The sequence below is a fragment of the Streptococcus sp. E24BD genome (genome assembly GCF_041807825.1).
GTDB lineage: Bacteria > Bacillota > Bacilli > Lactobacillales > Streptococcaceae > Streptococcus > Streptococcus entericus.
In genome coordinates, this window is the sequence record NZ_JBGTZB010000006.1 from 1 (window position 1) to 57,671 (window position 57,671).

54 protein-coding genes, 1 tRNA gene and 3 pseudogenes (1 of these 58 running past the window's edge) are annotated in these 57,671 nt (G+C 47.0%); 4 read left to right on the forward strand and 54 right to left on the reverse strand.

The features are described from left to right. Nucleotides 1-123 precede the first annotated feature (123 nt). The 15 genes and pseudogenes from ACERC5_RS02220 to ACERC5_RS02290 form a co-directional block, all read right to left on the reverse strand. Nucleotides 124-240 (reverse strand): annotated as a pseudogene (locus tag ACERC5_RS02220) (replication initiator protein); the annotation flags it as partial. Then, nucleotides 227-406, reverse strand: a complete 180-nt coding sequence (locus ACERC5_RS02225) for a hypothetical protein (RefSeq protein WP_373658247.1) — start codon at nucleotides 404-406, stop codon at nucleotides 227-229. The gene ACERC5_RS02225 and the pseudogene ACERC5_RS02220, both read right to left, overlap by 14 nt. Nucleotides 407-576: 170 nt before the next feature. Further along, nucleotides 577-726 (reverse strand): annotated as a pseudogene (locus ACERC5_RS02230) (DNA mismatch repair protein MutT); the annotation flags it as partial. A 12-nt stretch (nucleotides 727-738) separates the two neighbouring features. Further along, the gene (locus tag ACERC5_RS02235; protein ID WP_373658246.1) at nucleotides 739-1,182 is read right to left on the reverse strand and encodes a diacylglycerol kinase; all 444 of its coding nucleotides are present in this window, start codon (nucleotides 1,180-1,182) and stop codon (nucleotides 739-741) included. Beyond that, entirely contained in the window at nucleotides 1,163-1,657 is a 495-nt protein-coding gene (ybeY, locus tag ACERC5_RS02240) for an rRNA maturation RNase YbeY (RefSeq protein WP_373658245.1), read from the reverse strand. Before ybeY ends, ACERC5_RS02235 begins: the two co-directional genes overlap by 20 nt. 113 nt (nucleotides 1,658-1,770) lie before the next feature. Then, entirely contained in the window at nucleotides 1,771-2,406 is a 636-nt protein-coding gene (gene rsgA / locus ACERC5_RS02245; RefSeq protein WP_373660090.1) for a ribosome small subunit-dependent GTPase A, read from the reverse strand. A gap of 6 nt (nucleotides 2,407-2,412) precedes the next feature. Then, nucleotides 2,413-2,718, reverse strand: coding sequence for a hypothetical protein (locus ACERC5_RS02250; RefSeq protein ID WP_373660046.1), 306 nt, complete (start codon nucleotides 2,716-2,718; stop codon nucleotides 2,413-2,415). Between the two features lie 8 nt (nucleotides 2,719-2,726). Continuing rightward, nucleotides 2,727-4,460, reverse strand: a pseudogene (locus ACERC5_RS02255) (ABC transporter ATP-binding protein). After that, nucleotides 4,460-6,187 (reverse strand): ABC transporter ATP-binding protein, encoded by a 1,728-nt coding sequence (locus tag ACERC5_RS02260; RefSeq protein ID WP_373660047.1) that lies wholly within the window; start codon nucleotides 6,185-6,187, stop codon nucleotides 4,460-4,462. Before ACERC5_RS02260 ends, ACERC5_RS02255 begins: the two are co-directional and overlap by 1 nt. Before the next feature lie 305 nt (nucleotides 6,188-6,492). Next, a complete protein-coding gene (locus tag ACERC5_RS02265; protein ID WP_373660091.1) occupies nucleotides 6,493-7,431 on the reverse strand; it encodes a PhoH family protein in 939 nt (312 codons plus the stop codon). A gap of 426 nt (nucleotides 7,432-7,857) precedes the next feature. Then, nucleotides 7,858-8,448: an ATP-dependent Clp protease proteolytic subunit gene (locus ACERC5_RS02270; RefSeq protein ID WP_018369150.1), complete on the reverse strand. Its 591-nt coding sequence runs from the start codon at nucleotides 8,446-8,448 to the stop codon at nucleotides 7,858-7,860. 177 nt (nucleotides 8,449-8,625) lie between these two features. Next, nucleotides 8,626-9,255: a uracil phosphoribosyltransferase gene (upp, locus tag ACERC5_RS02275; RefSeq protein WP_373660048.1), complete on the reverse strand. Its 630-nt coding sequence runs from the start codon at nucleotides 9,253-9,255 to the stop codon at nucleotides 8,626-8,628. A gap of 197 nt (nucleotides 9,256-9,452) precedes the next feature. Then, entirely contained in the window at nucleotides 9,453-10,184 is a 732-nt protein-coding gene (locus ACERC5_RS02280) for an LPXTG cell wall anchor domain-containing protein (protein ID WP_373660049.1), read from the reverse strand. Nucleotides 10,185-10,208: 24 nt separating this feature from the next. Continuing rightward, complete coding sequence (locus ACERC5_RS02285) at nucleotides 10,209-10,379, reverse strand: hypothetical protein (RefSeq protein ID WP_373658241.1); 171 nt, start codon at nucleotides 10,377-10,379, stop codon at nucleotides 10,209-10,211. A 250-nt stretch (nucleotides 10,380-10,629) separates the two neighbouring features. Continuing rightward, entirely contained in the window at nucleotides 10,630-12,162 is a 1,533-nt protein-coding gene (locus ACERC5_RS02290; protein ID WP_373660050.1) for a zinc ABC transporter substrate-binding protein AdcA, read from the reverse strand. Between the two features lie 240 nt (nucleotides 12,163-12,402). Here ACERC5_RS02290 and ACERC5_RS02295 point away from each other — a divergent pair, with 240 nt between their 5' ends. Beyond that, nucleotides 12,403-12,876, forward strand: a complete 474-nt coding sequence (locus ACERC5_RS02295) for an LURP-one-related/scramblase family protein (protein ID WP_373658238.1) — start codon at nucleotides 12,403-12,405, stop codon at nucleotides 12,874-12,876. A 63-nt stretch (nucleotides 12,877-12,939) separates the two neighbouring features. Here ACERC5_RS02295 and carB read toward each other — a convergent pair whose 3' ends face one another. The 22 genes from carB to ACERC5_RS02405 all read right to left on the reverse strand — a co-directional run bounded on the left by carB (nucleotide 12,940) and on the right by ACERC5_RS02405 (nucleotide 37,995). Next, complete coding sequence (gene carB, locus ACERC5_RS02300) at nucleotides 12,940-16,116, reverse strand: carbamoyl-phosphate synthase large subunit (RefSeq protein ID WP_373660051.1); 3,177 nt, start codon at nucleotides 16,114-16,116, stop codon at nucleotides 12,940-12,942. Nucleotides 16,117-16,134: 18 nt separating this feature from the next. Continuing rightward, nucleotides 16,135-17,172: a carbamoyl phosphate synthase small subunit gene (locus ACERC5_RS02305; protein ID WP_373660052.1), complete on the reverse strand. Its 1,038-nt coding sequence runs from the start codon at nucleotides 17,170-17,172 to the stop codon at nucleotides 16,135-16,137. Between the two features lie 9 nt (nucleotides 17,173-17,181). Next, on the reverse strand, nucleotides 17,182-18,108 hold the full coding sequence (locus ACERC5_RS02310) for a dihydroorotate oxidase (protein ID WP_373658234.1): 927 nt from the start codon (nucleotides 18,106-18,108) through the stop codon (nucleotides 17,182-17,184). Between the two features lies 1 nt (nucleotide 18,109). Continuing rightward, on the reverse strand, nucleotides 18,110-19,372 hold the full coding sequence (locus tag ACERC5_RS02315) for a dihydroorotase (protein ID WP_373660053.1): 1,263 nt from the start codon (nucleotides 19,370-19,372) through the stop codon (nucleotides 18,110-18,112). Between the two features lie 9 nt (nucleotides 19,373-19,381). Next, on the reverse strand, nucleotides 19,382-20,266 hold the full coding sequence (locus ACERC5_RS02320; protein WP_373660054.1) for an aspartate carbamoyltransferase catalytic subunit: 885 nt from the start codon (nucleotides 20,264-20,266) through the stop codon (nucleotides 19,382-19,384). A 66-nt stretch (nucleotides 20,267-20,332) separates the two neighbouring features. Beyond that, complete coding sequence (gene pyrE / locus ACERC5_RS02325; protein WP_373660055.1) at nucleotides 20,333-20,962, reverse strand: orotate phosphoribosyltransferase; 630 nt, start codon at nucleotides 20,960-20,962, stop codon at nucleotides 20,333-20,335. Next, entirely contained in the window at nucleotides 20,959-21,645 is a 687-nt protein-coding gene (gene pyrF / locus ACERC5_RS02330; protein WP_373660057.1) for an orotidine-5'-phosphate decarboxylase, read from the reverse strand. Before pyrF ends, pyrE begins: the two co-directional genes overlap by 4 nt. A 325-nt stretch (nucleotides 21,646-21,970) precedes the next feature. Continuing rightward, entirely contained in the window at nucleotides 21,971-22,894 is a 924-nt protein-coding gene (gene ftsX / locus ACERC5_RS02335; protein WP_373660058.1) for a permease-like cell division protein FtsX, read from the reverse strand. Beyond that, nucleotides 22,887-23,579 carry a cell division ATP-binding protein FtsE gene (gene ftsE / locus ACERC5_RS02340; RefSeq protein WP_018369163.1) on the reverse strand — a complete coding sequence of 231 codons (693 nt, stop codon included), beginning with the start codon at nucleotides 23,577-23,579 and terminating at the stop codon, nucleotides 22,887-22,889. Before ftsE ends, ftsX begins: the two co-directional genes overlap by 8 nt. 210 nt (nucleotides 23,580-23,789) lie before the next feature. Further along, nucleotides 23,790-24,894 (reverse strand): peptide chain release factor 2 gene (prfB, locus tag ACERC5_RS02345; protein WP_373660059.1). Its coding sequence is split into 2 segments (ribosomal slippage): nucleotides 23,790-24,821 and nucleotides 24,823-24,894, totalling 1,104 coding nucleotides; the frame shifts between segments, so codons are not numbered across the junction. Nucleotides 24,895-25,005: 111 nt separating this feature from the next. Beyond that, complete coding sequence (gene queG / locus ACERC5_RS02350) at nucleotides 25,006-26,133, reverse strand: tRNA epoxyqueuosine(34) reductase QueG (protein ID WP_373660060.1); 1,128 nt, start codon at nucleotides 26,131-26,133, stop codon at nucleotides 25,006-25,008. A 123-nt stretch (nucleotides 26,134-26,256) separates the two neighbouring features. Further along, a complete protein-coding gene (locus tag ACERC5_RS02355) occupies nucleotides 26,257-27,015 on the reverse strand; it encodes a hypothetical protein (RefSeq protein ID WP_373660061.1) in 759 nt (252 codons plus the stop codon). Nucleotides 27,016-27,105: 90 nt separating this feature from the next. Further along, a complete protein-coding gene (locus ACERC5_RS02360; RefSeq protein WP_373660062.1) occupies nucleotides 27,106-29,793 on the reverse strand; it encodes a cation-translocating P-type ATPase in 2,688 nt (895 codons plus the stop codon). 200 nt (nucleotides 29,794-29,993) lie between these two features. After that, nucleotides 29,994-30,386 carry a DUF1934 domain-containing protein gene (locus tag ACERC5_RS02365; protein WP_373658224.1) on the reverse strand — a complete coding sequence of 131 codons (393 nt, stop codon included), beginning with the start codon at nucleotides 30,384-30,386 and terminating at the stop codon, nucleotides 29,994-29,996. Between the two features lie 72 nt (nucleotides 30,387-30,458). Continuing rightward, nucleotides 30,459-31,646: a methionine adenosyltransferase gene (gene metK, locus ACERC5_RS02370; protein ID WP_373660063.1), complete on the reverse strand. Its 1,188-nt coding sequence runs from the start codon at nucleotides 31,644-31,646 to the stop codon at nucleotides 30,459-30,461. Nucleotides 31,647-31,947: 301 nt separating this feature from the next. Continuing rightward, complete coding sequence (gene folK / locus ACERC5_RS02375; RefSeq protein ID WP_373658222.1) at nucleotides 31,948-32,763, reverse strand: 2-amino-4-hydroxy-6-hydroxymethyldihydropteridine diphosphokinase; 816 nt, start codon at nucleotides 32,761-32,763, stop codon at nucleotides 31,948-31,950. A 1-nt stretch (nucleotide 32,764) separates the two neighbouring features. Next, the gene (folE, locus tag ACERC5_RS02380; RefSeq protein WP_373658221.1) at nucleotides 32,765-33,319 is read right to left on the reverse strand and encodes a GTP cyclohydrolase I FolE; all 555 of its coding nucleotides are present in this window, start codon (nucleotides 33,317-33,319) and stop codon (nucleotides 32,765-32,767) included. 84 nt (nucleotides 33,320-33,403) lie between these two features. After that, the gene (gene folP / locus ACERC5_RS02385) at nucleotides 33,404-34,351 is read right to left on the reverse strand and encodes a dihydropteroate synthase (RefSeq protein WP_373660064.1); all 948 of its coding nucleotides are present in this window, start codon (nucleotides 34,349-34,351) and stop codon (nucleotides 33,404-33,406) included. Continuing rightward, on the reverse strand, nucleotides 34,351-35,721 hold the full coding sequence (locus tag ACERC5_RS02390; protein ID WP_373658219.1) for an SLC13 family permease: 1,371 nt from the start codon (nucleotides 35,719-35,721) through the stop codon (nucleotides 34,351-34,353). The genes folP and ACERC5_RS02390 overlap by 1 nt, the downstream gene beginning before the upstream one ends. Nucleotides 35,722-35,820: 99 nt before the next feature. Next, the gene (locus ACERC5_RS02395) at nucleotides 35,821-36,036 is read right to left on the reverse strand and encodes a YozE family protein (RefSeq protein ID WP_018369174.1); all 216 of its coding nucleotides are present in this window, start codon (nucleotides 36,034-36,036) and stop codon (nucleotides 35,821-35,823) included. After that, nucleotides 36,033-36,542 carry a peptide-methionine (S)-S-oxide reductase MsrA gene (gene msrA / locus ACERC5_RS02400; RefSeq protein WP_018369175.1) on the reverse strand — a complete coding sequence of 170 codons (510 nt, stop codon included), beginning with the start codon at nucleotides 36,540-36,542 and terminating at the stop codon, nucleotides 36,033-36,035. Before msrA ends, ACERC5_RS02395 begins: the two co-directional genes overlap by 4 nt. A gap of 1 nt (nucleotide 36,543) precedes the next feature. Continuing rightward, complete coding sequence (locus ACERC5_RS02405; RefSeq protein WP_373660065.1) at nucleotides 36,544-37,995, reverse strand: alpha-amylase; 1,452 nt, start codon at nucleotides 37,993-37,995, stop codon at nucleotides 36,544-36,546. A gap of 134 nt (nucleotides 37,996-38,129) precedes the next feature. On the opposite strand from ACERC5_RS02405, the gene ACERC5_RS02410 reads away from it, so the two are divergent. Together ACERC5_RS02410 and ACERC5_RS02415 are read left to right on the forward strand one after the other, a co-directional pair. After that, nucleotides 38,130-38,435 carry a 3-hydroxyacyl-CoA dehydrogenase NAD-binding domain-containing protein gene (locus tag ACERC5_RS02410; RefSeq protein ID WP_373660067.1) on the forward strand — a complete coding sequence of 102 codons (306 nt, stop codon included), beginning with the start codon at nucleotides 38,130-38,132 and terminating at the stop codon, nucleotides 38,433-38,435. Between the two features lie 600 nt (nucleotides 38,436-39,035). Next, nucleotides 39,036-40,616, forward strand: a complete 1,581-nt coding sequence (locus tag ACERC5_RS02415; RefSeq protein WP_373660068.1) for an ATP-binding cassette domain-containing protein — start codon at nucleotides 39,036-39,038, stop codon at nucleotides 40,614-40,616. A 203-nt stretch (nucleotides 40,617-40,819) separates the two neighbouring features. On the opposite strand, the gene ACERC5_RS02420 is transcribed toward ACERC5_RS02415, so the two are convergent. The 17 genes from ACERC5_RS02420 to ACERC5_RS02500 form a co-directional block, all read right to left on the reverse strand. After that, the gene (locus ACERC5_RS02420; RefSeq protein WP_373658248.1) at nucleotides 40,820-41,677 is read right to left on the reverse strand and encodes a S1 RNA-binding domain-containing protein; all 858 of its coding nucleotides are present in this window, start codon (nucleotides 41,675-41,677) and stop codon (nucleotides 40,820-40,822) included. A gap of 110 nt (nucleotides 41,678-41,787) precedes the next feature. Then, nucleotides 41,788-42,171 carry a hypothetical protein gene (locus ACERC5_RS02425; RefSeq protein WP_373658214.1) on the reverse strand — a complete coding sequence of 128 codons (384 nt, stop codon included), beginning with the start codon at nucleotides 42,169-42,171 and terminating at the stop codon, nucleotides 41,788-41,790. A 180-nt stretch (nucleotides 42,172-42,351) separates the two neighbouring features. After that, nucleotides 42,352-42,903 carry a ribosome recycling factor gene (frr, locus tag ACERC5_RS02430; RefSeq protein ID WP_018369181.1) on the reverse strand — a complete coding sequence of 184 codons (552 nt, stop codon included), beginning with the start codon at nucleotides 42,901-42,903 and terminating at the stop codon, nucleotides 42,352-42,354. Between the two features lie 18 nt (nucleotides 42,904-42,921). After that, nucleotides 42,922-43,647 carry a UMP kinase gene (pyrH, locus tag ACERC5_RS02435; protein ID WP_373660070.1) on the reverse strand — a complete coding sequence of 242 codons (726 nt, stop codon included), beginning with the start codon at nucleotides 43,645-43,647 and terminating at the stop codon, nucleotides 42,922-42,924. A 146-nt stretch (nucleotides 43,648-43,793) separates the two neighbouring features. Beyond that, nucleotides 43,794-44,771: a YeiH family protein gene (locus tag ACERC5_RS02440; protein WP_373660072.1), complete on the reverse strand. Its 978-nt coding sequence runs from the start codon at nucleotides 44,769-44,771 to the stop codon at nucleotides 43,794-43,796. 57 nt (nucleotides 44,772-44,828) lie between these two features. Next, a tRNA-Arg gene (locus ACERC5_RS02445) sits at nucleotides 44,829-44,900 on the reverse strand. Nucleotides 44,901-44,951: 51 nt separating this feature from the next. Next, nucleotides 44,952-45,632 carry a hydrolase gene (locus ACERC5_RS02450; RefSeq protein WP_373658212.1) on the reverse strand — a complete coding sequence of 227 codons (681 nt, stop codon included), beginning with the start codon at nucleotides 45,630-45,632 and terminating at the stop codon, nucleotides 44,952-44,954. A gap of 21 nt (nucleotides 45,633-45,653) precedes the next feature. Further along, nucleotides 45,654-46,211 carry a signal peptidase I gene (lepB, locus tag ACERC5_RS02455; RefSeq protein ID WP_373658211.1) on the reverse strand — a complete coding sequence of 186 codons (558 nt, stop codon included), beginning with the start codon at nucleotides 46,209-46,211 and terminating at the stop codon, nucleotides 45,654-45,656. 230 nt (nucleotides 46,212-46,441) lie between these two features. Continuing rightward, nucleotides 46,442-47,626, reverse strand: coding sequence for an FtsW/RodA/SpoVE family cell cycle protein (locus ACERC5_RS02460; protein WP_373658210.1), 1,185 nt, complete (start codon nucleotides 47,624-47,626; stop codon nucleotides 46,442-46,444). Nucleotides 47,627-48,009: 383 nt separating this feature from the next. Beyond that, nucleotides 48,010-48,534 (reverse strand): N-acetyltransferase family protein, encoded by a 525-nt coding sequence (locus ACERC5_RS02465; RefSeq protein WP_373658209.1) that lies wholly within the window; start codon nucleotides 48,532-48,534, stop codon nucleotides 48,010-48,012. Nucleotide 48,535: 1 nt separating this feature from the next. Then, entirely contained in the window at nucleotides 48,536-49,177 is a 642-nt protein-coding gene (locus ACERC5_RS02470) for an ABC transporter permease (RefSeq protein ID WP_373658208.1), read from the reverse strand. Continuing rightward, entirely contained in the window at nucleotides 49,177-49,944 is a 768-nt protein-coding gene (locus ACERC5_RS02475) for an ABC transporter ATP-binding protein (protein WP_373660073.1), read from the reverse strand. Before ACERC5_RS02475 ends, ACERC5_RS02470 begins: the two co-directional genes overlap by 1 nt. 9 nt (nucleotides 49,945-49,953) lie before the next feature. Further along, nucleotides 49,954-50,871, reverse strand: a complete 918-nt coding sequence (locus tag ACERC5_RS02480) for a glycine betaine ABC transporter substrate-binding protein (protein ID WP_373658206.1) — start codon at nucleotides 50,869-50,871, stop codon at nucleotides 49,954-49,956. 13 nt (nucleotides 50,872-50,884) lie between these two features. Beyond that, nucleotides 50,885-51,517, reverse strand: a complete 633-nt coding sequence (locus ACERC5_RS02485; RefSeq protein ID WP_373660074.1) for an ABC transporter permease — start codon at nucleotides 51,515-51,517, stop codon at nucleotides 50,885-50,887. Beyond that, nucleotides 51,507-51,986: a MarR family winged helix-turn-helix transcriptional regulator gene (locus tag ACERC5_RS02490; protein ID WP_373660076.1), complete on the reverse strand. Its 480-nt coding sequence runs from the start codon at nucleotides 51,984-51,986 to the stop codon at nucleotides 51,507-51,509. The genes ACERC5_RS02485 and ACERC5_RS02490 overlap by 11 nt, the downstream gene beginning before the upstream one ends. Nucleotides 51,987-52,128: 142 nt before the next feature. Beyond that, entirely contained in the window at nucleotides 52,129-53,064 is a 936-nt protein-coding gene (gene dapA / locus ACERC5_RS02495) for a 4-hydroxy-tetrahydrodipicolinate synthase (RefSeq protein WP_373660077.1), read from the reverse strand. A gap of 67 nt (nucleotides 53,065-53,131) precedes the next feature. Then, nucleotides 53,132-54,208, reverse strand: a complete 1,077-nt coding sequence (locus ACERC5_RS02500; protein ID WP_373660078.1) for an aspartate-semialdehyde dehydrogenase — start codon at nucleotides 54,206-54,208, stop codon at nucleotides 53,132-53,134. A gap of 274 nt (nucleotides 54,209-54,482) precedes the next feature. Here ACERC5_RS02500 and ACERC5_RS02505 point away from each other — a divergent pair, with 274 nt between their 5' ends. After that, on the forward strand, nucleotides 54,483-57,671 hold the 5' portion of the coding sequence (locus ACERC5_RS02505) for a S8 family serine peptidase (RefSeq protein ID WP_373658201.1). 1,335 nt of this gene lie beyond the right edge of the window; only the first 3,189 of its 4,524 coding nucleotides appear in the window; the start codon lies at nucleotides 54,483-54,485; the stop codon falls past the right edge of the window.

Sequence of the window (57,671 nt, forward strand, 5' to 3'; positions counted from 1 at the left end):
CAACAATTTGTTGCTTAAAGTCATCACTAAATTGACGACGGATTTTTCTAGACATAGAGTTCTCCTGTTTTCTTTAGTGTAGAACACTTTATAAATTCTGTCTAGTTTAGTGTAACCGATTCAGTATGCCACCTTAACCTCTAGTCTCATGTCTTTGTATAACTCACTCTCAAACAAGAGTTTGGGGAGCTTGTAGTACCTTTCAGATGTTTGGTAGTGATTTGCACTAATGCGTTTCATTCTGTTCCTCCAATAATTTAATAGCTACTTGTCCGCTTGTCGTTACTTTAACTAAGCCGCTTGACTCCAATTCATCAAGTAGTTGATGGGCTTGTGGTGCTGGCACTCCCATGACAAGCATAAGATAGGCAGCAACACCACCACGAGTTAATTCTGCAAATTCCAATCTGTCCTCCTTAAACAAAAAAGGCAAGAACACTCTAAACTGTTCTTGCCTAAGCAATAATATTATTATCTAAAATGTGATAATGTCCTCCTTCATGACAGATTGTAGAACGCCCAAATCCTTGATTTATCAGCGTTTTAAGCACCTGTCATTATTATGACACAATCCCCCCCCCCAGGAAGACCCCAACTGTTAAAATCACCCCGCCGTTGCAAGAGAATCCTACCTGCTTCGTCGGTCAAAATCCCACCAGCAAAGGTCAGCATAATCTTGTCATGTCCGACTTTTGAGCGGATATAAGAAATATAATCTTGCGTCATGATGCTCCTTTCTCAGGAGAACAAAGCCCATAACTTGGGCAAAAAGATGATGAAGCCAACAATAACAGCTAAAAAAGACATCATCAAAACCGCTCCCGCTGCCATGTCCTTAGCATTTTTTGCTCGCATAGAAAAATGGTAATCACTCGCCAAGTCAACAACGTTTTCAATGGCTGAATTGACAATTTCCATGCAAATCACTCCAAAGATGCAAAGCAACAAAATCAGCCACTCAGTCGTAGACACCTTGAAAAACAGACCGGCAAGAAGAACGACAGCTGCTGATAGTACATGCTGTCTCATGTTGCGCTCTTGCACAAAACTTGTCTTTATGCCTGACCAAGCAAATTCAAAACTATTGATGAAATTGCTGTTTTTCCACTTTTGACGCTCTGCTTTGGGCTCAATGGGGTCAGATTTTTGATAAACCTTTACATCAGTCTCTTTTAAGTCCATAAGCTGTCAATATCTCCTCTTGCAAGCCAAACATTTCTGCTTCTTCTTCTGGTGTCTGATGGTCATAGCCATTGATGTGCAAAAAACCATGCACTGTTAAAAAGCCCATCTCTCGTTCGTAGGAATGGTCATACGCTAGAGCCTGCTCTGCCGCCTTGTCAATGGAGATAAATAACTCACCGATGTAACTATCAAATTCCGCCATCATCTCCATTAAATCAGTATCTTCTGCTAACTCATCATCAAAGACAATGGGCATTTCTGGCTTATATTCTAAACTAATCACATCGGTTGGTCGGTCTACACCGCGATAGAGCACATTTAACTCGTGACTGCGGGCATTGTCCACAAAGGTCACTGCCATTTCCTTGCCGACCTTGCCCAACTTAGCTGCCGCAAATTCTAAAATTTCTCTGGTTTGGGTCAATATCTCCTCAGAGACCTGTCCAGTTTCATCAATGAGTTCAATATACATGACACAACTCACCTCTCTTCTTTACTTTGCCTTATTATAACATACTTCCCTATAAAATGCAGAAGATAACCCAAGAAAGAAAAGGCAGCAGATCGCCTGCCACCTTTTTACGCTCATCTTGCAGTAAACTGTTTAATGTTGTCGGCCTGATAGTGATAGCAATCCAACTTTTCCTTAGAAAGATCACCACTGACAACTGCTGCCTTAACCGCACAGCCAGGTTCTGTCTTGTGCTGGCAGTCCGAAAACTTACAGCTGTCAGCCAAAGCCACAATATCATCAAAAAGGCTGACTGCTGAAACCGCCTCTTGACTGTCAATCCCCTTAAAACCAGGGCTATCAATCAAACAGTAATCCAGCTCCTCCAAAACATGGAGGGTCGTCCCTGTCGTGGTGTGCTTGCCCTTGCCATCACGCTTTTTCACCGCCTCAGTTCGCTCCAAATCCTGCCCCAGCAAACGGTTAAGGAGGCTGGACTTTCCTGCCCCTGAAGCACCAATCATCAAACCTCTGCTTTGTGGAATGAGCTGGCGCTTAACCACAGCAAGGGATTGGTCATCAAAGATGCTTAAAGCTGTAAAGCGAATATGAGGATAGAGACTGGATAAATGCGCTAATGTGTCATCCACCTGCGAACATAAATCCTTCTTAGTCAGCAGAACATGGAGTTCTTGTCCGTCCTGCTGAAAGACAAGGATAAATCGCTCTAGCTTAGATAGAGAGAAATTCTGGTCAAGCGCAATCAGGATAAAGAGCTAATCCACATTGCTAGCTAGAATCTGACTGGCTTCTAACTGACGATAGTCTTTCAGGCTATGATTAACTACTTTTTTGACTACCTGTTCACGCGCCAACAAGCGTTCAATCACCAATCGCCCCTTCTGTTCAGTTAACTGAACAAGATCGCCAACCACATAGTTGGGCTCTCCATAACGTTTTTTGACCGTAATCACCTCGCCTGTGACCAAACCAATTTGATAGCTCTGCCTGGTCTCAGACACTAGTCTACCGTCTTGTTTTTGGTCTGACCTCGGTTTTAAACCATAGCCATAGTTTTCCATCAAATCACCTAAACGTTCTGTTGAATCTGATACATGTGGGCATAGACTCCATCTTGAGCCAGCAAGTCCTCAGGCCTGCCTCGCTCGACGATACGCCCCTTATCCAAGACCAAAATCTGGTCAGCGTGTTGAATGGTGGACAGGCGGTGAGCGATGATAAAGGTTGTGCGACCTTCTTTGACCACCTCCATGGCTCGCTGGATGACCTCTTCCGTCTCTGTGTCAATATGCGATGTCGCTTCATCTAAGATTAAGAGCTTGGGATTGGAAAAGAGCGTTCGAGCAAAGGCAATGAGCTGGCGCTCGCCGCTGGAGAAGGCTGCTCCCTTTTCCACCACAGGCTCATGGATGCCCTTGTCTAGTCTAGCTAACAAATCAGCTGCTCCAACTTTCTCCAGAGCTACGATAATGGCCTCGTCATCTACATCCGCCTGATCCATGGCAACATTGCTGGCAATGGTGCCTGTGAATAGGTAAGGATCTTGCAAGACAATGCCCATATAGCGCCTCAGGCTTTCTCGTGAAAACTGGTCAATAGCTTGACCATCCACCAAAATCTGTCCTTGAATTGGATCATAAAAACGGTAGAGAAAGTTCATCAGAGAAGACTTACCAGAACCTGTATGTCCGACCAGATCGATGGTCTGCCCTTTCTCAGCGACGAGGTTGATGTCTGACAGGGTCGCTTGCCCCTCTTCATAAGCAAAGCTAACATGGTCAAAGATCACACGACCATCTGTCATCACCAGCTCTGCTGCCGCATCCATCTCGGTCTCCTCACCCAGCAACTCTTGAACTCGCTTACCAGTCTCGATAGAACGCTGAATATTGGGAAATTGCCGCACCAGCGCACCCATCAAATCAAACAAGTCCACCATGTAGTTGAGGTAGAGAAAGAGCCGTCCAGGGGTAATGGCTACCTTTCCAGAGAGAAATTGGTAACCCACCAAGGTCAAAATGACTGTCACGACCAGATTACGAATAAATTCTGTCAAAGGCCAAGATGAAATAGACTGTCCCCAAATAATCCGCTTGTCGGCATCCAACAAATGACCTGCAGCTGCTTCAAACTCGCTTAGAACTGCCTCCTCCTGACCATAAAGTTGCAAGAGACTAGCCCCATTCATGGTCTCGTTGACTTGAGTATTGACCTGACTTCTGGCCTCAAAAAAGTCCTTGGTCGGCTGGTCTGTCAGTTTCTTGTAAAGCAGCTGCACCAGATAAAAGACTGGCAAGAGCAAGATAGCTCCCAGAGCAGGATTCAAATAAAAAACAATCCCATAGGTTAAAACCACCCGTAAGAAATTGGTCAGGAGATTGACCAAAATCCCGTAGAAATCATTGCGCAAGGTCTCTGTGTCGTTGACAATCCGTGTCGCCAACTGCCCTGCTGGCTTGTCTGAAAAGTAAGCAATCGGCAAATTCTGCATCACATCGTAAGCGCGATTGCGCAAATCTGCAACGATTTGATTGCCCGACCGCCGTAGCAAACGTGACGCCCAGTAAGTTTATCCCGCTCCCATGAGTAAGAGGAGCAAGTAGCCACTCATCAGTTGAAGAAAAGCTGCCGCTTGAAAGACAGTTTGTCCCGTCAGTGAACTCAGATGAGCATCAATCGCGGTCTGAAGTATCATGGGGGCTAACTGACTAGCTATTGTTACTAGTAAAAAGAGCACGACTGCCCAGAAAAAGAGCCACTTAACCTGCTTGATCTCCTTGATTAAGCTCAGAATAACTTTCATTATTGCCCTCCTTTTTGTGTTTGCTGGCGGTTGTACTGGTCGACATACCAGCCACCTGCTGCCAGCAAGTCTGCTGGTCGTCCCTCTTCGATGATTTGTCCGTCATCTAAAACCAAGACCCAATCCGCATGGTGAACCGCAGATAAGCGGTGGGCAATGATAAGGTTGGTCTTGCCTCGCCGTTCCTCTTGCAAGCGCTGGATAATCTGGCGTTCAGTCTTGGCATCGACCGCAGACAATGAGTCGTCCAAAATCAGCAGTTCTGGCTGACGAATCAGGGCACGAGCGATGGAAATCCGCTGCTTTTGCCCACCTGAAATGGACAAGCCCCGCTCCCCAATCATGGTCTCCAAACCATCTGCCATCCGTTCAACATCCTCAGTAAAGGCCGCCATCTCAATCGCTGCTGCCAGATCCTGGGCTGACGCAGCAGGATTTCCCAGCAGAATATTGTCTCTGACCGACTTAGAAAAGAGCACATGCTCCTGCGGCACATAGCCAATCAAGGTCTCAATCGAACGCCGCCGATAGTCCAAGACAGACCGCCCGTCAATGGTGAATGCCCCTTGACCAAGAGGGTATTGGCGTAAAAACTGACGGACCAAGGTTGTCTTACCTGAACCCGTTTTTCCGACAATCCCAACCGTCTGACCTGCCTGCAAGACCCAGTTGATGCCTAGTAAACTGTACCGCTCTGCCTGCGGATAAGTAAACTGATAGTTTTCAAAAGCATAGGTCTGCGGTTTTGTCAGCACGAGCTGACCATCTGCTTCCATGTCGTCACCAGTCTCAATCAGTTCATGGATTTTTTCAAAAGAAGTTTTCCCTGTCTGATAGACCAATAACAAATCCGCTATCATCCAAAAAGGCTCAATCAAAGACACCATATACAATTGTAAGGCCAACACCTGACCGAGGCTAATAGCTCCTTTTTGTAAAAAGTGAGCTCCCAACCACAAGACCTCTACCGTCGATATTCCTGGTAGCGTTACCACAACTGGATTGTAGAGAGACTGCCAGTCTCCAATACGATTACCTGTCTCTGCCAACGTTTGGGTACGTTTGCGAAACTGCTTCTCCTGCACTGCTTTTTTGCTATAGGCACGAGTAACCTGTACCCCTTCGATGGCTTCTAAAACCTCATTATTAAGCTGGGCGACTGCTTCACGGTTATCATCAATCAGCTGGTCTTGCTTGCGACTAATCATATACATCAAGACCATCATCAGCAGCATCGGTAGCATGGCTACCAAAGTCACCTGCCAAGATAAAACCAACATGGCTGGTAAAATAAAGGCAATCATGCCCCCAGCATAGACCACAATCATTAGCCCATAACCAATGACTTCAAGTAGCCCTCCCACATCCGTTGAGAAACGGGTCAGGATGTCGCCTGAACGAAATTTCTCATAAAAAGGGGTTCGCATCCGAATCAGCTTTGCAAATGCTTGCTGCTGTAAGTCAAACTTAAAGGTCACCGACCCTTGGAAAAGCTGATAATGCCACAGATGGGCTGAGCCATAGTTAACCAAGGTAGCAACTGCCAAAAAGGCAATGTCGCTCACCAAGCGCTCTTGGGTTAGGCTCTGCTGAGAAAGCTGATCCACCAACCGCTGCGTCACCTGTGTCGGTACTAGCAAGGTCACATCATACACCACCAGCAAAATCGCAACCCACAAGTAGCGCCACTTGTGTTGCCGCATATAACTCCAAATCAAACCAAACATCTCTTCCTCCTTAAAAACACAAAAAAACCTAGATGGACATAGCCACCCAGGTCAACAGTCTACAAAAATAGACCTATTTCTGCTTGTCTGAAAGGAGGCTTGTTCCATGTATACGTCTAACATTGATCATGATTACTGTGTTCATGGCTATACTCCTTCCTGTTTTGATGGTATTTATTATAACATAGATTCTTGACTTGTCAAGGGAATCGTGAATTTTTTCTTTTATGTCATTACCCGCTGTCGCTACTCGCTATTTTTCACTAATCTTTTCCAAAACTCACGAAAACGCTCTGCTATTATCCTTAAGCTTCTGCCTCATACGCTCGGATAATCTCTGCTACCACAGGATGCCGCACCACGTCTTTAGCGGAAAAATGCACAAAGTCAATCGCAGCAATGCCCTGCAATTTTTCTGTGGCATCTATCAGGCCTGATTTGACCTTGCTGGGCAGGTCAATCTGACTGGTATCACCATTGACAATCATCTTAGAGTTGAAGCCCAGACGGGTCAGAAACATCTTCATCTGCATGATAGTGGTGTTTTGTGCCTCGTCCAGAATGACAAAGGCATCGTCCAGCGTCCGTCCCCGCATGTAGGCTAGAGGAGCAATCTCGATAATCTCCCGCTCCATCAAGCGAGCGGTCTGCTCCTTGCCCAAAATCTGGTAGAGGGCGTCATAAACAGGGCGCAGATACGGGTCGACCTTTTCCTTGAGGTCACCCGGTAAAAAGCCCAGACTCTCACCAGCCTCCACCGCAGGGCGGGTCAAGATAATCCGCTTGACCTGTCCCCGCTTGAGGGCTGTTACCGCCAAGGTCACCGCCAAGAAGGTCTTTCCAGTCCCTGCTGGACCAATCCCAAAGACGATATCATGGCTCTTGACACTATCGACATAGACCTTCTGACCCAGTGTTTTAACTCGAATTGGCTTACCGTAGCTGTCTTTGATGATGTCCTCTTCATAAAGGGCGACAAATTTGTTCATCTCACCGCTGCGTGCCATACTGATCGCCATCACAACATCAGGTGTCGCGATGACCATGCCTCGTCCGACTAACACCAGCAAAGCCTCGATGACCAATCTCGCCATCTCAACTGCTGCCTCTTCACCCAGCACCTGCACCACTTCCGTCCGAGCATGCAGAGTAACACCAAACTCTTGCTCTATTAGCTTGAGGTGGCGCTCATTACTGCCAAATAGGCTTAGCATATCATCAGGGTGTTTTAAGCGAATGTCCATTGAAAAATCTTCCAAGTTTTTCTCCTTTTTTCTCTTTCGTCTATTATACCATAAAAGCTGTGTTTTTTTGGGAAATAGCAGATCTGTTCAGGCAGACTAACTGACTATTTCTCAAAAATAGAGGGGGACAATTCGACAGAAATTGATTAGACGTTACCCCTCTCTGAAAAGTTAAGTAGGACTACTCAGCTGACGACATCTGCTTGTCAGGGACCAAGGTGTTCACGGTTCAGCTTTCAAAGATTATACACCTTGAGACACTTGACAACTAGACATTGGCACGAAAGCACCTAATGACCCGTGCATGGGCAACTCTAAAATCAGCAAAGCCGATAACAGTTGCTCCAAACCACTCTTTTCGCCTCGTTAGCGCTAATAAAATGAAAAAACCAGGATTATTATCCTAGCTTCCTCATTTTTTAGTTCTTATTTCAAATCATTATTCGTCATGATTTCATCAATAAACCCATAAGCCAAGGTTTCCTCAGCTGTCATCCAGTAATCGCGTTCGCCATCTTTATGAATCTGACGAACAGTCTTACCAGAATTATCAGCTAAGATTTGCTCTAAACGTTTACGGGTCTTGAGCAAGTGCTCAGCAGCAATAGCCATATCGGTCTGCTGAGTACCGCCACCAGTACCTCCCATCGGCTGATGGATCATGTACTCGGCATTTGGTAACATGAACCGTTTCCCTTTAGTTCCACTTGAAGCGATAACTGTTCCCATGCTAGCTGCCATCCCCATCACAATCGTCTGCACATCAGCTTTGATAAAGTTCATGGTATCCACGATAGCAAGACCTGCAGAAACAGATCCCCCAGGGGTATTGATATAGAGGTAAATGTCTTTGGTTGGGTCTTGAGCATCTAGAAATAACAACTGGGCAATGATAGAGTTTGCCATATTATCCTCAACTTGTCCTGTCAGCATAATGACACGATCTTTTAATAAGCGAGAATAAATATCGTAGGAACGTTCCCCACGGCTGGTTTGTTCAATAACTACTGGAATCATAATGTCTCCTTTTCTTGTTTCAGTATAGGTCTATTATAAGCGATTGGTCAAAAATGGTCAAATAAAAAACTTATCATTTTTAGCAAAAAGAAAGGAAGGTGATTTAGCTATCGCCCTCTTCCCTTCTGTTGACTAGTATCGACTAAACTATCTTTAAGAACCTGTCGGTGTCAAGACCTACTTAGTCCCAAATAAACGGTCACCCGCATCACCAAGACCTGGAACGATATAGCCGTTTTCGTTGAGTTTTTCATCCAATGCTGCCGTGAAAATTGGCACATCTGGGTGGGCTGCTGTGAGGGCTTCGACCCCTTCTGGCGCTGCAACCAAGCAGACAAACTTGATATTGGTTGCGCCACGCTTTTTCAGAGAATCAACCGCTAGGAGGGCTGAGCCACCAGTCGCCAACATCGGATCAACCACAAAAATCTGGCGCTGGTCGATGTCCTCTGGCAATTTAACCAAATACTCAACAGGTGTCAAGGTTTCCTCATCACGGTACATGCCGATGTGCCCAACCTTAGCCGCAGGAACAAGGCTCAGAAGACCATCCACCATGCCGATACCTGCCCGCAAAATTGGCACAATAGCCAACTTTTTACCAGTCAACTGTTTCTGCACAGTCTTGGTAATAGGGGTTTCAATCTCAACGTCCTCAAGAGGCAAATCACGCAATACCTCGTAACCCATCAACATGGCAATTTCATTAACCAACTCACGAAAATCCTTGGTTGATGTTGTTGTCCGCCGCAGGATAGACAACTTGTGCTGAATCAGCGGATGCGAAATAACCTGACATTTTTCCATGATGAAAACCACCTTTTCTATTTTGTTATCTTAACTATTATAGCATAGTTGCGCCCGTTTTTCATCTCTGATATGCATTCTTTTGAAAAATAGCAGAGCTCTTTTTTGACATTCTGGGATAACCGTCGTTAACTCATTTTTACTGATTGAACCAGCAAAAAACCGACAGCTTTTGTAGTTGTCGGTCTTATGTTTGACTAGTTAATCTGACGACGATGAACCAAGCCAAGGCTTGCCAAGGTCGCTACCAGACCCAAACCTGTTAGTGCAAGGGAGCTAGCCTCACCTGTTTGTGGTAAGGTGTTTTTGCTCTCTGTTTTTGCTTTTGTTGCTTCAGTAGCTGATGTAGCTGGTTTGGTCAGTTTGGCAAACTGAGCCTTGACTTTATCCAAATCTTCAGCCGTTTCAGCAAAACTGATGAGAACTGCCAAGTCGCCTTTTTGCTCGTCAGTAAGATTAAACTGATCGATTTGCGCCAAAATCTGGGCACGTACAGGCGACAAGTCTGGTGCTTGTGGGGCTGGGGTGATTGGGGTTGGGCTTGTTGTGCCGTTATTGCCTGTGGCTGGTGGTGTAATCGTGTTCCCACTACCGTTGTTAATTGGTGGGTTTTCAGTATTTGTGCCATCGTTGGTAGTTGGCGGAGCTGGTGGGGTAGCCTCACCTTGGTTACTATTGCCAGCTGATGGTGGAGTTTGGTTGTCAGGCTGGTTATCTTGGTTATTACCATTGTTAGATGGTTCTGAAGCAGGATTATCTTTGGAGTAACTAAATCCAGCCAAAGCGAAGCCTAAGAGATTATCCCTTTTAATGTCTTCATAGGTATAGGTGAAACCATTTCGAGATGTCCCATTATTATTAAAATCAATAAATATAAATCCTGGGAACTCCTTAGCTTCAACTGTAACTGACTCTCCTGGAGACAGCAAAAAAGTCTCACTTAAAAGTGTCCCTCACTCGCCATCTTCAGAGTAACCATATGATGCTATAACTTTCATTTGAGCAACATTTTCCTCAGCCCTCACAACCGTCGTACCAATCACAGGCAACTCAGTTGCTGTTGCAACTGCCCCAAGCGCTACCAGTGTCAGGCTGGTCACGCCATACTTTAGAAGTTTTTTCATAAACTCCTCCTTTTTTATAAATAGTTGCTGTTTAGAAGAGCTTGGCTTGAAAAGTCAAGCTCTATATACTAGTATATAGGCATTTTGTCAAGTTTTTTGTTCAAAAAACAGCAAAAACCTGCCGAAGGCAGGTCTTTTCAGTGATTTTCACGAATTTTCAAGCACTCCTCAGGAACTTTAGATCTTTCCAGCTTACTCTGCTCTGCTATTTGACAGACAAAAAACGGCCAAAGCCGTTATCTGTCATCAATCAGTGAGCCACAATCTCCTGAGCAATCTCACGACCAGTCAAGCCAGTCTCGTAATAGGTTGGCCAGTTGTCCAGCTCCTCGAGTAAGACCTTGTGATCCTCAGCCCCCCAGTAGATGTGGAAGTGCTCAGAGTCTTGCGGTGCGATGGCGTGGTCGCTAAACTGAATATTTTTGAACTCACCAGCATCAGCGTCATCCGTTGTAAAGAGGTAACGCACGCCACGATTGCCTTTTTTATAAGTCAACACTTCGTAGCCGACATACTTGTAGGTAAAGGTTTTCTTCTCGCCACCACGGACAAAGGTCATGGTGTTCTTGTCGCCGTCAATGATGATGTTATCAACATCGGTCTTGTAACCAACAGTGTAGTAGTCCTTATACTCGCTAGCTATCATGGTCTTGCCAGTCTTAGCCTTGTAGTCCCAGACAGGGTCAAGTGTACCATCGACCAGATAAGGGTAAACCGACTGCCAGTCGCCATCCCAGTCCGCTAATGTGCGGTCAGTGATGTCCTTGTCCTCAAAGTACCCCTTATAAACCGTCTTGGTCTTGTCCTCTTCAGGCTTGATGGCATCGCCAGCTGTTTCTGTGGTCAATAGCAGAGCTTTCAGGTTGTCTCTCATGACAGAGAAATAATCAGCTCCCTTAGCCATCTCCTGCTCTGTTAGGCTTTCCAGCGGGTTGAGGACAGCTGTCTCCACCCCAACCTCATTTGCCAGAGTTTTGGCAACGTTTGAGGAGGCATTTTCTTCAAAATAAATGTACTTGACGCCGTTAGCCTTAACGTATTCAGCTAGCTCAGCCAAGCGTTTGGCTGATGGCTCGCTATCTGCCGATACCCCAGCGATAGGGATTTGGGTCAGGCCATACTCCAGTGCCAAGTAGCCAAAGGCGGCGTGTTGGACAACGAAGCTGGTTTGTTTTGGGCTTGCCAGAGCAGTATCATATTCCTTGTCCAGTTCTTCTAGCTTAGCGATGTAAGCAGCAGCATTCTTTTCAAAAGCGCCTGCTGATTTTGGAAATTCTGCCTTGAGGTCATCACGGATATTTTCCACCAGTTTGATGGCCAAGCTCGGTGCCAACCAAACGTGGGGATCGAGTTCATGGGTGTGTCCCTCTTCACCGTGATCGTGGTCAGCGTGGTCATGCTCCTCTTCAGCGACACCAGGCGCTAAAATCATGTCCCCAGTCGCCTTGACAAAGGTCACCTTATCCGTGTCAACAGCTTCCTCGACATCATGCACCCAGGTTTCCATGTTCTCATCATCATAGACAAAGGCATCAGCGTCTTGGATTTTAGCGATGTCCTTGGTTGATGGCTCAAAACCGTGTACTTCAGTTCCTGCCTTGATCAAGAGTTCAACATTGCCCTCATCACCAACGATGTTTTTGGTGTACTCATAAATGGGGTAAAAACTTGCAACCACCTCTAGTTTCTCATCCGTTTTGGACGAATTGTTAGCCGAGCAGGCTGCCAAGCCCAATGTCGAAAGACTTAGTAAGCCAACAACTGCCAGTAGTTTTCTTTTCATCTCTTTCTCCTTTTATTTTAACCAGTTAAAGGTCAACCAGTAAATTATATCATCTTGACCAAATTTGTCAAGCACAAAATTTGCTGTTATTGTTTGATAATCAAAGTATTTGCGTTTTAATAATTTCTATGAGATAATTAGCATTCAATCAGAGTTGTCCTATTTAAGATGGGGTAGTAATCACCCAATTACAACTGAGGTTGAATCTTTTATAAACGATATCTTATAAGGAGATTTTATATGAAATTTGTCGTTAACTATGCCGGCTCGCTTGTCTATCAGGCCTTTGATGTCATTGATGAAGCTGGAAAACTTGCCTATAAAATTCGTGGGAACACCTTGATGTTCGGTGCAAAAACGACTATTTTTAATGCAGATGACCAAGAATTAGCCCTGCTCAAGCAAAAAATCTCGTTAACCCACTACAGTTACAATATCCTACGAGATGATCAATTAATTGCCAACGTCACCAAGAAAAACCTATCCTTAAAGCCAAAATTCACCATTACTGGTCTAGACTGGTCTGTGGAAGGAAAGTTCCTATCACGCGAGTACAAACTCTTTAACAACAACGGTGAGGTTATTGCAATCATCAATAGGCAAGGTCTTCTGCAAGAAGGCGCTTATGCTTTTGAACTTATTGACCAAACCGTTGATCCTGTCACAATCCTTGCTGTTTTAACAGCTATCGATGCTGCTCTTATGCAGAAATAGTGTGGATTTCTTATCGCTCAAAACGCCCTCAGTGTCCTGTTTCTCACTGAGGGCGCTTTTTGTCTAAAGGGTCTGTACCATAAAACTTCTACTCTCCAGCACTTTCAGCATAGCTTTAGCCGTATCTAAAGCGGTGAAAAGCGGAACTCCATTTTCAATAGCAGCCTGACGGATTTTTGCCCCGTCCTGCCCTGCTGTTCGGTCGAGACCGGAAGTGTTAATCACGGCTTGAACCTTGCCCTGACGAATCGAGTTTAAAATATCAGCTCCTCCATCACCGATTTTGGGGACTGTCTGAACTGGCAAACCTTGCTCAATCAGGTAACGCGCTGTGCCTGCAGTTGCGATTAAGCCATAACCGATAGCTAGGAAACGTCTTGCGAGATCTAAAGCCTCCCCCTTGCTCTCATCAGCAATGGTAAAAATAATGTTGCCATGACTTGGCAGATGAAGATAGCTGGCTTCAAAGGCTTTATATAGCGCTTTTTCAAGCGTACGGTCTGTCCCCATCACCTCGCCTGTAGATTTCATTTCAGGACCAAGCAAGCTATCAACCTTGGCTAACTTGGTAAAGGAGAAGACAGGAGCTTTGATATGAACCTGCGGACTTTCTGGGTAGAGACCATCAACGTAGCCAAGCTCATCTAGTGTTTTGTCTAAGATCAGTTGGGTCGCGACCTGTGCCATTGGAATCCCTGTAACTTTAGAGAGAAATGGCACTGTCCGGCTGGCACGCGGGTTAACCTCAATCACATAGACTTGCTCATCTTTGATGACAAATTGAATATTCATCATACCAATACAGTTGAGCCCAATAGCCAAACGCTTGGTGTAATCCACAATGGTGTCTTGAACCGCCTCTGTCAGAGTCTGCGGCGGGTAGGCAGCCATCGAATCCCCAGAGTGAACTCCTGCCCGCTCAATGTGTTCCATAATACCTGGTATCAAAACTGTCTGACCATCCGAAATGGCATCAACTTCGCACTCTTGACCAATGATGTAGGAATCAATTAGGACGGGGTGGTCTGGGCTGGCTTTAACTGCCGTCCGCATATAGTTGCGAAGATCAGCCTCCTTGTCGACAATTTCCATGGCACGACCACCGAGAACATACGATGGGCGGACAAGCACCGGATAACCGATACGAGCGGCAGCTTGCACCGCACCTTCTTCATCAACAGCAGTTTGTCCTGGTGGTTGCGGGATGTCAAGCTCTCGCAGGGTCTGCTCAAAAAGATCACGGTCTTCTGCCCTGTCGAGATCCGCCACCTGTGTCCCCAAAATCTTAACACCTGCCTGGGCAAGAGGTTCAGCTAGATTGATTGCCGTCTGTCCACCAAATTGCACCACGACCCCAATCGGTTGCTCAAGGTCAATGACATGAAGCACATCTTCCAAAGTCAACGGTTCAAAGTAGAGCTTATCTGACACTGAAAAATCGGTCGAAACCGTTTCTGGGTTAGAGTTCATGATAATCGCCTCATAACCTGCCGTCTGAATGGCCTTGACCGAATGCACCGTCGCATAGTCAAACTCTACCCCTTGCCCGATACGGATAGGACCAGACCCTAACACCAGCACAGATGGTCGACCAGAAGCCACAGACTCATTCTCAAGACCGTAAGTAGAGTAAAAATACGGCGTCTCAGAAGCATACTCACCCGCGCAAGTATCCACCATCTTATAGACCGGCGTGATGCCGTTTTCCAGACGTTTCTGGCGAATAGCAGAGCTATCCACCTCCCACAGCTCTGCGATCTTGCGATCGGAAAAACCATGTTGCTTGGCCAGTTTCAAGAGCTGTAGCTCATTAGGTTGACTGGCTAAAGCAAGCTCCAACTGATAAATGTTAACCAATTTTGTGAGGAAGAAGCGATCAATCCCTGTTAAGTCGTAAAGCATATCCAGTTCACACTCTCGACGAATAGCTTCAGACAGGTAAAAGAGGCGGTCATCTTGTGCCTTGCTCAGTCGCTTCACAATCTCATCATCTGATACTTGACGGAGTTCTGGCAGTTCATTGTGGTGGGCTCCGATTTCTAGAGATCTGATGGCTTTGAGCAAGCTCTCCTCAATGTTACGACCAATGGCCATTACCTCCCCAGTTGCTTTCATCTGAGTACCTAACTGGCGATCTCCAGACTCAAACTTGTCAAATGGAAAACGGGGCAGTTTGGTCACCACATAATCAATGCTCGGTTCAAACATGGCATAGGTTGACCCTGTGACTGGATTTTTCATCTCATCGAGGGTCAGACCAACTGCTATTTTAGCGGCTAACTTAGCAATCGGAAAACCTGTTGCCTTAGAGGCTAAGGCAGACGAGCGAGATACGCGAGGGTTAACCTCAATAACATAATACTTAAAACTATGCGGATCAAGCGCTAACTGAACATTACAACCGCCCTCAATTTTTAAGGCTCTGATAATCTTGAGACTAGCATCTCGCATCAACTGGCACTCGATGGCAGACAGGGTCTGCGTCGGCGCCACCACAATCGAGTCTCCGGTGTGAATACCTACTGGATCAACGTTTTCCATGTTGCAGACCACCAAGGCGTTGTCTGCTGAGTCACGCATCACTTCGTATTCAATTTCCTTGTAACCTGCGATGGAACGCTCCACCAAGCACTGGGTGACTGGTGAGAGTTTAAGGCCGTTTTCTGCAATTTCTCGTAGCTCTGCTTCATTGGCACAAAGTCCACCCCCAGTACCACCAAGCGTAAAAGCAGGGCGAACAATGAGCGGATAACCGATACGCTCAGCAAACTCAAGGGCCTCATCAACAGTTGTGACAATAGTAGACTCTGGAATTGGCTCACCCAAAGTTTCCATCAACTGCTTAAAGAGATCACGATCCTCTGCCTGGTCAATGGCAGATAGCTTAGTCCCCAAGAGTTCAACTCCCAACTCATCTAAAATGCCTTCTTTGGATAACAACATGGCCATATTGAGCCCAGTCTGACCACCAAGTGTCGGCAGCAAAGCATCTGGTCGCTCTTTGCGCAAGATGCGAGAAACAAATTCTAGGGTAATTGGTTCGATATAAACCTTGTCCGCAATTTCTCGGTCAGTCATGATGGTGGCTGGGTTGGAATTAACAAGGACAACTTCATAACCTTCTTCCTTGAGTGCTAAACAGGCCTGAGTTCCAGCATAGTCAAACTCGGCTGCCTGGCCAATCACGATTGGGCCAGAGCCGATTACCATGATTTTCTTAATGTCTGTACGTTTTGGCATATTGTCCCCCTCTACGTTTTAGATTTGCTCTTGTCTTTTGGTCATGAGTTCTTGCCAGTCCATAAAGGTCTGACGTGTCGGCTCATAGTCAATGCCCATCACAGCTAGGTTCTTGTGTCTGGTCGCTTGAATGCTTTGGTCATTCAAATGACGGGCTAACACCTCTAGTTGCTCTGGCAAGTCAGCGTCCACTGCCGCTTCTGTTTGACTCTGCAAGGTAAAGGTCACACGTCCCGTCTCCTGTTCACGCACCGCATGGTTAGTCCCGTGATGTCCAATAGCCAAACGCTCGACCCTAGCCCCATTAGCTAGCGCCAAAACACGATGACCTAAACCAAGTCCCAAAATTGGCAGACTATCCTGCAAGCTCCTGACTAGTTCAACCACCTGTGGCAGCTGGTGAGCTCTCCCAGGACCGCTGGACAAAATCAGTCCACTTGGGGCTAGGGCTAGAATCTGTTCAGCTGAGCTATCCCAAGGCACAACCGTAACTTGCCAGTCTAAGTGTTTAAGTGTTTTTAACAGGGCTTGTTTCAGTCCCAAATCAAGGATCACAACACGACGACCTGTCCCTGGCAAGGCATAAGCTGTCTTGGTCGATACCCTGTCAACGAGATTCTGCTCAATTGCTTCGACCTGATTGGGCTCATCTCGCTGGTCGGTCAACTGTGCTCTAATAGAGCCTCTGTCTCTAATCAAACGCGTCAGCGCTCGCGTATCCAAACCAGAAATACCTGGAATCCCTTTGCGGCGCAAAAACTCATCTAAGGTCATCTGACTGCGCCAGTTACTGCCTTCTTTTCCCCATTCATAAACAATAACACCTCGGCAGTCTGAATAGAAAGAATTATCATCATCAGCATTTAGCCCATAGTTGCCAATTGTTGGGTAAGTAAAAACCACAAGATGACCAGCATGAGCTGGGTCTGTAATGGTTTCTTGGTAGCCAACCATACCTGTTGTAAAGACCAGCTCACCAGTTGTTGTCACATCAGCTCCAAAGGCTTCTCCCTCAAACACTGTGCCATCTTCTAAGATTAAATACCGTTTTGCCATGTTCTCTCCTTACAAATAGTGCAATTTTCCACGGAAATCATCTAAACATTCGTAGCCTTTTTCAGCCATGATGCTCCGCAATTCTGCCTCCAAGCGGTCAAAAATCGCTGGGCCCTCCTCCTGAAGAGCTGTTCCGACCTGCACCAGACGTGCACCGCAGAGGATATGCTCAAAGACATCACGACCAGAGCTCACACCACCTGTTCCGATGATAGCAATCGATGGTTTCAACCGCTGATAAAAGGCATGGACATTGGCCAGAGCTGTCGGCTTGATGTAACTTCCTCCAAGACCCCCAAACCCATTTTTGGGCTTGATAGCTACCGTCTCGTCGTCAATGTAGAGGGCATTGCCGATACTGTTGACCGTATTGACAAAGGTCAAGGGAAACTGATTGAGCACCTTGGCGATTTGGTCAAAATGAGTGAGATCAAAGTAAGGCGGTAATTTCACTCCCAAAGGCTGGTCAAAGTAGGCGAAAACTTCTGTCAGGAGTTCGTTGACACCTTCGGTGTCATAGCCCAGCTGGGGTTTGCCGATAAGGTTGGGACAAGAAAGATTGAGCTCCACAAGACCATTGTAGCTAGAAGACTGGATTTTCCTGAGCAGGGTATGAGTTTCCTCACGAGACAGCCCCGTCACGGATAGGAATGGCGAGCTCCCCCCAACCTCTACCGTTTTGAGGTAGTCCAGATAGTAGTCAATGCCCAAATTTGGCAAGCCCATGGAATTGATAGACCCTAGCGGTACTGCCTTGTAACGCGGTGTCGGATTGCCCTCGCGTGGATTGAGCGTAGCAGACTTGGTGACAAAGGTGGTCGCCTTAGATGCCCGCAAGTCATCCAGTTCAGTTCGGTCATAACAATGAACACCAGAGGCATTCATCACACAGCTGTCAAAACTAAATTGTCCAAGAGTGGTTTGTAATCTGGTCATGTTATTTCTCCTCGTAAACGATTTGTCCTTGATAAATGGTCACCAATGCTTTCCCATAAACGGTCTGTCCACCGTAAGGGGTATTTCTGCCTTTGCTGAGAAACTGGTCTGGGTCGATGGCATAAGCCGTCTCGGTATCTAAAATCACCATATCAGCAGAGCTGCCAACCGTCAACCTACCATAAGGCAAATCAAAACAGGTTGCCACGTCCTCAGTCATCAGCGCCAGCAATTTTTCCAACGGTAAGATCCCTGTCCGCACCAAATGAGTGTAAAGCAAACCAAAAGCCGTTTCACTACCGACGATACCAAAAGCTGCTTGGGTCATGGAGCAGTTTTTTTCCTCAGGCGCATGCGGCGCGTGGTCAGTGGCGATGATGTCAATGGCGCCATCCAAAAGCCCCTCAATCAGAGCCTGTCTATCCTGAGTTGACCGTAAAGGCGGGTTCATCTTCCACAGGCCAGTATCGTGAGTAATGTCCATCTCGTCGCTAACCAGATGGTGAGGGCAAACCTCGCAAGTCACTCGAATGCCATTTTTCTTGGCCTCGCGCACCAAACGCACCGAGGCTTCGGTGGAAACATGGCAGACATGATAATGGCAACCTGTGGTTTCCGCCAATAAGATGTCTCTGGCAATCTGCACGCTCTCACAAACAGACGGAATGCCTGGCAACCCTAGCTCCTGACTACGTTTACCCTCGTGCATACAACCGCCTCGTATAAGAGAATTGTCCTCGCAATGAGCGACAATCGGCTTGCCCAATGAAGTTGCCAAACGCATGGCCTCATACATGGTATTGGCATCTTGAACCCCACGCCCATCATCACTAAAGGCAAAAACACGCTGTGCCAAATCCGTCATATCTGCCAAGTCCTGCCCCATTTCCTCTTTGGTAATCGCGCCATAAGGAAGCGCCCTGATAACACTATGCTGGGCAATCAAGTCTAGTTGCTGCTGCAAATGTTCTCGACTGTCTGGGACAGGATTGAGGTTTGGCATGGGCATGACTGTTGTAAATCCACCTCTGGCAGCCGCTCGACTGGCCTGAGCAATGGTTTCCTTGTGCGGAAAACCTGGTTCTCGCCAGTGGACATGAACATCAATGAAGCCTGGCGACACATAGCGACCAGCTGCATCAAGTACCTCATCCCCTATCGGATCAATCCGCTCGGCTATTTCTCCGATATACCCTTGGGCAATGAGAATGTCTCGCTTAACCCACTTTCCGTCTAGGAAAATCGTGGCATTTGTGATTAACATCTGTCCCTCCTATAAGTTGTTGCCGGTGATGATGTGCTCTAAAATCGCCTGCCGCATGAAAACACCATTGGTCATCTGCTCAAAAATAACTGACTTGTCCGCTTCCACCAACTGGCTAGCAATCTCCGCCCCACGGTTAACAGGAGCAGGGTGCATAACAATCGCCTCTTGTTTGAGTTTCTTGTAGCGTTCCAAGGTCAGCCCATAAGCCTGATGATAGCTTGTTATGTCTGACAATTTCGTTCCAAAATGCCGCTCATGCTGCAGACGTAAAAGCATGCAGACATCCAACTCTGGTAAAACGGTGTCAAAATCAACCATTTCACCTAAGGTCTTATCCTCAAAAGCTTCTGGACCGACAAAGACAACCGTCGCGCCTAGCCTTTTCAAGGTATGGTAATTGCTTCTGGCTACTCGAGAGTGCTTGATGTCGCCAACAATAGCTACCCTGAGCCCTTCAATGCGACCAAAACGCTCATAAATGGTCATCAGATCCAACAGACACTGGCTGGGGTGTTCACCGCTGCCGTCACCTCCGTTGATTACTGGCACCGTCAGACCCGCTAGTTCATCAGTATAATAATTCTCTTTAGGGTGGCGGATAACCAGCACCTGACAACCAATAGCTGCCATAGTCTGACAGGTATCGTAGAGACTTTCGCCTTTGTTGACTGAGGAAGTATCCGTGTCAAAATTGATAACACGAAGCCCCAGTTTTTGCTCTGCCACCTCAAAACTGTGCTTGGTTCGGGTCGAATGTTCAAAAAAGAGATTAGAAACGAAGAGATCTGAACGATGCAGGGGTGGGCTACCTGCTTTCAGCGCCAAAGCTCGATGGATTAGTCCATAGACTTGCTCAGTTGTCAGGTCCGACATGCGGATAAGGTTGATCATCACAACTCCTTTCTTACCCCGTAGGGTTGGTTTAGGGAAAATAGCTGAGCTAAACAGATGAGTTTTCTAGCTCGTGTCAATACTCGGCTTATCAAGTTCTTGAAAAAAGTGCTGAACCTGAGATAAGTCCGATTGTGCTAAATAGCCCTCTTCAACAGCCAACCTCAGCAAGGTTTCTCGGTCAGACAGGGTGTACAGTGGCACATTTGCTGCTGCAAAGGCCTTCTCGGCTCTCTTGAGCTGATAGGTAAAAATCGCCACAACTCCAACCACTTCAATATCAGCTTGACGCAAGATGTGAACGGCCTCCAAAACACTACCTCCAGTTGAAATCAAGTCTTCAATCAAGACGACCTTGGTGTTTGGGATTTGATACCCTTCAATTTGCTGGCTACGACCGTGCTTCTTTTGACTACTTCGGACATAGCCCAGTGGCTTATTGAGATGGTCTGCTAAGATCGAAGCCATCGGGATACCTGCCGTGGCAGTCCCCATGATGGCGTCATAATCTAGGGATTGAATCTGGGCAACTAAGGCATCCTTCACCTGACGACGTTGTTCAGGAAAAGCCAGTACACGGCGATTGTCACAGTAGATCGGCGACTGTATACCGCTAGCCCAAGTAAAGGGCTGATCTGGTGATAGAAAGACAGCCTTAGTCTCTAAGAGCAGTCTTGCAAGAGCAGTTTTTGTCATAGAAGTTCCTCCTCAATAGCTAGATAGGTTTGGTAAGGGTGTGCTGATTGGCTGATGCTGCGCCCAACGACAATATAATCAGACCCAGCTGTCTTGGCAAGAGCCGGTGTCGCTACCCGTTTCTGGTCAGCTGCTCGGCTATTTCCAAAAGAAATCCCAGGCGTCACACAGATAAAGTCCGCCCCACAGGCATCGTGAATGGCTGCTACCTCATGGACACTGCACACCACCCCGTCCATACCAGCTGCTTTAGCGTTGCGAGCGTAAGCTAAGGTTGTCTCTAGGGCAGGTTGAGAGAGACCAAGCTCTTTCTGGAGTTGCTGATCATCAAGCGAGGTCAGGATGGTCACTGCAATACAGAGGCTATCTGGATTGACTAACTTGACAGCATTGACAGCCGCTGTCATCATGGCTATGCCACCTCCAGCATGCACATTTAGCATGTCCGCACCCAGTGTCGCCAGTTGGGTCATGCCTTGGGAGACGGTGTTTGGGATATCGTGGAGCTTGAGGTCAAGAAAAACCTGAAACCCCTTAGCTTTCAACTCACGAACAAAATCAGCCCCCAGAGCGTAGTACAGCTCCATGCCAACCTTGACATAGATCGGTTCTGGAAAATCAGCAAGCAAATCCCATGCTTGATCGGCAGTAGGCACATCCAGTGCCAGTATGGTTTTTGTCATCACGCCTCCTTAATTAGCCTCAGGCAACAAAAAAGTGCCCTGTCATCGACAAGGCACCTGTAAATGGCTTCACAACAAGTTGGATACAGCAAAGACATCATCAGCAATAAAATTTCTGGTGCATGCTCTTTGACTGCTAGGGTCAGCTGGTTGTTTTTCTAACGTTACCCTATCGTTCGGGTAACACAATAAAGCCTAGAAAACATAACCATTTTCCCATACGCTATTTGTCAGATTCAGTTACCTTGCTCGCCTCTCTGGACGAATTTAAAGATATTCTGAATTGATTCTAGCATATTCTAATAAAAAATGCAAGAGATTTTGTTTAGAATTTCAAATATTTACGGACAGATAGGCTAGACCCAATCGCACCAATCACAATCCCGACAGCAAATAGTCCGCCGACAACATAGTATAGGAAAGGCACTGGTGGGTACAGAGAAAGGTTCTGCACAACTAATCCAGGATTCCATTCGCTATAGGCAAAATGGTAACCAAAATAAACCAATAAGGCAGGCATGATCGCCCCAAGTAAGCCTACAAGAGCTCCCTCAATAAAGAAAGGTCCGCGAATATAGCCGCTCTTAGCACCAACCAAACGCATAATCTGAATCTCACGGCTGCGTGAGATAATGGTCATTCTGATGGTATTGGAAATAAAGAATATGGCCATGACTAAAATGAGCGCTGTAATGCCTACCCCCCAAATTCGAACAGTATCCGCCAATTTGAAGAGAGCTTCAGCTTTCAGACCGCCGTAAGACACTGAGTCAACCCCAGCAATTTTTTCAATGGCAGCTGTGACCGACTTAACTGAATCAGGTGTCTTAGTAGAAACAATGTAAATATCTGATAGAGGGTTATCCTGATCATAGATTTCCCAAGCTTCACCCATGGTTTGTTTCAAAGCAACGAGCTGCTCATCCTTACTAGAAAAGGTGATTTGGTCAACATCTGGCAAGGCCATGATTTGATCATAAACCTTGTGATAATCAGGGTTTGGCACTGTTTCTCCACGGTCATTGACAATCGTTTCGTTATTATCCGTTGATTCGTACAAAAGGAAAGTGTTGATTTGAACATTGCCCTCAACGCCTGTTGTTAGGCGTTCCGCATTGATGATAATAACTGAGAAGAAAGCCAACAGGGTCAAGGTTAGGCTAACAGATGATGTCGCAATCACACTCATCAAGCCGTTTCGAATCAATCCTTTCACGGCTTCCCAAAAATGTCTAAATGGTCTAATCATCGTAACCGTAATCTCCTTTCTCTTGGTCTCTGACCACGCGCCCATTTTCAATAGCGACAACGCGGTGGCGCAAGGTGTTGACAATCTGGCTGTTGTGGGTCGCCATTAAAATAGTTGTCCCTTGCATATTGATACGCTCAAGAAGCTTCATGATTTCCCAAGAGTTATCAGGATCAAGGTTACCTGTCGGCTCATCAGCAATCAAGAGTTTCGGATTGTTAACAATAGCTCGCGCGATAGCCACACGCTGTTGCTCACCACCTGATAATTGGTCAGGAAAGGCACGCATCTTGTGCTTGAGACCAACAAGTTCTAGCACTTCAGGAACACGTTTTTTGATGGTTTTACGTCTTTCACCGATAACTTCCATAGCGTAAGCGACATTCTCAAAAACAGTCTTACGGGGCAGAAGTTTATAGTCTTGGAAAACAACGCCAATCGAGCGACGAAGATAGGGCAGGTGTTTGGGTTTGAGGTTGGTGACATCAAACTCACCTACCTTAATACGACCACTGGTCGCCTTTTCCTCGTGATAAATCAGTTTGATAAAACTTGATTTACCAGCCCCTGATGGGCCAACGATATAGACAAATTCGCCTTGGTTGACATCAAGGTCAACACCGCGCAAGGCAGTTGTCGAGCGATGGTATTTCTTGGTCACATCGCGTAATTCAATCAGTGCCATAGACACTCCTTTCGTTTTTCAGCTCAGAGCAGTTGCTCAGCTCTGCTATTTCTCAGAAAATCCTAAACCTAAGAGGTTCAGATAAATAAGAATGCAAAGGGCAGAACTTCTCCTCACTCTCTCGTTTTCAAGCTCAGGCTAAAACAAGCCACTGGCTTTCCCTCGCTACCTCATTTTCAAGCTCAGGCTAAAACAAGCCACTGGCTTGTTTTACTCATCCACACCCATTTTCCACTTGAGGTAGGCGTCGATAAAGCCATCGATCTCACCATCCATGACCTTGTCCACCTGAGCAACCTCATAGCTGGTCCGATGGTCTTTGACCATGGTGTAAGGGGTAAAGACATAGGAACGAATCTGGCTGCCCCATGTGATTTCTTTCTTGTCACCTTTGAGGGCAGACACTTCAGCCGCCTTTTTCTCTTCTTCCAACTGATAGAGCTTGGCTTGGAGCATCTTCATGGCTCTGTCTCGGTTGCCGTACTGGGTGCGGTCAACAGTTGAAGCGACAACAATTCCTGTCGGAATGTGGGTCAAGCGCACCCCTGTTGAGACCTTGTTGACGTTCTGACCACCTGCACCACCTGAACGGAAGGTGTCTATCTTGACCTCATCATCACGGATAGCAATCTCGATGTTATCGTCTAACTCCGGCATGACCTCAACAGAGGCAAATGAGGTATGACGACGTTTCGCCGAGTCAAAGGGTGAAATCCGCACCAAACGGTGAACCCCCATCTCTGACTTTAATAAACCGTAGGCATTTGGCCCTTGAAAAGACAGGGTCACTGACTTAATCCCAGCCTCGTCTCCCGCCTGATAGTCCAAGGTTTCTACCTTAAACCCTCTAGCATTGCCAAAACGCATGTACATGCGAAGCAGCAAATCACCCCAGTCCTGAGCCTCAGTACCACCAGAGCCTGGGTGAATCTCCAAAATAGCGTTGTTGCTATCATAGGGTTCTGATAAGAGTAGCGTCATCTCGTAGCTGGTCATCAGACCCTCAAGCCTCGTCAAACTGTCAGACAACTCCTCCAACAAACTCTCGTCCTCTGCTCCCATCTCCAGCAGCAACTCGCACTCGTCGCAGAGCTCCGTCATGTCATGAAAGGTCTGGTAGGTTGTTTTGAGGTCATTTAGCTCCTGAGAGACCTTTTGCGCCGCCTGATTATCATTCCAAAAATCTGGCTCAGTCATAAGGTGCTCTAAGGTCGCGATGTCCTCTTCCAAACGGTCGAGGTCAAAGAGACCTCCCAAAGCTGGTTAGCTTTGCACGCAGGTTCGCAATCTTGTTGCGGCTGTCAATCATATCCATAGTTTACCTCGCTGGTTCTTTTTTAGGGCAATAGCAGAGCTGCACCCCAGTGTTAGTCCGTTTCGGTTAATTGGCAGGAAACTGCCATAACTTTTCTATTCTATCATATTTTTAGCTAACTTGCCATTTTTGAAGCAGTTGCTCACGCTCCGTCAGAATATCAGCGTTGTCCGTCTTCACCGCCAGCACCAGCTCTAGCATATCATCGTTCGGTGTTTTGATGATTTCCCCCAAGGCCCAAAGCGCTGTCGCCGTGTGAATGGGGTTATTGTTTTTATCAATGATTTCCAAGAGCTTGACGACTGCTGTCTTGTCGTGAGCATTGGCAAGGGCGATGATGGCATTGCGTTGGAGGATATTTTTCCCTCGCCAAGAACCGGCAATCATGCCAAACTTTTCCTTGAAGGTCGAGTTGGTCAATTCCAAGAAGGGAATCAGCTCTGGCCAAGCCAGTTCAGGGTCAATCTCGCTGGCCAAGGGATTATTTAACCCTTTATTGTAAGGGCAGCAGATTTGGCAGATGTCACAACCATAGATAACAGTCTTGATTTTCTTGCGAAATTCCAGCGCCATCATGCCCTTGTCCTGGGTTTGAAAGGATAGACAACGCTTGGCGTCCATGCTCCCATCCCCAATCAAACAGGACGTCGGACAGGCATCCAAACACCGCCTGCAGTCCCCACAGTCATAGTCCACAGGCTGGTCGGGCTCAATCTCCAGATTAGTAATTAGCTCTCCCAGATACATATACGAGCCGTATTCTTTGGAGATGACCAAGCCATTTTTACCGATGAAACCAATCCCTGCTCGTCTGGCTACCGCTGTATCAACCAGAGCGCCCGTATCCACCATGGCCTTGTGCTCTAACGGAAAAGCCTTGCACAACTCTCGAATGCCTGCTGCTAAACGATTGAGCTTGTCTTGGAGAACATAATGGTAATCAAGTCCCCAGCTGTTTGGGGTGATTTTACCTCGCTTGTAATTGGTCTTTTGAGGTTCAATCGGCAGTTTATGGGGGTAAGCAACCGCTATGGAGATGATGGTTTTGGCTGATGCCAAGCTCAGCTTGGGATCCAAACGTTCCTCAATGTTTTTGTGCTCAAAGCCTGACAACCTGTCCTCATCAGCTGCTGCGCGCAAGCTTTTCTCCAAATACGAAAAATCATCAGCCGTGGTAAAGCCGATTTTTGAAATGCCAATCTCTCGCGCGAGTTGCTGAATCTGAGCCTTTAAATCCATACTCTCATTGTACGCCAAAAAAGTGACAAGCGCAAGAAGCTAGCGTTACAAGTTGGTGACATAAAAACCAACCCTTTCGGATTGGTGAACAAGAAAACTGTTTGACAGATGAAGATACCCAGTTCAGACAGAATAGCCAATCACCTCTCGACAGATGGTATCAATCGTCTCGCCATCGACACTGTCAATCCTCATGCGGTAAACGTGATGCAAGCGTGGGTTGTAAATTCCAAGATAAAGAAGTTGCTTAAAATGATCATCATAAGATTGGAGACCCATCAAGTAATAAACGAGTACCTGAAGGGTGTGCTTTGCTGTTGGCTTTGCCTTACTTACCTTAAAATCCCACAGGGTATCACTGGTTAAAAAGTCTCCATCCCCACTATCAATGGTTTCTGTATAACCTCCCAGCATGTTAAAACCGTCTTTAATAACAGGACCATAATGCTTGAAAAAGACTAAACTTCGCTCGACCATTATTCGAATATTTTCAATAGTCCACATATCCGGAACGATGCTCTCAACAGGCTTATAACCAGAGCGATCAGCACGGAAGACCACATCATAGCCGACTAATTGACAAGCGCAAGTAATGGAATAACTATCCAAACCAATGATGCTCTCCAACAATTCCAAAGCATGCTCAAGTTCATCTATCATCTGAGCACCATAGAGGGAAATCCGAAACGTCTCCTCAGCCTTTGTACCCAATGTAAAACGCGTTAAATAATCAACCACCAAACCAACCAAGCTGCTATGGATATTTTCAGCAGGCGCTAACTCTTCACCAATAGGCAACTGAGTGACCTCAAAACGAGATGGTTTAACATAACCACCTCTTGGTTGTTTAATCGCACTGATACGTTGCGTAACAGAAACCATCATTCTCTCCCATTTTTTTTGATTTTATTATATCATATCCCCCTTCTCTGTCAAGAAAAAAAGAACCCAGCGAATCGCTGAGTTCGAGGGTTAAATCGCATTCTTATCTTGTCCAGTCGCACGTTGCACAGCCTTAACAAGCTCAACCACCACAATCATGAGACCTGCACCGATGACTGTTACCAGCCATTGGGTCGGTGTCAGCACCGTCACGTGGAAGAAGGTGTTAAAACCTGGCACCACAATCGTTGCCATCAACATGAGGAAGGCCACTACAATCGACCAGTTGAAGAGCTTGTTCTTAAATGGACCGACTGTAAAGATAGACTGGTAAACAGACTTGACGTTGAAGGCGTGGAAGAGCTGGATGAGACCAAGGGTCACATACGCCATGGTCAAAGCGTCTGCGTGGATGGCATGATGGTCACCTGCATGCTCTGGGAACTGCAAGGCAAACCAGTAAACCCCCAAGACCAAGATGGTTTGCAGGATACCTTGGTAAATGATGGCTCCTAGCACGCCACCTGAGAAGAAGCTGGACTTGCGTCCACGAGGCTTGTGGCTCATCACACCTGGCTCAGCAGGCTCCACACCCAAGGCAATGGCTGGCAGGGTATCGGTTACCAAGTTAATCCAGAGCAGGTGAACTGGCTCCAGAACGTCCCAACCAAAGAGGGTTGCAAGGAAGATACAGAGCACTTCTGCGGTATTGGCTGACAGGAGGTACTGGATGGTTTTCTGGATATTGGAGAAGACCTTCCGACCTTCTTCAACTGCGACGATGATGGTGGCAAAGTTGTCATCCGCCAGCACCATGTCAGAAGCACCTTTTGAAACTTCCGTACCTGTGATACCCATCCCGATACCGATGTCAGCTGTCTTGAGCGACGGTGCATCGTTGACACCGTCACCTGTCATGGCAACAACCTTGCCTTCATTTTGCCAAGCCTTGACAATCCGCACCTTGTGCTCAGGCGATACACGGGCATAGACAGAGTATTGCTTGAAGACTTTTTGGAACTCTTCATCGGTCAACTCATTGAGCTCTGCTCCTGTGAAGACGTGATCTTCCGTGTCATTCGGATCGATGATCCCGAGGCGCTTGGCAATAGCTTCCGCAGTATCCTGATGGTCACCTGTGATCATGATTGGACGGATACCCGCTTCTTTTGCCACAGCAACAGCTTGCGCTGCTTCTGGACGCTCTGGGTCAATCATACCGACCAAGCCTGCGAAAATGAGGTCATTTTCAACCACTTCTGTCTCAAGTGTCGGAATGCTGTCCACATACTTGTAAGCCATCATGAGGACACGAAGTGCTTGCTTGGCCAGCGATTTATTGGTCTCAAGGATGGCTTCACGGTCAGCGTCTGTCAGGGTACGCACCTGACCACTGTCCTCAATCTGGGTAATCCGCTTGAGGAGCTGGTCTGGCGCACCTTTGACCGCTACAAAGTAGCGACCATCTGCCTGTTGGTGAATAGTGGACATGAGCTTACGCGTTGAGTCAAATGGCAACTCTGCCACACGTGGTTCCCCTGCTAACACCTCACGCACATCAAAGTTCTTGTCCAGACCAAACTGCACCAAGGCTGTCTCCGTCGGGTCACCGATGAGCTTGCCTGATGGGTCAATCTTGGTGTCATTGGCAAAGTTCATGACACGAAGGGTTGAGTTGCTAGCATCAAACGCCGCTGACGCATTGAGCAATTCACCATTTGTATACACCTTCTCAACGGTCATCTGGTTCATGGTCAGAGTACCCGTTTTATCCGAAGCGATTATCTCCGTCGAACCGAGCGTTTCCACCGCTGGCAACTGACGGATAATGGCATTCCGCTTAGCCAATACTTTTGTACCAAGTGACAAAACAACGGTCACGATAGCTGGCAGTCCTTCTGGAATAGCCGCAACCGCAAGGGCAATCGCTGTTGTCAACCCTTTCAGAGCTGGCGTTCCTTGGACAAAGACACCAACAGCAAAAGTAATAGCTGCAATCACCAAGACCGCATAGGTCAGCACCTTAGACAACTGATGGAGGTTTTGCTTGAGCGGGGTATCGCTCTCATCTGCGTTTGCCAACATACCAGCGATATGACCGACCTCAGTGTACATCCCTGTGTTGGTCACGACACCAGAGCCTCGACCGTAGGTCACGTTTGAGTTCTGGTAGGCCATGTTGACACGGTCACCGATCAGAGCATCCGCAGCCAAGGTGACTGTCAAATCTTTCTCAACAGGAACTGACTCACCCGTCAGAGCAGCTTCCTCGATTTTCAGGGAGTTGGCTTCCAAGAGACGCATATCCGCTGGCACCACATCCCCTGCTTCTAGCATGACGATGTCGCCAGGCACCAAGTCTTTTGAGTCCACTTCGATGACATGACCGTTCCGACGGACACGGGCAACAGGCGAAGACATGCTCTTTAGGGCTTCAATGGCAGCTTCTGCCTGTCCTTCTTGGTAAACACCAAAGGCAGCATTTAGAACGACAACGGCTAAGATGATGATGGCATCCGCCAAGCCGTGCATCCCTTCTGTCACTACGGTCAAAATCGCCGCTGCCAAGAGGATGATAATCATCAAATCCTTAAATTGGTCGATAAATTTCTGCAAGAGGGTGCGTTTTTCTCCCTCATCGAGCTCATTGCGACCATAGTCTGCTAGACGAGCCTTCACCTGATCATTGGTCAGACCATCAATGCTGGCCTCCAACTCTGCCAACACGACGTCTTCATGCTTGGCATAATAGGCGTCACGTTTTTGTTCTTTTGACATGTGTTCTCCTTTTCTAGTCTTTTTCCATGTCAATAGAAAAAGACCTGTTTTTTCTAAAACAAGTCTCGCGGTTTCAGACAGCGCCGGAAAATAATTTTCGGAATGACGACCCTGCCCAGCTGTTGCCAGCTGCTGCTACTCCCTTGAATATGTCTACTAGTTTACCAAATCATCAGCAAAATAGCAAGAATTTCGTCAGTTTATTTTTGCCAAGAAATGTGTAACTCATAACTAGCAAAAGGCTGCTGAGCTTCTGGTGAGGGCAAGAGGTCATAACTGACAAGAACGGTTTGCTGACTTGCCGATAAGTTAAACGCTCTGCTATTGGTCACTAACCGCTGAACCCCCATCGGTGTCGGAAGATTGGCCGTACCGATGCCGCCAGCAACCAACCTCAGTTGCGTCAAGGGAGCGGAATAACGGGTCATCAGCAACTCATTAGTGTTGAGCTTGATGATAACTTTCTCCCCCTCGCTGTTATGGTAAATCAAGTATAGCCAGTCACCTTTGACGACTAAATCGCCTGTATGCGTTTCGTGAATCAGCTCGACATCATCATCTATCTGAATTTTATTTTGAATGGTAATCTGCACAAAGCCTCTCCTTAATCTTTCCCTTTATTTTACCAAAAAAGACCAGCCGTGGCTAGTCTTCTCATCTTTGTCTTATTGCACTGCCTTTTTCAGATCTTCCACCTTGTCCAAGCGCTCCCACGGGAGGTCAATATCTGTCCGCCCCATGTGGCCATAGGCCGCTGTCTGACGATAAATCGGACATTTGAGATCCAGCATCTGGATGATGCCAGCTGGTCGCAGGTCAAAAACCTCTCGAACCGCAGCCTCTAGTTGGCTCTCCGCTACCTGTCCAGTACCAAAGGTATCAATGCGAACAGAGACAGGGTGGGCAACTCCGATGGCATAGGCCAGCTGGACTTCTGCTTTTTTAGCCAAACCTGCACCGACGATATTTTTAGCGATGTAACGGGCAGCATAGGAAGCGGAACGGTCAACCTTGGTCGCATCCTTGCCAGAAAAAGCACCGCCACCATGACGAGCAAAACCACCATAGGTATCCACGATAATCTTTCGACCCGTCAGACCAGAATCTCCCTGCGGTCCACCAATCACAAAGCGACCCGTCGGATTGATAAAGAACTTGGTCTCTTCATCCAGATACTGAGCTGGAATCACCGCCTTAATCACCTGTTCGATCATATCTTTGCGGATTTGCGCATTGGTCACCTCTGGGTCATGCTGGGTCGAGATAACCACCGTATCTACGCGGACTGGGCGGTCGGTTTCATCATACTCCACCGTCACCTGCGATTTGGCGTCTGGTCGTAGGTAGCTGATGGCGCCTGATTTGCGGAGTTCGGCTAATTTCCGAACCAAGGCATGGGACAGCGAGATAGGCAGCGGCATGAGTTCAGGCGTTTCATCAATGGCAAAGCCGAACATCAGCCCTTGGTCTCCCGCACCGATGAGGCTCAGGCTATCCATATCACCATCCCGCACCTCTTGAGCTTCATTGACCCCTTGGGCAATATCTGGAGACTGCTCAATCAAGGATGGGTGTACCCCGACCGACTCAGCTGAAAAACCATAGTCATTTTTAGTGTAGCCAATCTCTGCGATGGTATCTCGTACCACCTTGTCAATATTGACATAGGCTGTCGTTGAGATTTCCCCAAAAACATGCACCGTCCCTGTGTAAACAGCCGTCTCTGCTGCCACGTGGGCATCTGGATCTTGGGCTAAAACCGCATCCAAAATCGCATCTGAAATCTGGTCAGCAATCTTATCAGGATGCCCTTCCGATACTGACTCAGACGTGAATAATTTCCGTTCTGACATAAAATGTCCCCCCTAAAATGATGTATGCTCGTATTGACTAGGTCAACCACCAGCACCAAGACGGGAGGACACAGCAAAAAACAGCCTATCCCCCCTAAAACGAGTTACAAAGCACTAGCTTGTGGTCAGTCCCTCATAAACAATACTCGTCATGAGCAAGCAATTGCTCCGACCAACCGTACAAAGACTGACCCCAAACTACCTTTTCGGGACTCATTATGACTATTAGTATAACACATATTGACCCTATTTGCTACCTAGTAACTGATAAATTTTGGCTATCACTGTCAGCCATATTATCCTACTGGCGCACTAATTCTGCCAAGAGTTGGCGCATTGTCTTGTTCAGAACTGGATGGGTATAATGAGGGGCAATTTCCGCTAACGACTGCAAAACAAATTCTCGTTCAGCCACATAGGGATGGGGCACAAGTAAATTGTCTGTGTAGAGGGTCTTATCACCAACAAATAGAATATCCAAGTCAATGACGCGAGGACCCCACTTGACCTCACGTATCCTGCCCATCTGAGCTTCAATAGCCAATAAGGTGTCAAGCAAGGCTTCCGGTGTCAACCAGGTTTCAATTTCAATCACTTGATTGAGAAAACTATCCTGCTCCACACCGCCCCAAGGCTCAGTTTCTAGGACACTAGATTGCTTAACGATGGTTAGACCCGCCTGCCTCATCAATTCTACGGCCTGAGTCAGGTGATCCTGTTTGTCCCCCAAGTTTGTGCCAAGTCCGATAAAGGCTCTGCTCTTTTCACGCGTGAGCGCGACCGAACAAGTCTCTAAGGGCAAATGCACAGGTGCCCAAGGCTTTTTGAGGGTAAGGGTGACTGACTGACTAATCGGGTAATGCTCAAAAATCTGCTCCACTAGCCGATAAGCCGCCGTCTCAATCAGGTCATGGCTGGTCTCCTGCAACCAGTCCGTCAGCTGCTGGCTGAGCTCACCGTAATGAATTGAAGCCGTTAAATCGCCTGTCCTTGCTGCCTTAGTCATATCATAAGTCAGTGTCAAGTCAATGATGAACTTCTGCCCTAATGCTTTCTCCGCTGGGAACACCCCATGGTTTGCAAAAATCTCCAATCCTAAAATCTCTAGCCTGTCCATCCTAGACCCCCATGAGGCGGTAGGCCTCGTTTTTCAAGTCCTTATCGGTGTCAAAAAGCCCCCGAGCAACACTGGTTACTGTAAGCGTTCCTGGTTTTTTAACCCCTCGCATGGTCATGCACAGGTGCTCTGCCTCGATAACGACCAGAGCTCCTTTGGCATCAAGGTAGGTCATGAGGGCATCAGCGATTTCCATGGTCAGACGCTCTTGAATCTGCGGTTTCTTGGCGTAAACATCAACCGACCGTGCTAGTTTGGACAGCCCTGCGACACGGCCGTTAGGAATATAAGCGATATGAGCCTTACCATAAAAAGGAAGAAAATGGTGCTCACACATGGAGGTGAAGGTGATGTCCTTCTCGATGACCATGTGATCGTCAACAATTTCAAAAGACTTAGTCAAGTGCTCCTCGGCTGTCTGTCCCAAACCTGAAAACACCTCCGTATACATCCGCGCCACACGGGCTGGGGTCTCTTGCAAGCCTTCCCGTTGCTTGTCCTCTCCAATCGCTTCAATAATCTGTTCTACTGCTGCTTCAATCTTGCCTAAATCCATGGCAACCCCCTTCTTTTTATCTTTTTATTTTACCCTTTTTTCAAAGCACTTTCAAGCTAAAAACAGCCCTCAGGGGGCTGTTCCTTATTTCTTGTAAGCTGATAAATGCTTATCCGTTTGTTGTTGGGCTTGGGCAATGGCAGAGCCCATCAGTAGACCCAAACGGTGAGCCGCCGCATCATGGACACGCAGGACTTCAACCCCCTGACTGGCAGCGATAGCAGTTAGGTAACAGGAACCCAGATCACGATTGGCAAAGCCTGCTGGGCTAGCGACATCAGTCTCTAACCCAGCCTCCTCTAGCAAGCTCATGATGAACCGTTTACGAGATACTCCGAGAAAGATGGGATAACCCCTATCATGAAGCACAGATAGGTGTTGTAATAACAACAAATTTTCCCGTTGCGTCAATCCAAAGCCAATTCCTGGATCTAAGACCAAGCGATCAGCTGAAATCCCTGCCTGCTCTGCTATTGCTATCGAGCGAGACAAGTAAGCCTGCATCAGGTCAAGGATCGGTAGCTCCGCAAACTCTTCCAACTCCTCTGCGGTAAAGGCCCAGCCTGTCCCAAAGGTCGGAAAAATTTGGCTGCTCGGATTTTGGGGACGAGCGATGACTGGATTAAACATCAGAATGGCCTGTTTGCCATGCTGGGCGACCACCTGAGCCATCTTGGGATCTCCCAGAAAGCCTGTGATGTCATTGACCACATCTGCCCCTGCTTGCAGAGCAGCCGCCGCGACGTCTGCTTTCCACGTGTCAATGGAGATGAGGATATCACTGATGGCTCGAATGGCTAGGATAACGGGGACAACACGAGCAATCTCATAAGCCACGGAAACATAGGTTGATCCTGGTCTGGTCGATTCACCACCGATGTCAAGCATCGTGGCCCCCGCTGCAATCAGCTCTTTGGCCTGCTGGACCGCTGCGTCTACCGCCAGGTATTTTCCCCCATCAGAAAAAGAATCAGGGGTCACATTGATAATGCCACAAAGGGCAGGAGCCTGCCCGCGTTTAATCTCTCTCATCAGAATAACCTCCACCAAGTCCAGTAAATGCCAAGGAGCAAGAGCGGTGTCAAGACCGTCATGACAATCCCGTAGCGGAGCATGTAGTGGTCAGGGTAATAGCCCTTGCCAATCCCCAAGAGGATAATCGCATGATGGAAGGGCAAGAGAAAATGAATGTTGACAAGGGTATAAGTCATCAAGGTCACTAAGTGCGCTTGATAACCTGCGGCCGCCATCAGAGGCGCGACAATCGGCAGAACAACCGACATGGTAGCGACCGATGACCCAATCAAGACATGAAACAGCATGATAATCACGATAATCACCAAGAGGTAGATGGGTGACTGCCCACTGGGAATCAGAACCTTCATCTGTTCAAAGACCAGCCCGGTAATGCCAGCCTGTCCCAGCACCTTGCCAATCGAGAAAATAGTCGTTAAAAAAAGGATAAAGTGCGGGTTGATGGCAGACAAATCATCCTTGGTCAAAATGCCTGTCGCAAAAAAGATGACCACACCAACCACGACCGGCAACCAGGCTGGCAGCTGGTGCCATCCAACTATTGTCCAAGAAAGCACAACCCCTGCGATGACTAGCAGGCTGAGACGCTGTTGGTTGGCAGATAAACTCTGATGAGACTTATCTGGTTTTAGGAGCATGGCAGAGCTAAAAGCTGATAACTCTTTTTTGAAGAGAGTTTTGGTCACTAAGATGGTCACAGCAGCGGTAACCACAACTGGCAAGCTCATGAGTTTGAACCAGTTCCAGCTGGTCAAGGTCGCTGCAACGTCTTGGCCACCGAAACTGATAGCTGACAAATTGAGCAAGATATCACCCTGCCGCACCAGCATGTAGGCAATCGATACACCGATAAAACCGTTCATCATCAACACTCGCTTGGCAGCCATTTCCTCTGTTGTTCTGGCCTGCAAGAGACCGTCCAAAATAGTCCCTAAGATAATCACACGCACAAAGGCCTGAGGAATCAGGATAATCAAGACCAAACCCAAAGCGTAGGGCACTAACAGCAAGAGATTAGTATTGTTAGCTGATGTCGCCAGCCACTTTTCCACATAGGCCTGAATCAGACCTGTCTTCATCATGCCCATACTGAGCAAGGTCGTGCTCATGATCAGCAGGTTCATATCTCCCCAGAGAAAGCCAAATATCTCGATAGGAGGCATCTGTCCAAAAATGATAAAGCTCGCTAGTAAAAAGAGACAAGCTAGGCTCTTGTGCACCGCATCGGTCGCCCATGAGGCAACCGTGATGATAAGACTTGACACTAACACGGTCTGATTGAACGAAAAGCCCAAGGGGTTCCAAATGGCAAATAGCAGAGCTAGGCTAATGATAATCGTTAGCTCACGTCTTTTTAAGTGTTTCATAAAAAATGCCCTTTCTTAAAAAAATTGGACTATTGTATCATTAAAACAACTCAGTTGTCAACATAGAAACGACATCAAAATTAACTGGTCGACCCTATCCTAGTGGGCGAGGTAGTCTTCCCAAATTTGGTCAAAATCACTGAGTGAAAAGCTAAAACTAGCTTCCTGTTCCAAGAAACGACTGATGGTGTCAAAATCATCAGTGTGCTTAGGAAAATCACTCTCTGAGAAAGCCAAATCAGCCAGTATCGCTACTGGGGCAGTTGATTTCGGATGGCGTTGCGTCATCAACCAATGGTAGAAGGATGTTCTCACTGCCAATTCCTCGCAATAAAGGCCTCACGTACCCCACTGCTCATCTTGTAACGAACAGGATTTGTTTTGTAAAAGGCCTGGTGATAGCCCTCCGCTGGGTAGAAGGTCTGGGCTGGCTCAATCGTGGTCACGATAGGACGATCAAAGCGTCCAGAATCAGCTAACGCCTGCTTGGACTGCTCTGCTATTTCCCGCTGGGCATCGGTCGTATAAAAAATCACAGGACGGTAGCTATCCCCTCGATCCTGAAACTGGCCAAAAGCATCAGTCGGATCCGTCTGGCGCCAGTAAAGTTCAACCAAGTCGCTGTAAGAAATCTTCTCAGGGTCAAAGATAATCTCAACCGCCTCGGTGTGCCCTGTCGTTTTGCTGCAGACCTGCTCATAGGTCGGGTTTTCAACATGACCACCCGTGTAACCTGACAGGACGGAGAGAACCCCATCCGTCAGTTCAAAGGGCTTGACCATGCACCAAAAGCAACCACCTGCAAAAATCGCTCGTTCCATACTATTCTCCTTTATCTTGATTGATCCAGACGGATACCTGACCCGCCGGTACTGTAAACTCACCAAAGCCATCAGGGGCGATGGTAACTGTTTCTTCGTGATGCCCCATGGCATCATACCATACTTCACCTGCTCTATTTTCCCCGACAAAAAGACGTTTCTGTGCTTGGTCTGCTGCGTTCACCAAAACTGCGCAAGCACCTGGGTGTTCTGTTGTTCCTCGTCTAACCCAAGCCAAGCAAGTCGGGTCATCAGCATAATCATCTTGAGCACCATAGGCATGTTCCTTACGAAGATGGAGTAATTTATCCAATACTTCTTTGTGCCCTTCTTGCCCGTCTATGCCATAGTAATCACCGTAAAATAAGCAAGGAAAACCTGCTTCCCTCAGTAAAATCAAGGCATAAGCATGCGGCTTAAACCAGGCGTCAACGAATGATTCTAAGGCCTCCCCAGGTTGCGAATCATGATTATCCACAAAAGTGACCGCCCTTGTCGGGTTCTGGGCGACAACTGTGCCGTCAAATATCTGACGTAAATCGTAATTTCTACCTTCTAGGCTGGCTTGTCTAAGGTGTTGGTGCAAGGGTACATCAAAACTATCCACTTTTCCAAAGGTCAATCCAAAAAATTCGTCTAGTTGCCCGTAGTCATGATGCCAATACTCCGCCACAAAAAAGAAATCATCACCATGTTCCTGCCGAACATAATCTATTAACTCCTCTAAGACAGTCGCATCAATATGCTTGGCCGCATCTAACCTTGCCCCATCGACACCGGTTTGGGTGATGAACCACGACAACCATTTTTTAGTTTCAGTCATGACCTCAGGGTGGCTGTAATCAATATCCGCATTCATCAGATAGTCGTAGTTGCCCTTTTCACCGTCAACCATCTCGTTGTCCGCCCAACCCTTACCGTCACCTTGAATCATGTAAATCGCTGACTTGCCGTTTTCATTATTGAAATCCAAACCTGAAAAATGGTACCAGTGCCATTTAAAGGATGAATAAGTTTCGCCACGTCCAGGGAAGGTAAACTTTGTCCAACCCTCAATATCGTAAGGATCTGTTAAAACCTCTTGACGGCTATTTGGGTCAACTTCAACAACTGTAAAACGCTCTAGCTCGTCGGCTCCTCCTCGGTGGTTTAGCACCAAATCAGCATAGACCTGAATGCCACATTCATGCAACCGATCAATAGCTACTAAAAGCTCCGCCTTCGTGCCGTACTTGGTCCGGACAGTTCCTTTTTGGTCAAACTCCCCCAAATCATACAAGTCATACACGCCATAGCCAACGTCATTTTGATCACCACCCTTATAGCAGGGTGGTAGCCAAACCGCTGTCACTCCCAACTCCGCCAAATGCTCGGCATCAGCTGCCAGACGATTCCAGTGCTCACCATCGTTTGGGGTATGCCACTCAAAATATTGCATCATCAACCCGTTCATCTCAAACCTCCTTCAATGTTCTTATTAGTCTAGCACAAAAAATAATTTTTGTCTGTTTTTTAATTGCTTTTGAAAGCGTTTTATCGTAAAATAAATAGTAAGCATGAAAATAATTTCTATAAGGAGTATCCTTTATGTCTATCAAGCGTGTAACCGTTGCTGGTGGCGGTGTTCTAGGTAGTCAAATTGCTTACCAAGCGGCTGTCTATGGTTTTGAGGTTACCTTATACGACATCAGTCAAGAGGCTTTAGAAACAGCCAAGGGAAAAATCCACACTTGGGCTAACATGCACCATCAAGATTTAGGGATCCCCTTGGCAGTTTTGGAAAAAGCAGAGCAGTCTATCACCTATACTACAGATATTACAGAAGCTTTTACGACTGTTGACTTGGTCATTGAAGCAGTCGCTGAACGCCTGGATATCAAAAAAGCCTTCTGATCATCTGTTGCAGATCTTGCACCCAAACAAGCTATTTTTGTGACCAATACCTCGACTTCAATTACTCGAGGAAAAAATCGCAAATGCCCACATTGGACAGTCTAGCAATCAAGGCTTCTATTACTACCATGAGGGGATTCCTTACCTTGCTGCAGATTTTTTGAAGTAATGCCAATTCTGTTCAACACATAACTCAAACAAAAACTAACCTCAAAACCACACTGTACCCACGTCTTGAAAAAATATTCAAGACAGTGTATCAGTGTGGTTTTATATTTTTTGACCCTCTATTGTCACAACTTAAATCATTCCCCTTGTATTTTAAAACCAGCTATGTTATACTAAATCTATCTTAAACGAAAGCGAGGACTAGACTATGCTAAATATGATGACACCAACCCCAACTCATTGTCGTCAGGAAAACACGTACGGTCTAGTGCCTTGTTAACATCAGCTTTTTCATGAAACATCTGATGAACAAGTCATCGACCGATGGACGATAGCGATTGGAGGCTGGCGCTTGCCTGCCTTTTTGTCTGCTCTCTGCTTGTTTTCCTTTGCCTGAGGGATTTCCCTCCTTAGCCCTGTGAAAGGAAAAACATGTCGATCACAACTTATCTTCTTCGTTGCAAACGGGAGAATGCCAAACTGCTCTTTTGGCTTGTCCTTAACTCGCTTTGTGTCTTGGCAAACGGGCTCTTGTCTGCCCAAGCTCTGACCAATCTCGTCGCCCAAGATGTTCGAGCTTTTCTCATGTCTACAGGTCTGAACCTCTTGGTCTACTTACTCTGGATGCTTCAGATTAAACAGATTGTCCCTACTCGTGAGCGTGCCCTACAAGCCATGAACCATGAGATGCGGACGGATATTCTAACACGACTGAGTCAGACCAACTATGAGCAGTTCCAGCGTGAGTCTGCGGATACCTACACCTCTTGGTTGACCAATGACATTCTGACAATCAACGAGCTGAGTTTTGAAACCTTAGAGCTCATGCTGACGCAGTTGCTGAACCTTATCTTTTCTGCAATAACCTTAATCTCTTACCACCCAAGTTTTGCCCTCTCAGTTTTGCTTCTCACTGGCTTGATGAGCCTCCTGCCTAAACGCTTTGAGCAGAAACTGGCAGACAAAGCTCTGCTATTTTCCGAAAAAAATGACCAACTGCTTACCAGCATCAACCACACCCTGAAGGGTTATGGTACACTCTTTGGAGCTGGGCGTTTAAGTGAATTGGTGCGGCGTGTGGGCGCGCCAGAAGCTGCCTACGCCGCTAGCCGAGTGAGCTATCAGCAGACGCTGGGCAAGATGATGGCGACACAAAATGGACTGAGTTTTCTCAGTCAGCTGACCATTTTGGCTCAGGCTGGTCTCCTCTTTGCCTTTAATCAGGTGCCCATCGGTGCAGTGTCCAGCAGCCCCTACTTTGCCTCCATCACCTTTGCTGGCTTGACTGGCTTCTTTGCCAACTGGGCAGAAGTGCGATCGATTGCGCCAATTTTTACGAAGTTCCAGAACATTCCTGAAGCGACCAAATCTGGAGCAGACCAGATAACAACCATGGGCACAGCGCTCACAACCCATGATATACAACTGATGGTCAACGAGCAGCTGATCCTTGACTTTCCTAATATCACGTTAACTAAGGGCAAGCACTACCGCCTGATGGGACCGTCTGGTTCAGGCAAGTCCACACTGCTCATGCTCCTCTCTGGTCGCCTGACCCCGACGACAGGACAGCTAACGATGGATAGCCTACCTGCTAGGACAAGGGCGCTGACCCAACTGACCACCTATGTCCCTCAGGACAGCTTTATCTTCACCGACACCCTCCGCTACAACCTCACACTGGGGCGGACTATCCCTGATGAGCCCCTGCTCGATGGCTTAGTCGCTATCGGTTTGGGGCAATGGCTAGCGCAGCTACCAGATGGGCTGGATAGTCAGATTAGTCAGGAGAGCTTATCAGGCGGACAGGCACAACGGCTGAGCTTTTTACGAGGTGCCCTAGAGGATAAACCGATTTGGTTACTGGACGAAATCACCTCAGCCCTTGACCCAATCAGTCGACAGACCATCAACGCCTATCTTGATAAACAGCAAGACAAAACCATTCTCCTCGTCAGCCATCAGGAGAGCCTCAATAGCTCAGAAAAATGGATTGACCTTGAGATGACCTAGACAAAAAACCGACCTGAACTGGAGCCCTTAAATCCATTCAGGTCGGTTTTTATCATCATTCCACTCTTAAAAGACTAATCGTTAATGTCAGACTATCATTTGATAGAGGAACAAGATTTTCTGCTTTCAACTGTTTTTAAAACAGAAGCACTATATCATGTTCCTGTCTTGGATTTTACAGCAACCAAGGAGTGTGCTCTGACTTAACCGATCACTTCTGTTCCAAAGGCATCCTGTTTAATCTTGCCAGCCTTCATCAGACCACCGAGAGCCTTTTTGAATTGCCCTTTAGAAATACCAAAGGTAGCCTTGATCTCATCTGGACTGGATTTATCATTCAGGGTCATGAACCCGCCCTGTCCCTGCAAGTAAGTCAAGATCATCTGAGCATCATTTTCCAACATCTCAAACGATCGTGGTTTGAGCGAGAGATTGAGCGTGCGGTCAACTTCTCGGAAACCAATGACACGCACCGACAATTCCTCCCCCAGACGCGGTTCTGTAAAACGCTCACTAGGATGGATAAAGCCCAACATATTATTATCAGGCAGGTAGACAAAGGTGCCTGACAGTTTCAGACGGTAAACAATGGCACTCAACTGCTGATTCTGCATGTTGTCGTAGGCCTTACCAGCTAAGCGTTGGAAAACTTCTTGCTCAGCAGGCAAGGCCCAGAGTCGGTCTTTCTTATCAACAGTCAATGTCACATAAAGCTTGTCGCCTTTTTTAGGCCAGAGTTCTTTGAGCTCAGGTAGGACATCAAGAGACACCACAACTTGCTTATCTGGTAATCCTGTATCGACAAAGACACCCAAATCCTTACGAACATCAGTCACCTGCCCCCAGCCATAACTGGTCTGGGTTGCTGTCTGCTCTAGGGTCGTCAGGCGATTTTTCTGTGTCATATCCTGATAAGCAAAGCCAGTGATCATCTCACCGAGTTGATGGGACCCTTCCGCCTTTGCTAGCGCATAGGTGACCCCGTCTTTTTGAACAAAATAGTAGTCCTTGTTCTCATCGGTCACCATGGCTGTTATGGTTTTTGCTAACTGTATCGTCATCATGTTCCTTTCTTTGTGTCACATTCCTTTGTCATGGCTAAGCACCTCTGGTCATCAAAAGATTTCTATCAGCCTCTTTTAGACAAGGTTATAGCGCTCTGAGTGCTAAGCTAGCCACCAAACTGCCCAAACTCATACATGGTCTTAAAAGCCTCAAACGATAAGGCATGGTCAAAGGTATAGAGGCGCTCATCAACCTCAATCAGCTCTTGACCAAGACTGATATGGTCTAAAATCTCCTCCAGCTTAACAATCTCACGCAAGCATCTGGTCAAACGGTGGTTGTCTGCTGTCTGGTAGCTGAGAGCTAAGCTGTTTTCGTACTCTGCTAAGAGCTGGTCAAGAATATCTCGTCTGTCATCATATAAAACCCTTGAATAATCCAGATTCATTTTAGCACGACCGATGATGATCAACTCCGAAAAAGACGAATAATCCGACCGAGGAGGGTCAAATACCATTTCGGTTAATACCCTAGCCAAATAATACCTCATCGTGCTCAATCTCCATGTCTGTCATCATTTTGCAGATCCAACAAGAGCTTCAAGGGCTAGCGCTACTAACATCAGCTAGTCGTCGCAGCACTCGTTAATCTGTCGTCATCTTTATCAAAAATAGCAGAGCGACCAACCTGCCACCCTGCCAAATCTTTTTCTCTCTTCTTAACTAACGGCTTAGATGTCCAACAATTCTTTTTCCTTGTCGGCAATCATCTTGTCGATGTGTTTAACAGCGTCGTCTGTCGCTGCTTGGATATCCTTCTCTAATTTTTTAAGCTCATCTTCAGTGATTTCTTTAGCTTTTTCTTGTTTTTTAGCCTCATCCATGGCATCACGGCGGATGTTGCGGATAGCAACCTTACTGTTTTCACCAACTTTTTTCACTTCCTTGGCCAAGTCACGACGAGTTTCCTCTGTCAAGGCTGGAATGACCAAACGAATAACTGAGCCATCATTGGCTGGGTTGATGCCGAGGTCTGACTCGTTGATGGCACGCTCAACATCTTTCAAGACAGACTTGTCAAAGGGAGTAATCAAGAGCACACGCGCCTCAGGCACAGTGATAGAAGCTAGCTGATTGAGCGGTGTCGGTGCCCCGTAATATTCTACTGAGATGCGGTCCAAGAGACTAGCATTGGCACGACCGGCACGGATACCAGCAAGCTCACGAGAGAGGGACTGATGAGAGTGTTCAAAACGTTCTTTAGCTTTGGCAATAATTGTCATTGTATTCTCCTTTTTTGATTAGCAACGGTTGGAAACAGTTGTTCCGATATTTTCCCCCAGAACAACACGTTTGATGTTGCCCGGTTCATTGAGGTTAAAGACCACCAAGTCAATGTCATTGTCCATAGACAGGGAGCTAGCGGTCGAATCCATGATTTTCAAGCCTTGCTTGAGGACTTCGATATGGGTTAGCTCGTCAAACTTGATGGCATCAGCGTTTTTACGAGGGTCATCGTTGTAGACACCGTCTACCCCATTTTTCGCCATGAGAATGGCATCCGCTTCAATTTCAGCAGCCCGTAGAGCAGCTGTCGTATCAGTTGAAAAGTACGGAGACCCTGTCCCTGCAGCAAAGATAACAACTCGTCCTTTTTCCAGATGACGAAGGGCACGCCCTCGAATATAGGGTTCAGCCAGTTGTTGCATATTAATCGCTGTCTGTACTCGAGTATCTACACCGCACTGCTTGAGGCTGTCCGCCATCACCAGCGCATTCATCACTGTCCCAAGCATGCCAGTGTAATCCGCTGATACCCGATCCATACCAGCTGCTGCCGCTGGCTCACCCCGCCAGAGGTTACCGCCACCGATAACCAAAGCAATCTGAATGCCTGATTCTGCTACTTCTTGGATTTCTCTCGCCACGCTCTGAACGGTAGGTAAATCAATACCAACACCACGCTCACCAGCCAGAGCTTCGCCTGATAGCTTAATCAAGACACGATTGTACTTGGGTTGCACCATTTTTAGGTCCTCTTTTCTATTTGCTTCTTATCCTTTCCATTTTACCATATTATCCCTCAATACGGTAGTAGGAAAGTTATTTTTTCACAACCTGGCTTTGGATAAGTTTTTTCGCGCTATTGCCAAGGTAGCCATGTTCAAGCTTGTCATGGCGTCATCACTTGCTGCAATAGCAGACTTGCTAATCCAATACTAAACCAGACCATCGCACCCAATAACATCGGTTTTAGACCTGCACGTTTAATCTGTGCAATGGACAGCTTACTGCCGACAGCAAAGAGGGCCATAGCCATCAACCATTTCGATAGGGGTTGACTAAGGTCTCTCAAGGCATCCGGTATCAGCCCCAAGCTTGTCAGTAAAGAAGCGAGTAAAAACAGGAAAACAAAGGTCGGAAAAACCTGTCTCAGTTGGCGTGTTCTGCCGCTCTGTCCTTTTTCAAAACGTCGAAAAGCAAAAAAGACACAGGCTGGTAAAATCAATAGTGTTCGCGCTAATTTGACCACCACTGCCACATCGCCTGCCACCTGACCATAGCTATAACCTGCGGCAACAACAGAGGAAGTATCATTGATAGCTGTGCCTGCCCAAATACCGAAGGTTTGCTGACTGAGGTCGAGGGCTTGCCCAAGAGCAGGAAAAATCAATAGCCCCAGCAAATTAAACAAAAACACTGTCGATAGAGCGAGGACGATGTCGTCCTCTTCAGCGTCAAGGATAGGTGCTGCTGACGCAATAGCTGATCCTCCGCAGATTGCCGTCCCAAAAGCAATCAACAAGGTCAGATTGTGACTAAGCTTTAATTGTCTTCCCAAAACCAGCGCAACAGCAAAGGCGAGAAAGAGAAGGGGGATACTTAATTGAAACGACCACAGACCTAGGGACTTTATATCTGCAAAGGACAGTCGGAATCCTAGCAAAATAATACTGTACTGGAGACCAAGTTTACTGGCTAACCCTAGCCCAGAGCTCAAGTGTTTCTCCTGTCTCAGTAGACCTGACAAGCTAAGCCCCAGTGCCAGAGAGAGGATGCTACTATCTACCAGAGGTAGAAATGAACTCAGCCAAATAGCAAAGATGCCGGCGAGCCCTGATACCATTAGTCCCGAGAGGTGTTGACTCATGTTTTCTCCCTTCTTGCACACAAAACCCCTCGCCAGAAGGCAAGGGGCACTAGATGATATTCCCTACCGGAATCGAACCGATAACTACTTCTTAGGAGGAAGGTGTTATATCCATTTAACTAAGGGAACCTTGCCTTGTTATTGTACCGTGATTTGACAAAAATTGCAAGCATCATCTAATCAGCACTCTGCCTCTGCCAACTGACGGTACTTGTCCATCTTCTCTTTGAAAAGTTCGCCATTGGTCGGCGGGGTAAAGCTGATGGCATTGGCGCCTGCGGCAATGGTCTCTAGAATACTCTCTCGGCTCTGACCGCCCGTTGCGATAATCGGAAGGTCTGGGTATTGCTCACGAATCTTTCTAACAATCATTGCGGTTTTAGCTCCTCCGCTAACATTAACGATATCAACACCAGCTTTCAGACGTGATGGCAAATCAGAATGCTCTGAAACCAAGGTATAGATAATCGGAATGTCAATACGATTGTTAATCTTTTTAATCGTGTCACTATCGGTCGGAGCATTAACCACCACAGCCATCGCTCCTTCAGACTCCGCAAACAAACTCATATTCGCCGATCGGTCACCTGTCGTTAAACCACCGCCAACACCTGCAAAAACAGGAACAGAGGCAACTAACATGACACTTTTTAAGATAGCTGGGTGTGGTGTAAATGGATAAACCACCAAAATGGCATCCGCATTATTATTGGCGATAACTGCCACGTCTGTGGAAAATAAAACAGATTTAATCACACGCCCATAAATAGAAATGCCGCTACAAGTTGCAATCTCTTTGGGAATTTGAACAATCTCACGTCGCAAATTGGACATCACCGCTGGAATATGTTTTTCTGTCATCGTTATCCTTTATAATTGATGTTACTCTGTTCGTAAGAAGCCAAAACTCTCGAACGGTTTCAAGCGAAAGATGAGGACACCCTTGATGTCCTGACGAGCAATCGGACCAAACTCTCTGCTATCGGTCATCTCTTGACGATTGTCGTTCAAGACAAAGTACTGCCCCTTAGGCACTGTAGCATCTGGGTCATCCAGTAAAATTGCCAAGCTGAAATCTGGCGTAAAGGGCATCTCATGACCTGTTTTTGACAGGTAAGCCCGTTTCATCTCCTCGATATAGGGCTGTTCAACCACTTCCTGATTACGGTATAAAATATCCTCAACAGACATCAGCTGATCGCCTGCCTGCCCTATGACACGCCCGATGTGAGTCTCGTTGTCGACTTCATAAATCACAAGGTTGCCATAATCAGGTGTCTCTCGTCGTGAAAACAAGACCTGATCACCTGTGTTAAGGAAAGAATTGCTATCTCTCTCCTGAATCGTATAAGTCCCAAAGACAAAAGACTGAAGCCCGACAAAAACAAGAATGACTGTTACAATCAACAATATCCCTGCAATAAAATCACGTTTTACCATAGTTTTATTTTACCACATTTTCAGAAAATCATAAAGCTAATCCAGCAAAAATCACTAGGACGACATCAAAACGGCAACGATAACCGTTTGACTCACTTCGTATCTCCTAACTACCAGATAAACAATCTCTGTCTATTGCTCGTTTGACAGTTAAAGAGACCTAGCCAATATTTTCTCATGACTACACAGAAAAAAGGCAAGGAACTTGGCAACAGCTCCTTGCCCTGTGTTTATGATGATTTCTGTTCTTGTTCTAGTGATTGTTGAAAGGACATGGATAAGACTAGACCGACTCCGATTAAATTTGTAACTAGAGAAGACCCCCCTTGAGAGATGAACGGCAAGGGAATACCTGTTAGGGGAAGAAGACCGATTGCTGCTCCGATATTTTCAAAAATATGAAAGAGAATCATCATAATGAAGCCGGACGAAATATAGACATAAAACCGATTATTAGAAACCAGCGTGATTTTTAACATGCGATAAATCAATAGCAGATAAAGAATCAAAAGCAGACTAGAGCCGATAAACCCAAAATTCTCTGCGATAACCGTAAAAATCATGTCACTCTCCCGGACAGGAATATTTAGGTCAATCACGTTAAATCCTTTCCCAGTCAAGCCACCACTACCGATTGCAATCATGCTCTGGGTTTGCTGGTACGAAATGCCTTCAGCATAAGCAAAAGGATCTAGCCAAGCCGAAATTCGGTTAATCTGATAGGTATCCATTCCCAAGTTAAAAAAGAAATCCTTGCCCCACGATTGTGTAAATACCCATAAAAAACCTGCAATTCCCGCAGCAAATCCTCCGACAACAGGTAAAATAAGCCGCCAACTGACCCCTGATAAGAGAATGATACCGGACAAAATTGCCAGAAAGACAAGAGATGTGCCTAAATCCTTCTGAAGACCTAACAAGATAAACACAGGAACCGTTAATAACCCGTATAGACCCAGCAATTTCAAGTCCCTTGCAATAGATACCTGAGGAAACTGCTCTTGATACCACACAGTCACAACCGCCAAGATTAAAATATAGGCGATTTTCATAAACTCAGATGGCTGAAATAAAGTCGCACCACCAAGGGTCACCCAGTTTTTAGCACCCGTTGACGAAACCAGCCCCGCATCAAAGTAAATCAGGGGCAAGACCATCAACCCTAGCCCTAACACATAGAGCAGGGGACTGACCTTCCAGAGAAATGATTTGCTAAAGAGCATGACCACCAAAGCCATCAGTAGACCGATAGCTGTCCAAGCGAGTTGCTGAATCATCACAATCCCCACACGGTCTGGATAATCATGACTTGTCGCGATAAAAACTGAAAAAAAACCTGTCAATAGCAGGAAAAAGACTGGCAACAGCAGGACATAATCAATGTGTCTCTCAATAGAGGAAATCGTCTTGAACATTACAGGTCACTTTCTAAGAAATGGCAGTTTGTGAAAATTATCAATTAGGTTTTCAACATCAGACTTAGACTTAACTCTTTTAATACCAGTCTATCTGATGGCTAATCTGATCTAAAACTCCCAGTCATGGCGAAGAATTTAATCACATAGGACTATTGTGGTCCTAAACACCTTAGGTAACAGGGAGCGATTACTCCTACCATTATAGCAAAAAAGGGAAAATAAAAACAGCTAAAAAGCTGCTTTATTCTGGTAACTATACGACTAATACCATCAACAAGTGAAGTCGCAAAGCTGTCACTACTCATGCTGTCACAACAAACAGACTACAACCAGTCTCTTGGTGGCTAGTTTTTTAGACATCTCTTACGATGTTTTGGTTTTTAATCCCCAACTGTACTGTCCACCTCTCGCTCATAGGTGAGGTTATTGGGACGTTGAGAATCGTACCAGCTAGGAATTTCTCCTTGGCAGACGAAGCCCATCCGCTCATAAAAAGGGATACCCATCTGGTTGTTTTTAGCAACGGTGACTTGTTGGCGGTTAATCCCGTAAGTCGCCTTCTGGTGGTCGGTCAGAAAATTAACGAGAGCACGTCCCAATCCCTTACCCTTGTGCTCTGGGTGAACATAGAGGACATAGATATGCCCAAAATTACCCTCACTGACACCGCCACCGATAGCCCCTAAGATGTGACCGTCTAGCTCAGCGACCATGTAGCCGTGCCAGTGCTGATCACTGGTTGAGCATTCTTTGGTCACTCGGTCGAGGTTGTAAAAGTCAGCGATCACCTGCTCGATATACCCTGGAGGATTCAAGTCCTTATAGGTCACACGCCAAGCGGCCGAACAGATAGCACAAATGGTAGCTGCGTCAGCTGGTGTTGCAAAACGGGTGGTGATGGTCATCTTAATTCTCCTTTTCTGATAGAGATGACTGTTTCGGCGTCGCCAAGTCTTCTAAAAAATCAATCAAGAGGGAAAAAAGCCCACTCAAGCTGACTGTTAGTCCGATACCCCAGATGAGCTTGGTCAGAGATGCGGTGCGCAAGCCATCAAACAAGAGCGTCCCAAGCCCTCCAGCATTGATGGTCGCCCCAATGGTCGCCATAGCGATGATGGAGGTCGCTGCTAGCTTAATGCCTGCAAAGAGAGCAGGTACGGCTAAGGGTAGCTGAACAGCCACTAACAACTGTCCCTCCGTCATGCCCATGCCGCGTCCCGCCTCCAAAAGAGCTGAGTCAATCTCGATCAAGCCCGATAAAAAGCTCCGCACCAAGATATACTGGGCATAGAGGGTCAAAACGATAACCGTGGTGGTCTGCCCTAGACCTGTCAAGGGAATCAGCAGGGCAAAAAAGGCAAATGAGGGCACCGCATACAAGACAGACAAGAGATAGACGGATACTTGCTGCAAGCGTGGAAAGCGCCAGAGGAGCAGGGTTAACCCAATTCCAAAAACCAAGGCAAATCCCAGAGCCAGCAAGGTCAATTGGAGGTGTTCCAAGACCAAGCGAAAAAGCGCCTCACGATGGCTGAGTGCGTACTCCATCAGGTCAATCCTCCTACTAGCCTGTCCTGCCGCTGAACCGTTTCGAGCAGGGATTTGACAAAATCCGTCCGAGGGGAAGCAATAATCTCCTGCGGACGATCAAACTGCACCAACCGCCCCTGGTCCATGACCATGACACGGTCGCCCAGATAGAGAGCCTCATGGATATCATGGGTGATGAGAACAAAGGTCTTGTCAGCCAAGGACTGGTGGAGAGTCTTGAGCTGGTCTTGCAGGTGATGGCGGGTGATGGCGTCCACCGCCCCAAAGGGCTCATCAAATAACACCATCTGCGGATCAGCAGCTAGTGCTCTGGCTACTCCGACCCGCTGCTGCTGTCCACCAGAGAGTTCCTTGGGGTAGCGATGGGCAAAGTCTCTGGCAGGGAGCTGCACCATGGTCAGCAACTCCTCCACACGCTGGTCAATCCGCTCGTTTTCCCAGCCCAAGAGTTTAGGGACAGTGGCGATATTGTCTCGGACGGTCAGGTGGGGAAAGAGCCCAATCTGCTGAACCACATAGCCAATTTGCCGACGGAGGGCAACAGGATCGGTCGCCGACAAAGGCTGACCATCTAACAAAATCTGCCCTGTATCTGGCTCTAAGAGGCGGTTCATGAGCTTGAGCGTCGTCGTTTTCCCAGATCCTGATGTCCCTAAAATGGTAATAAACTCACCCTTAGAGAGGGTAAAGGTCAGATCGGACAAGACTGGGGTATCGCCGTAGGTTTTCCCCACCCCCTCAAAGGTCACTAATGCTTGCGTCATCTGGTCTCCTTAGTTTGCGATGCTCTTGTAGAAGTCTTTGGCAACAGCCGTATAATCCTTACCGTCAACATCGACTTGAGCGTTGAGTTCGGTGACTTTTTCAGTCGTTAATTGGCTGGAAATCGTGTTCAAGGCTGTCGCAAGGTTTGGCTCTTTCTCAAGCAAGTCGCTCTGGGCAACAGGAGCGATGTTGTAAGGTGGCCAGAAGGCCTTGTCATCTTCCAGCAGGGTAAACTCATCTGTCTGAATGAGCTGACCTTCTGTAGTATAGGCTGGCGTCACATCTGCTTCGTCGTTTTTCAGCACGCTGTATTTCAGGCTGTTGTCGTAGACCTTGGAAGATTTCCAGTTAAACTCACCGTAAGCCGTCTTCAAGCCTGCCAAGCCGTCTTCACGCTGGTCAAATTCCCCTTGGGACGCAAAGCGGAGTTCGCTCGCATGTTGTTGCAGGTCAGAGATGGTCTTGATGCCCAACTGCTTCGCCACGGCTGTCCGAATGACCAAGCCCTGACTGTCTGTCGCTTGGGCGTAGTCTAACCACGTCAGCTTAAAGTCTTTGGCATAGGCGGTTTTAACCGTCTGATAGACCTGCTCAGGGTCGGTTTCCAATGGCAACTTCAAAATAGCCAACAGACCTGTCCCTGTGTACTCTGGGTAGAGGTCGATTTCCTTATTGGTCAAGGACGTATGCACCAAAGAGCTGGCGATGTTAAACTTGCGCTCAACGGTGTAGCCTTCATCTTCCAAGGCTAGAGCATAGAGCTCTGCAACGATGAGGTTTTCTGTGAAATCTTTTGAACCAATCCGCACGACTGGTTTGTCACCAGCTGCAGGTGCGCTCTGCTTTTGCCCAAAGAGGGCAAATAATCCTAAACCAGCTAGGACAAGGAGGGCTAACAGGCCTCCGAGGCGTTTTTTGTTTGTCATGTTTAACTCCTTTTTAGTGGGTTTGTTTGATGTGATGAATGAGCCCATCAAGGCTCAACATGGCAATGAGCGAGAGCAGGGCAACGGAGCCACCGCCCAAGAGTAAGAGATCGTAGCGATAGAGCCCCAACCCTGTGAAAATCAGAGTGCCCAGTCCTCCTGCTCCGATGTAGGTGGCTAGGCTAGCGGAGGCGATGATTTCCACTAGAGCCAACTTGAGCCCGGTCAAGAGATGGGGAAGGGCTAGTGGAAAAGCGACCTTGAGCAAGACCTGCCTGTCGGTCATCCCCAGCCCCTTGCCGACTTCTTTCAAACTCTCTGGGACTTGCACCAAGCCGACCAAGGTTTGTAGGATAATGGGCGGTAAGCCCAGCAGGACAAGGGCGATAAGGGCTGGCATTTGCCCAACACCGATGAGGGGAATGAGGAAGAACAGCACACCCAGCGAGGGAATGACCAGCAGACCACCAGACAGGCCTGTGATGGCTTGCCGGAGTTTGGAGCGCTGGTAAGCCAGGTAACCCAAGTAGGTCCCAAAAACCAGAGCGATTCCCAGAGCCAGAAGGCTAATCCAGATATGCTCCCAAAGATAGGTCAGGTATTGGTGGCTGTTGTGTGCTAGGTAATCAACCAGTCTAGTCCACATGAGCAACCTCCTCGTCGTCCTTGTCTTTTCTATCCAAACCTCGTCTCAGGTTATCCAAAATCCGCTTTTGGTAGCTGATAAAGGTGGTCACCTCTTCCTCACTAAATCCCTCGTAAAAGATGATTGACAAGCGCTCGCTAACCCGCTTTCCGATGACTTCTTGCCCCCAGCCCTTATCCGTCAGGTGCCAGATTTTTTTTCTCTTGTCATTGGGACAGGGCTGTGGCACAATCAAGCCTTGCTCCTCCAAACGTTTGAGCATAGAGGTTAAGGTATTGTTGGCAAGCCCTGTGTGAATGGCAATATCTGTCGCTGTTCCTCTCCCACCATGTAACCAAAGACAGTGGAGAATCTTCCCTTGTTCTCCCGTGTAAAGTGCCTCTGGCTCCTGTGCCAGCAAGTGCTGAAACAGACGACCATTCAAGAGGCTAATGTGGGTCGCGCGATAGCCCCCTTGTTCTTTTGTCATAGGAGCTCCTTTCTTTTTTATTTCTATATAGAACAATGATAATTCTAGTATCTCCTTTTTTCTTTGTCAACTATTTCGATATGGAAATACTATATTCCACAAAAAAAGAGCAGGATTTTCTGCTCTCTGGTATTATCACTCTTTAATACCGTGGACGAATCACACCTGTCACGGTTGCTTTTGTCGCTTCATAATCACCATCAACGACGACCTTGATAATGCGCTTGGCCTCTTCTTCTGGTGCTGCGACAAGGGGCAAGCGAAGCGGTCCGACATCAAAGCCCAAATAATTCAGCACCGCCTTAACAGGAGCAGGGCTCGGATAGCTAAAGAGAGCATTGACTTTAGGGATAAACTGGCGCTGAATAGCCGCAGCAGCCTTGATGTCGCTGCGCTCAATGGCTTCAAACATGGCGTGCATCTCGTCACCATTAGTGTGAGAGGCTACCGAAATTACCCCATCTGCTCCCAAATTCATGGCGTGGAAGGCATCACCATCTTCTCCTGTATAGATGAGAAAATCATCTGGACGGTGCTCAATCAGATAGGCAATATTAGCGAGGGTTGTACACTCCTTGACGCCGATGATATTGGGATGTTCTGCCAAGCGAAGCATGGTCTCAGGCGTCAACTCCACCACGACTCGTCCTGGGATATTATACAGAATAATCGGCAGGTCAGACGCGTCCGCAATGGCCTTGAAATGCTGGTAAAGCCCCTCTTGAGATGGCTTATTATAGTAAGGAACAATGGCAAGGCCCGCCGCAAAACCACCAAATTTAGCCACTTCCTTGGCAAACTCGATGGAATCCCGCGTATCATTGGTCCCAATCCCTGCAATCAAGGGCACTCTGCCCTTAACAATAGCTTGCACAACTTTGAAAATCTCTAGCTCTTCCTCATGGGTCAGGGTCGGACTTTCTGCCGTCGTCCCTGCCAGCAAGATGGCATCTGTATGGTGCGCCAGCAAGTGTTCAATCAGAGCTGGGAAAGCCTCAAAATTGATGGTACCATCTTCATGAAAAGGCGTGACCAAGGCTGTGATGATTTTAGCCTGTCGTAGTTGCTCGATGGACATAAGAATTCCTTTCTAACGATGCTACTGATTCGAGATGACTGACGATTTTGCCAGCCATCTCATCACTCTACTTCAACTCAAATACGAGCTCGTCCGTTTTTCTCACCAAACCACGCTCGTGAAGGGTCTCAGCGATTTGAACAGAATTCCAAGCAGCACCTTTGAGGAGGTTGTCAGATACCACCCACATGTGAATGCCATTTTCCTTGTCCAAATCCTTACGAATACGACCAACAAAGGTATCACGGCTACCGACCGCATTGATGGCTTGTGGGTAGATTTGGTTGGCAATATCATCTTCTAAAACAGCACCTGGGAAGCTCGCAATCGCTGCTTTTACCGCTTCAATGTCTGCGACTTCCTTGGTTTCGATGTAAACAGATTCAGAGTGGGCAGAGAGAACTGGAATCCGCACACAGGTCGCAGAAACAGCAATGCTGTCATCTTCCATGATTTTCTTGGTTTCCTTGGTCATCTTCATCTCTTCATAGGTGTAGGCATTGTCCGTGAAGAGGTCGATTTGTGGCAGTGCATTAAAGCCAATAGGGTAGTGCTTCTTATCGCCACCTGAAGGAAGGATGTTTGCTTCTACCTCTTTTGGTGCCACGCCGTCATTCAACGCCGCACGCAACTGCGCCTGTGTTTCCAAGATAGCTCCCATACCTGCCCCAGAGACCGCTTGGTAGGTTGACACGATGATGCGTTCCAAGCCCCACTGCTGACGGACAGGCTCCAGTGCCACCATCATCTGGATGGTGGAGCAGTTTGGACAAGCGATAATGCCTTTGTGGTCATCCATGGCATGGGCATTGACCTCTGGAACAACCAAAGGCACATCTGGATTCATACGGAAGTAAGAGGTGTTGTCCACCACTACAGCACCTGCTTTCACCGCATAAGGTGCAAACTTAGCCGATGTCGACCCACCAGCTGAAAAGAGGGCAATATCAACGCCTTCAAAACTATCTTCTGTGGTCAACTCGACCGTCACCTCTTGTCCCTTATAAGTCAAGGTCTTACCAGCAGAATGAGCTGACGACAGCAACTTAATTTGGTCAATCGAAAGCGTGCTCTCCTCCAACATCTTAATCATCTGTGTTCCAACGGCGCCTGTCGCACCAACAACGGCAACTGTATAGCCCATGTCTTTACCTCTTTTTTCTACAGGTTAGTAAAAATTTTATCCGTTATCTTTTTTAGATAATTTTATTTCCAGCAGTCTTTGCTGATACGCCTAATTATACTATTTTTCTTTAACAATGAAAAGAGATTATTTTTGCAAATCACTCAATTATTCACTTTTTGCTAATTTTCTGAAAAAAATTTAAATAATCTCTTGCAGAATATAAAAAAATGTGCGATAATTCATCTTACCTGACTTTAAGATTTTTTTCAGGAAATTATGTTTAGGAGGTTTGATGATGAGTCGTCAAATGACATCAAAAGTTAGGCTATTAGGCCCTACCTTGCTTACTGCCTTGGTAGCCTTTAGTCTGAATAGCTACTCAGTAGCTGCTAATGATGATGTGACTATTGCTTCTACTAGCCCAGCCATCACAGCTGTTTCTGACAGCACTACAGCTGAAACGGCTACCAGCTCTGCGATTTCACCAGAGCCACAAGCAAGCACCACGTCATCAGAGAGCAATCAGCCAAACTTTGCTCTTGCTGAGCTTTATGCTAAAACAGAAGCCGAGACCCTATCTGTTGAAAGCAATGCTATTATCAATGTCCAGCCTGTCTGGGAAGAAAACATCAAGGGGCAAGGCATGGTCGTTGCTGTTATCGACTCAGGGCTTGACGTTGAGCACAATGCCTTGACCCTTAGCGATATTTCCACTGCTAAATTCAAGAGCGAAGAGGAAATGGAGGCCAAGAAAGCTGAAGCTGGTATCAACTACGGTCAATGGTACAACGACAAGGTTGTTTTTGGCTACAACTATACTGACAGCAATACCGAACTAAAAGAAAGCGATGTGCGTTCTCACGGTATGCACGTTTCTGGTATCTCAGTGGGTAATCCGACTCAAACGGATAGCAGTGGTACACGCATCGTTGGGGTTGCCCCAGAAGCCCAGTTGATGTTTATGCGGGTCTTTTCTGATACTCGTGGCGGGGGTACAGCTCCGTTTCTCTACGCTCGTGCTATCGAAGATGCCGTTAAACTCGGTGCTGACTCAATCAACCTCAGTCTGGGGTCACCAAACGGCTCCCTGATTGATGTTGGCGACCACATCACGCGTGCCATTGATGATGCTCGTAAAAAAGGGGTTACCGTTGTCATTGCAGCAGGTAACGATACGGTATTTGGGGACGGTAAATCCTTGCCTTACGCCGATAACCCTGACTATGCTGTTGTTGCAACACCAGCCACAGCCCGAGATGGTATTGCGGTCGCTTCTTATAACAACACCCACCTCACTCGTGAAGTTGCCACCATTCTCGGTATGGAAGATAATGCTGAGCTCAACTTTGGTAAGGTCAACTTTACCAAGGGGTCAAACAGTAAAAAAGAGTTCGCTGAAAATGTAGCCTATGACTACCTCTATGTTGGACTAGGTAAAACCGAAGACTTTGAAGGACAGGACTTAACTGGCAGAATCGCCCTCATCAAACGTGGTGAAATCAGCTTTGCTGACAAGGTAGCCAATGCTAAAAAAGCTGGAGCTATCGGTGCTGTGGTCTTCAACAACGTGACCCAAACACTGGACTTCACCATGAACATCCCTGGACCTGAAACAGCGCTTTACCCATCAATTTTTATCCCTATCCAATTCGGTGAAGAGTTAGCTAAAGAGTCAGGCACAGGCAAGTACAAGTTCCAGTTCAACAAAGCCTACGAAACGGTGGTCAATCCTGAAGCTGGAAAAATGTCTGACTTTACCAGCTGGGGCTTGTCTGCTGATGGTGAATTAAAACCTGATGTCTCTGCACCAGGTGGAGCGATTTACTCTGCCATTAACAACAATGGTTATGCAAGCATGGACGGTACCAGCATGGCATCGCCACATATCGCTGGTGTTATTGTCCTCATGAAACAGGCTCTTCAGAAAAAATACCCTGATTTAAGCCCTGAGGATCTGCAAATTCGTATCAAACAGCTTTTGATGAGCACTGCTCTGCCACACTTTAACACTGATACTCAGGCCTATACTTCTCCTCGTCAACAAGGTGCTGGTATCGCAGATACCCACAAGGCTATTCACTCTGACCTTTACTTGACAGGCGACGATGACCTGACCAGCATCGTTCTGGGGAATGTTGATGACAGCTTTACTTTTAATGTGCGTCTGTATAACACCTCAAACAGCGACAAGACCCTCAACTACATCACTCACCTGAATACTGATGAGATTGTTGACGGTCGCGTCACCCTCAAACCACGTGAACTGAACCAAACAACCGGAACGGTCACAGTAGCTGCCAACAGCAGTGTCTTGATTCCGATTACTGTGGACAGCTCAGCCTTTACAGAAGAGCTCAGCAAACTCATGGTCAATGGTTATTTCCTTGAGGGCTTTGTGCGCTTTGTCAACCCTGTTGACGGCGGTGATGAGGTCAGCATTCCTTTTGTTGGTTTCAAGGGAGCATTTGAAAACCTAGCTGTTATCGAAAAACCAATCGGTGAATTTGACTTTAATAACGGTGACCTGCCGTTCTACTATCCTGAACGCAAAGAAGGCTCAAAAATAGACGAGCTGAATTTCACTGAAAGCGAAGAGTACACCACACTCTTGACATCAGAATCCGAATGGGACCACAATAAGGGGATCTACACGCCAGAAACACCGATTATTGCTGGAACTTACTTAGATAGTGACGGCAAGTATATCCTCTACCGTGATGAAACAGGTAAGCCATACTACATTATTTCACCAAACGGTGATAATAACCGTGATGCTGTCATGCTACGTGCTGTCATGCTACGGAACTTTACAGATGTTACTGCAGCTGTTTATCGCGACGAAGACATCGACCGTACTAATCCTGTTTGGGTCAGCGAGAATAGCCTAGCAGGAACTAAAAACTACTACGGCGGCAAACCTGCCAACTCCAAATCAACTATTCTTGATAACACGCTTTGGGCTGGTAAAGACAATAACGGCAAGGTTCTTCCAGATGGTAAATATGTCTACGTCGTAACTTATCGTCCAACCGTTCCTGGTGCAAAATCTCAGGAAATAAGCTTTAACATCTTGATTGATACCTCACGCCCTGCCATTACCACTGCTTCAATCTACGATGAAGACGCGCGTACTTTCAAACCACGTCCAGGTATTGCATGGGGAGCAACCGAGATTTATCGTGAAACCCTCTACTATAATGTCAATGCCGAGGATTACAAGGAAGTCCTCAAAAATGGTCGTGAAGTAACGCGGTCAAACACCGTCCGTATCTACATCAAGCCAGATGAAAACGGCGTTTACACCCTGCCGACACACGACATCAACGGAAAAGAACTCCGCATCACTGATTTCTGGTACCGCATCGAAAACCGTGCAGGAAACTCTTGGTCGGCTGTCCTACCAGAGATTGTCCAAGGTGGAACAGAAAGCGGATTAGTCCGTCTGGGTATCTCAAATCCAGAAACACAGCAATTGATTGAA

Bases quoted from the DNA above. Each gene is read 5' to 3' on its own strand.
- ACERC5_RS02485 (WP_373660074.1), bottom strand. From the start codon at position 51,517: ATGTGGACTAGACTGGTTGATTACCTAGCACACAACAGCCACCAATAC.
- ACERC5_RS02305 (WP_373660052.1), bottom strand. From the start codon at position 17,172: ATGGCAAAACGGTATTTAATCTTAGAAGATGGCACAGTGTTTGAGGGA.
- ACERC5_RS02440 (WP_373660072.1), bottom strand. From the start codon at position 44,771: ATGAGTCAACACCTCTCGGGACTAATGGTATCAGGGCTCGCCGGCATC.
- ACERC5_RS02360 (WP_373660062.1), bottom strand. From the start codon at position 29,793: ATGTCAAAAGAACAAAAACGTGACGCCTATTATGCCAAGCATGAAGAC.
- ACERC5_RS02290 (WP_373660050.1), bottom strand. From the start codon at position 12,162: ATGAAAAGAAAACTACTGGCAGTTGTTGGCTTACTAAGTCTTTCGACA.
- frr (WP_018369181.1), bottom strand. From the start codon at position 42,903: ATGACAATTATTGCCAAAGCTAAAGAACGTTTTGAACACTCTCATCAG.
- folK (WP_373658222.1), bottom strand. From the start codon at position 32,763: ATGGACAGGCTAGAGATTTTAGGATTGGAGATTTTTGCAAACCATGGG.
- ACERC5_RS02250 (WP_373660046.1), bottom strand. From the start codon at position 2,718: ATGGAAAACTATGGCTATGGTTTAAAACCGAGGTCAGACCAAAAACAA.
- ACERC5_RS02500 (WP_373660078.1), bottom strand. From the start codon at position 54,208: ATGGGCTATACAGTTGCCGTTGTTGGTGCGACAGGCGCCGTTGGAACA.
- metK (WP_373660063.1), bottom strand. From the start codon at position 31,646: ATGTCAGAACGGAAATTATTCACGTCTGAGTCAGTATCGGAAGGGCAT.
- pyrH (WP_373660070.1), bottom strand. From the start codon at position 43,647: ATGGTGCAACCCAAGTACAATCGTGTCTTGATTAAGCTATCAGGCGAA.
- ftsX (WP_373660058.1), bottom strand. From the start codon at position 22,894: ATGATTAGACCATTTAGACATTTTTGGGAAGCCGTGAAAGGATTGATT.
- pyrF (WP_373660057.1), bottom strand. From the start codon at position 21,645: ATGACAAAAACCATACTGGCACTGGATGTGCCTACTGCCGATCAAGCA.
- ACERC5_RS02425 (WP_373658214.1), bottom strand. From the start codon at position 42,171: ATGAGGTATTATTTGGCTAGGGTATTAACCGAAATGGTATTTGACCCT.
- pyrE (WP_373660055.1), bottom strand. From the start codon at position 20,962: ATGACAAAAACTGCTCTTGCAAGACTGCTCTTAGAGACTAAGGCTGTC.
- upp (WP_373660048.1), bottom strand. From the start codon at position 9,255: ATGGAAAAATGTCAGGTTATTTCGCATCCGCTGATTCAGCACAAGTTG.
- ACERC5_RS02260 (WP_373660047.1), bottom strand. From the start codon at position 6,187: ATGTTTGGTTTGATTTGGAGTTATATGCGGCAACACAAGTGGCGCTAC.
- ACERC5_RS02460 (WP_373658210.1), bottom strand. From the start codon at position 47,626: ATGTTCAAGACGATTTCCTCTATTGAGAGACACATTGATTATGTCCTG.
- ACERC5_RS02480 (WP_373658206.1), bottom strand. From the start codon at position 50,871: ATGACAAACAAAAAACGCCTCGGAGGCCTGTTAGCCCTCCTTGTCCTA.
- ybeY (WP_373658245.1), bottom strand. From the start codon at position 1,657: ATGTATATTGAACTCATTGATGAAACTGGACAGGTCTCTGAGGAGATA.
- ACERC5_RS02235 (WP_373658246.1), bottom strand. From the start codon at position 1,182: ATGGACTTAAAAGAGACTGATGTAAAGGTTTATCAAAAATCTGACCCC.
- folP (WP_373660064.1), bottom strand. From the start codon at position 34,351: ATGAGAGAGATTAAACGCGGGCAGGCTCCTGCCCTTTGTGGCATTATC.
- ACERC5_RS02470 (WP_373658208.1), bottom strand. From the start codon at position 49,177: ATGGAGTACGCACTCAGCCATCGTGAGGCGCTTTTTCGCTTGGTCTTG.
- ACERC5_RS02405 (WP_373660065.1), bottom strand. From the start codon at position 37,995: ATGAACGGGTTGATGATGCAATATTTTGAGTGGCATACCCCAAACGAT.
- ACERC5_RS02320 (WP_373660054.1), bottom strand. From the start codon at position 20,266: ATGATCAACCTTATCCGCATGTCGGACCTGACAACTGAGCAAGTCTAT.
- msrA (WP_018369175.1), bottom strand. From the start codon at position 36,542: ATGGAACGAGCGATTTTTGCAGGTGGTTGCTTTTGGTGCATGGTCAAG.
- queG (WP_373660060.1), bottom strand. From the start codon at position 26,133: ATGGATTTAAAGGCTCAGATTCAGCAACTCGCGCGAGAGATTGGCATT.
- ACERC5_RS02285 (WP_373658241.1), bottom strand. From the start codon at position 10,379: ATGAAAAAACTTCTAAAGTATGGCGTGACCAGCCTGACACTGGTAGCG.
- ftsE (WP_018369163.1), bottom strand. From the start codon at position 23,579: ATGGCACTGATTGAATTACGCGATGTGACCAAGAAATACCATCGCTCG.
- ACERC5_RS02265 (WP_373660091.1), bottom strand. From the start codon at position 7,431: ATGGACATTCGCTTAAAACACCCTGATGATATGCTAAGCCTATTTGGC.
- ACERC5_RS02490 (WP_373660076.1), bottom strand. From the start codon at position 51,986: ATGACAAAAGAACAAGGGGGCTATCGCGCGACCCACATTAGCCTCTTG.
- carB (WP_373660051.1), bottom strand. From the start codon at position 16,116: ATGCCAAAACGTACAGACATTAAGAAAATCATGGTAATCGGCTCTGGC.
- ACERC5_RS02450 (WP_373658212.1), bottom strand. From the start codon at position 45,632: ATGACAGAAAAACATATTCCAGCGGTGATGTCCAATTTGCGACGTGAG.
- ACERC5_RS02270 (WP_018369150.1), bottom strand. From the start codon at position 8,448: ATGATTCCAGTAGTTATTGAACAAACCAGCCGTGGGGAACGTTCCTAC.
- ACERC5_RS02310 (WP_373658234.1), bottom strand. From the start codon at position 18,108: ATGACCAGATTACAAACCACTCTTGGACAATTTAGTTTTGACAGCTGT.
- ACERC5_RS02410 (WP_373660067.1), top strand. From the start codon at position 38,130: ATGTCTATCAAGCGTGTAACCGTTGCTGGTGGCGGTGTTCTAGGTAGT.
- ACERC5_RS02475 (WP_373660073.1), bottom strand. From the start codon at position 49,944: ATGACGCAAGCATTAGTGACCTTTGAGGGGGTGGGGAAAACCTACGGC.
- lepB (WP_373658211.1), bottom strand. From the start codon at position 46,211: ATGGTAAAACGTGATTTTATTGCAGGGATATTGTTGATTGTAACAGTC.
- ACERC5_RS02415 (WP_373660068.1), top strand. From the start codon at position 39,036: ATGTCGATCACAACTTATCTTCTTCGTTGCAAACGGGAGAATGCCAAA.
- ACERC5_RS02295 (WP_373658238.1), top strand. From the start codon at position 12,403: ATGAAATTTGTCGTTAACTATGCCGGCTCGCTTGTCTATCAGGCCTTT.
- ACERC5_RS02315 (WP_373660053.1), bottom strand. From the start codon at position 19,372: ATGTTAATCACAAATGCCACGATTTTCCTAGACGGAAAGTGGGTTAAG.
- ACERC5_RS02465 (WP_373658209.1), bottom strand. From the start codon at position 48,534: ATGACCATCACCACCCGTTTTGCAACACCAGCTGACGCAGCTACCATT.
- ACERC5_RS02390 (WP_373658219.1), bottom strand. From the start codon at position 35,721: ATGAAACACTTAAAAAGACGTGAGCTAACGATTATCATTAGCCTAGCT.
- ACERC5_RS02355 (WP_373660061.1), bottom strand. From the start codon at position 27,015: ATGGTTTCTGTTACGCAACGTATCAGTGCGATTAAACAACCAAGAGGT.
- ACERC5_RS02420 (WP_373658248.1), bottom strand. From the start codon at position 41,677: ATGACGATACAGTTAGCAAAAACCATAACAGCCATGGTGACCGATGAG.
- dapA (WP_373660077.1), bottom strand. From the start codon at position 53,064: ATGTCCATCGAGCAACTACGACAGGCTAAAATCATCACAGCCTTGGTC.
- folE (WP_373658221.1), bottom strand. From the start codon at position 33,319: ATGGATTTAGGCAAGATTGAAGCAGCAGTAGAACAGATTATTGAAGCG.